The sequence below is a fragment of the Pseudomonas sp. VA159-2 genome, from assembly GCF_024126635.1.
In the GTDB taxonomy this organism is placed as follows: Bacteria; Pseudomonadota; Gammaproteobacteria; order Pseudomonadales; family Pseudomonadaceae; genus Aquipseudomonas; species Aquipseudomonas muyukensis.
In genome coordinates, this window is record NZ_JAMYBV010000024.1 from 1 (window position 1) to 55974 (window position 55974).

Here is a 55974-nt window from a genome sequence, read left to right on the forward strand (position 1 = left end):
CGACCTTGGTCATGCGCTCGCCCGAGGTCAGGGCAGCCAGCAGCAGCGGCGAGGCCTTGTCGAAGACCTTGGTGATCTTCACCGGCTTGTGCACGCGCTGGCCGGTCGGCTGACCGGACTGCGGGTCACGCGGGATGATCACTTCGTGTTCGAAGCCCTGGACCATCACCTGGTCTTCGTGGCCTTCCTGGTAGGTGTTGCCCACCGAGTCGGCGGTGAACGCGCCGGCAGTGATCAGACCTTGTTTTTCGCCGGTGACGGCCATGTAGGCGGGAGTTGCCATGTGTTGCTCTCCTTGCTGGGTAAGTGCCTGTTCTGACAGGAAATTGCCAGTTGGCTAGCAAGAGAGTCATCAAAAGTCGTGCCAGAAAATATTTTCCTATTATTTTCAACAACTTAAAGGCTTAGAATATCCATTTGGGTGCATTGCCAATAGAAAACCATCCAAAAGTTGCGCAACTTCTTGCGCAGTGGTGGCAAAAAGCTGCGCAGTTGGCTGTAGGCCTTGCTGTGTGTGCTCTACATCAATGTATTCACACACTTATCCACATTCGAGTGCGCAACTTCTTGCGCAGTTGACCAGAAAGTCAGATTCCCCGAACAACGCCAAAATGAGTGATCCCAGGCAGTTGGTCTGGGCATAAAAAAAAGCCCGCACCAAGGATGCGGGCTTCGTTCATCGGCGATGGCTTACGCCGCCTTGGCCTGCTGCTGGCTCAGCGAGCGGTTCAGCGCGCTGAACAGCGCCTTGAAGCTGGCGGTGGTGATGTTCTCGTCGATACCCACGCCGTGCACCGGACGCCCACCGGCCACGCGCAGCTCGATGTAGGCTGCCGCCTTGGCATTGGTGCCGGCACCGATGGCGTGTTCGTTGTAGTCCATGATCTCCACGTTGACCGGCAAGCCGGCGACCAGCGCCTCCAGGGCACCGTTGCCCTTGCCGTGCCAGTGCAGGGTGGTCTCGCCTTCACCGGAGACTTCCACCTGCACGTGGCTGCTGCCGTTCTCTTCCTGCAGGCGGTGGCTAACCAGTGCGTACGGCGCGTTGGCTTGCAGGTATTCCTTCTGCAGCAGCTTGTAGATCTGCTCGGCGGTCATTTCCAGGCCGAGACGGTCGGTCTCGCCCTGTACCACCTGGCTGAACTCGATCTGCATGCGGCGCGGCAGGCTGATGCCGTACTCCTGCTCGAGCAGGTAGGTGATGCCGCCCTTGCCCGACTGGCTGTTGACGCGGATCACCGCCTCGTAGCTGCGGCCGATGTCGGCCGGGTCGATCGGCAGGTACGGCACTTCCCACAGCTCGCCGTCCTGCTGCTTGGCGAAGCCCTTGCGGATGGCGTCCTGGTGCGAGCCGGAGAACGCGGTATGGACCAGGTCGCCGACATAGGGGTGACGTGGGTGCACCGGCAGCTGGTTGCACTCCTCGACCACCTTGCGCACGCCGTCGATATCGGAGAAGTCCAGCTGCGGGTCGATGCCCTGGGTGTAGAGGTTCAGCGCGAGGGTCACCAGGTCGACGTTGCCGGTGCGCTCGCCATTGCCGAACAGGCAGCCTTCGGCACGGTCGGCGCCAGCCATCAGGCCCAGCTCGGTGGCGGCGATGCCGGTGCCACGGTCATTGTGGGTATGCAGGCTGATGATCACGCTGTCACGACGGTTGACGTTGCGGCAGAACCACTCGATCTGGTCGGCGTAGACGTTCGGCGTGGCGACTTCGACGGTGGCCGGCAGGTTGAGGATGATCTTGTGCTCGGGGGTCGGGTTCCACACCTCGATCACCGCATCGCACACTTCCTTGGCGAACTCCAGTTCGGTGGCGCTGAAGGTTTCCGGCGAGTACTGGAACGTCCACTGGGTATCCGGCTGCTGGGCCGCGTACTTGACGAACAGCTTGGCGGCGTTGACCGCGATGTCCTTCACGCCCTGCTTGTCCTGGTTGAAGACGATGCGGCGGAACGACGGGCAGGTGGCATTGTACAAATGAACGATGGCCTTCTTGGCCCCGCGCAGCGACTCGAAGGTACGGGCGATGAGGTCTTCACGGGCCTGGGTGAGCACCTGGATGGTGGTGTCGTCCGGGATGTGGCCGTCTTCGATCAGGGTGCGCACGAAGTCGAAGTCGGTCTGCGAAGCGGACGGGAACGAGGCTTCGATTTCCTTCACGCCTACTTGCACCAGGGTCTTCCAGAAACGCAGCTTCTTCTCGGCATCCATCGGCTCGATCAGCGACTGGTTGCCATCGCGCAGGTCGGAGCTGCACCAGATCGGCGCCTGGGTGATGGCCTTCGACGGCCAGGTACGGTCGGGCAGGTCGATGGTCGGGAAGGCGCGGTACTTCTTCGAAGGGTCTTTGAGCATGGTCATGCAAGCATTCCTTTTATGTGCGGCCGTGATCGGGCCTGCCGAACGTGTACGAGATGAAAAGGCGAGGCGACGCGATTCACCCTGGTAGTCGGGCGCTGACCAGGCAGAGGCTGCGGTGTTGTTGGAGGAGGGTGCTGAAGATGTTCATAGGCTCAACCCTAACCAGTGGGTTGGGGGATGGCAAGTATTGCGGAAAAATTGAGATAAATGCTTAAAAAAACGGGTTTACTGAGTTTTTGTGGCCATTAATTTTGGCTTGTTGAGATTTTATTGCTTCATGTTTTTTCATTGCGCAAATCGCGGGGCCATCGTTGGCTGCGTGGGAGCGGGCTTGCCCCGCGATTGCGATTTCACGGCTGGAACGCGCCGATGAAGATCGCCGGATCCACCCGCGCATCGTTGAGGCTGACGTTCCAGTGCATGTGCGGCCCGGTGGCCCGGCCGGTCGAGCCGACGCGGCCAACCACCTCGCCACGGCGCAGCGCCTGGCCCGGCTTCACGTCGATCTTCGACATGTGGCAGAACATGCTGATGAAGCCTTGCCCATGGTCGACGAACACCGTGCGGCCATTGAAGAAGTAATCGCCCACCAGGATCACCTTGCCATTGGCCGGGGTCTTGATCGGGGTCCCGGCCGGCACGGCGAAGTCCAGGCCGGCATGGGGGTTGCGTTCCTCGCCATTGAAGAAGCGGCGCACGCCGAACTTGCTCGACAGCGGGCCGTTGACCGGCTTGTCCAGCACCAGGTTGCTTGGCAGCGTCGGGCTGAAACTGCGGTAGGCCTTGATCTGCTCGGCCAGTTCGCGGTCGATGCGCTTGAGGTCCTGGGGCTCGGGGTTGACCTGGCGCTTGTTCTTCAAGGTGATGTGCTGCTCGGGGTATTTCTTGCTGCCGACGTTGAAGGCAATGGTGCGCCCGCCCTGGGTCAGCATGGCGCTGCCAGGTTTTTGCGTCAGCGGGATGCCGACGATGGCCAGCCAGTTGTCCTGCTCCTTGACCACCAATACCGGCTTGCCGTCGAAGCGCGCCGCCGGGGCGCTGGCGGCCGGCCCCAGATCGACCACCGCGACGCCGCCGGGCACCGGTTTGTTGAGCGTGCGGGTGATGTAGCTGGCCTGGGCGACGGTGGCCGGCAGCAGCAGGGCGAGGGCAAGCAGGGGCGCGAACAGGCGGGGCATGTGTCAGTCCAGTAGCGAGAGGGTGACCGGGGTCTGGTGGTTGTCCTCGACCCGCACCTTGAGCTCGCCTTCGTTGAGGCGGGCGGTCAGGCGCTGGCCGTTTTGCGTCTGCGCGGCGCTGCGAATGGCCTGGCCGCGGTCATCGAGGAGAATGCTGTAGCCGCGGGCGAGGGTGGCCAGCGGGCTGACCACCTGCAGGGTCTGCAGCTGCGCCTGGAAGCGTTGGCGGCGGTCCTTGAGCACGTCGCGCATGGCCCGTGGCAGGCGCTCGGCAAGGCTGTCCAAGCGCTGCCTGAGCAGCTTCAGGTTGCGCCCCGGATGCTGCGCGGCCAGGCGCATGTCGAGGCGGCCAAGGCGTTGCTGGCGCTGGTTCATGTCGAGCATGAAGGCGCGGCGCAGGCGCATGTCCAGGTCGTCCAGGCGCTGGGCCTGCTGGCGCAGGCGCTCGCCGGGGTGGCGCAGGCGCCGGGCCAGGCCGTCCACGCGCAGGCGCTGGTGGGCCAGGCGGTTCTGCATGCGCAGCAGCAGGCGCCGTTGCAGGCTCTCCAGGCGCTGCTGCAGGCCGCTGCTGTCGGGGGCCAGCAGCTCGGCGGCGGCCGACGGCGTGGGCGCGCGCACGTCGGCGACGAAGTCGCTGATCGACACGTCGGTTTCATGGCCGACGGCGCTGACGATCGGCGTCACGCAGGCGGCCACGGCGCGGGCCACGGCTTCTTCGTTGAAGCACCAGAGGTCTTCCAGCGAGCCGCCACCACGGGCCAGGATCAGCGCGTCGAAGCCTTGGCGATCGGCCATCTGCAGGGCGCGGACGATCTGCGCGATGGCTTCGCGGCCTTGCACGGCGGTGGGAATCAGGTTCAGCTCGACCTGCGGCGCACGGCGGCCGAATACACTGATGATGTCGCGGATCACCGCGCCGGTGGGCGAGGTGATGATGCCGATGCGCTGTGGGTGCGCCGGCAGCGGTTGCTTGCGTTCACTGCTGAACAGGCCTTCGGCGCCGAGCTTTTCCTTCAGCGCCTCGAACGCCAGGCGCAGGGCGCCGTCGCCGGCCGGCTCGACAGTGTCGAGGATCAGCTGGTAGTCGCCGCGCCCCTCGAACAGCGAGACCTTGCCGCGCACCTTGACCGCCAGGCCGTCGCGCAGGGCCTGGCGCACCCGCGCGGCGTTCTGCCGGAACAACGCGCAGCGGATCTGGGCGCCGCTGTCCTTGAGGGTGAAGTACAGGTGGCCGGAGGCCGGGCGGGCGAGGTTGGAAATCTCGCCTTGCACCCAAACGCTGCGGAACACGTCCTCGAGCAGCACGCGGGCGCGGCCGTTGAGCTGGCTGACGGTGAGGACCTCGCGGTCCAGGCCGAGTCGTTCGAAAGGGTCTCTGATCATGGCGGGCATCATAAAGGACATCGGGCCTGGTTGTCTGTCCTGGCCCGGTCGTCGCGGCATGGCGCGGTCATTGTAGGAGCGGCCTTGTGTCGCGAAAGGGCTGCGACGCAGCCCCAGTTTTCAGCGTTGCCGCAGAGGTTGCCGGGGCTGCTTTGCAGCCCTTTCGCGACACAAGGCCGCTCCTACAGGGTGTTTGCGTCGAAACCTCAGTTTTTCATCGCCGCCACAAACTGCTGCACCAGCTCCCCGGCATCGCGGCGACACGCCAGCGCCACGGTGCTTTGGCAGGCCTCGGCCAACGGCACGAAGCGCACCGCCGGCGGGGCGATCTGGCACATGCTCGCCGGCAGCAACGCCACCCCGAACCCGGCCTGGATCAGCTGCAGCTGGGTGGTCTTGCGCGACACCACCTGCGCCGCCTGGGGGAAGAAGCCCGCGGCCATGCACAGCGACGCCGACAGGTAGCTCAGGCCACCGCGCTGGCGGTGCGGGATGGAGATGAAGCGCTCCTCGCGCAACTGGCCCAGTTGCACGCTGGCGGCACCCGCCAGTGGGTGTTGCGCCGCCACCGCCAACAGCAGGGGTTCATCGAACAAGGCGTGCAGCGCCACGCCCTCATGCTGGCGCAACACAGGCAGGCGCAGCAGGCCGATATCCAGGCGCCCTTCGGCGATGTCCTCCAGCTGTGCTTCGGACGATTGCTGGGCGATTTCCAGCGACACGCCAGGGTTGGCCGCCAGGTACCCGCCCAACTGGGTGAGCAGTCGCCCGGTCAGGGGCACGGTGCTGGAGTGGTTCAGGCGCAGGCTGCCGCGCAGGCCCTGGCCGACTTCCCGGGCCAGGCGCTCGGCCTTGTCCAGGTCGGCCAGCAGGCGTCGGGCGCGGTCAAGGAAAGCCAGCCCGGCGGCGGTCAGCCGGGGCTGGCGCGCGGTGCGCTCGAACAAGGGTGTTTCGAGCTGCAGTTCCAGCTCCTTGATCTGCCGGCTCAGGGCCGACTGGGCAATGTACAGCCGCTCGGCCGCTGCACTGAAGCTGCCGCTCTCGGCGATTTCGACGAAGTAACGCAACTGGCGGATCGAAGTCATGTCATGCCTTTTCAAGATGGCTTGTGGCGCAAAGGCATATTAGTCGGCATGGCTTGCGCCTGGCTAACCTTCAGCTGTCTTCCGAGGAATTGCCCGATGCTCGCTCAACTGTCGTTTTCCACGCTTGACTGGCTGCCCATCCTGTTGGCGGTCGGGGCGGCCTATATCGTCTTTGGCATTGCCGGCTTCGGCACCGCGCTGGTGGCCGGGCCCGTGCTGATCCATTTCATGCCGTTGTCGCGGATCGTCCCGTTGCTGGTGCTGCTGGACTTCGTCGCCGCCTTCGGCAACCTGCTGCCGTCGCGGCGCGAGGTGGTGCGCGGCGAACTGCTCAGGCTGCTGCCGTTCATGGCCGTGGGCTGCACGCTGGGCGTGGTGTTCCTGCTGCGCCTGAAGTCGGATGTGCTGCTGTTGCTGATGGGCTTGTTCGTCACCGCCTATGCGGTCTATGGCCTGGCGGTGAAGGTGCGCCCGGCGAGCCTGTCGGGTGCCTGGGCGGTGCCCATGGGCACGGTGGGCGGGTTGTTCGGCGCACTGTTCGGCAGTGGTGGTTTTTTATACGCGATCTACCTCAGCGCACGGCTGGAGGGCAAGGAACAGGTGCGGGCGACCCAGGTCGCGCTGATCAGTTGCAGCACGGTGGTGCGCCTGTCGCTGTTCCTGATCGCCGGGGTGTATGCCGACGTCAGTCTGCTGCTGCTGGCCGCCTGCCTGCTGCCGGTGATGTTCGCCGGTACCTGGCTGGGGCGACGGCTGACCCTCAGGCTGTCCCGCGAGGCCTTCGTGCGGCTGATCACCTGGCTGGTGCTGGCCAGTGGCCTGGCGCTGATCGGTCGCTACCTGAGTGCTTGAGCAGGCGGTAGAATTGCGCCATTACCGCCGTTCGTAGGCCCGCCTCAAGCATGAATACCCAGAGCATCATCGTCCCCAAGCAGTCCACCGTGCCGGTGCACGAAGCCCGCGCCCGCGCCATTTTGCGCTGGCTGGTGCGCGAGAAGATCGTCGAGGAGCAACTGAGCACCTGTGGCCGTACCGGCAACCGCATGGGCCATGCCCTGGCCGCAGGAGCGCGCAAGATCGCCCTGCACCCCGAGAAACTACCGCTTGGCGAACAGGTCAATGGCCTGGAAGTGATGCTCAAGCGCTGCATCTACACGCCCACCGAAGGCTTTCTCGAGGAAGCCGGTTGCCCGCAGTGCCGGCGCGAGGTCGGCGAGCCGCTGTTCGAGAGCCTGGAAGAGTGGATGCCTGGGGTGAGCGACAACTTCACCTGCCCGCTGTGCGGCTTCGAAGATGACATCAATGGCTTCCTGTACCTGCAGCCGTGTGCCTTTTCCAACCTGGGGTTCATCTTCAATAACTGGGGCGAGGCCGGGTTTACCCAGGCCTTTCTCGACAGCTTCGCCGACTGGCTGGATCAGCCGGTGGCGGTGGTGCAGGTGAAACTGGCGCAAGGCTGACCGAAGGCCCCTTTTTTGCATTGAGCGGCGCGCCATGCATGGGTATAATGGCGCGCTTCCATTTTTCCCTCCCGGGAGCCCCCGCGATGCTGCGTATCAGCCAAGAAGCCCTGACCTTCGACGATATCCTCCTTGTACCTGGCTACTCCGAGGTACTGCCCAATGAAGTCAGTCTCAAGACCCGTTTGACTCGTGGCATCGAGCTGAACATTCCCCTGGTTTCCGCCGCCATGGATACCGTGACCGAAGCGCGTCTGGCCATCGCCATGGCCCAGGAAGGCGGCATCGGCATCATCCACAAGAACATGACCATCGAGCAGCAGGCCGGCGAAGTACGCAAGGTCAAGAAGTTCGAGGCAGGCGTGGTCAAGGACCCGATCACCATCGAGGCCGACGCCACCGTGCGCGACCTGTTCGACCTGACCCGCCTGAACAACATCTCCGGTGTTCCTGTACTGGAGAACGGCGACCTGGTCGGCATCGTCACCTCCCGTGACGTGCGCTTCGAGACCCGCCTGGACGCCAAGGTTCGCGACGTGATGACCCCCAAAGAGCGTCTGGTCACCGTCCGCGAAGGCGCCGACAAGAACGAAGTCCGCGAGCTGCTGCACAAGCACCGCCTGGAAAAAGTCCTGATCGTCGACGACAAGTTCGCCCTCAAGGGCATGATGACCGTCAAGGACATCGAGAAGGCCAAGGCCTACCCGCTGGCCAGCAAGGACGACCAGGGTCGCCTGCGCGTCGGCGCCGCGGTCGGCACCGGCAAGGACACCGGCGAGCGCGTTGCCGCCCTAGTGGCCGCCGGCGTTGACGTGGTTGTCGTCGACACCGCCCACGGTCACTCCAAAGGCGTGATCGACCGCGTTCGCTGGGTCAAGGAAACCTACCCGCAAGTGCAGGTGATCGGCGGCAACATCGCCACCGGCGCCGCCGCCAAGGCCCTGGCCGAAGCGGGCGCCGACGCGGTCAAGGTCGGTATCGGCCCAGGCTCGATCTGCACCACCCGTATCGTTGCCGGCGTCGGCGTGCCGCAGATCAGCGCCATCGCCAACGTTGCCGCGGCGCTGGAAGGCACTGGCGTGCCGCTGATCGCCGACGGCGGTATCCGCTTCTCCGGTGACCTGTCCAAGGCCATCGTCGCCGGTGCTTCCTGCGTGATGATGGGTTCGATGTTCGCCGGTACCGAAGAAGCGCCGGGTGAAGTCGAGCTGTTCCAGGGGCGTTCCTACAAGGCTTACCGTGGCATGGGCTCGCTGGGCGCCATGGCGCAGGCGCAAGGCTCCTCCGACCGTTACTTCCAGGACTCCTCGGCCGGCGCCGAGAAGCTGGTCCCGGAAGGCATCGAAGGCCGCGTGCCGTACAAGGGTGCCCTGGCCGCGATCATCCACCAGCTGATGGGCGGCCTGCGTTCGTCCATGGGCTACACCGGCAGCGCGACCATCGAAGAGATGCGGACCAAGCCGGAGTTCGTGCGCATCACCGGCGCTGGCATGGCCGAGTCCCATGTGCATGATGTACAGATCACCAAAGAAGCCCCTAACTACCGCGTAGGCTGAGGCTTCCAGCAATTACCGAACGGGGCTGTCATACACAGCCCCGCGTCGTTTCCGATTTCCACTGACGAGATTGAGTCATGGCCCTCGACATTCACGCTCACCGCATCCTGATCCTCGATTTCGGTTCCCAATACACCCAGCTGATCGCCCGCCGCGTGCGCGAGATCGGCGTGTACTGCGAACTGCACCCGTTCGACATGGACGATGAAGCGATCCGCGAATTCAACCCGCGCGGCATCATCCTGGCCGGCGGCCCCGAGTCGGTCCACGAAGCCAACAGCCCGCGCGCGCCGCAGGCGGTGTTCGACCTGAAGGTGCCTGTGCTGGGCATCTGCTACGGCATGCAGACCATGGCCGAGCAGATGGGCGGCAAGGTCGAAGGTTCCGACCTGCGCGAGTTCGGTTACGCCCGTGTCGACGTGGTCGGCAAGAGCCGCCTGCTCGACGGCATCGAAGACCATGTCGACGACGACGGCGTGCTGGGCCTGGACGTGTGGATGAGCCACGGCGACAAGGTCACCCAGATGCCGGGCAACTTCCATGTGCTGGCCAGCACCCCGAGCTGCCCGATCGCCGGCATGTTCGACGACGCCCTGGGCTACTACGGCGTGCAGTTCCACCCGGAAGTGACCCACACCAAGCAGGGCGGTCGCATCCTGTCGCGCTTCGTCCAGGACATCTGCGGCTGTGAAGCCTTGTGGACGGCTTCGAACATCGTCGAGGACGCCATCGCCCAGGTGCGTGCCCAGGTGGGTTCGGCCAACGTCCTGCTGGGCCTGTCCGGCGGTGTCGACAGCTCGGTGGTCGCCGCGCTGCTGCACCGCGCCATCGGCGACCAGCTGACCTGCGTGTTCGTCGACAACGGCCTGCTGCGCCTGCACGAAGGCGACCAGGTGATGGCCATGTTCAAGGAGAACATGGGCGTCAAGGTGATCCGCGCCGATGCCGAGAAGCAGTTCCTCGACAACCTGGCCGGCGAAGCCGACCCAGAGAAGAAGCGCAAGATCATCGGCCGCACCTTCATCGACGTATTCGATGCCGAAGCCAGCAAGCTGGAGAACATCCAGTTCCTCGCCCAGGGCACCATCTACCCCGATGTGATCGAGTCGGCCGGCGCCAAGAGCGGCAAGGCCCACGTGATCAAGTCGCACCACAACGTCGGTGGCCTGCCGGAGGAAATGAACCTCAAGCTGGTCGAGCCGCTGCGCGAACTGTTCAAGGACGAAGTGCGCAAGATCGGCCTGGAGCTGGGCCTGCCCTACGACATGGTCTACCGCCACCCGTTCCCGGGCCCAGGCCTGGGCGTGCGCATCCTCGGTGAAGTGAAGAAGGAATACGCCGACATCCTGCGTCGCGCCGACCATATCTTCATCGAAGAACTGCGCAAGGCCGACTGGTACCACAAGACCAGCCAGGCATTCGTGGTGTTCCAGCCGGTCAAGTCGGTCGGTGTCGTCGGCGACGGTCGTCGCTACGCCTGGGTCGTGGCCCTGCGTGCCGTCGAGACCGTGGACTTCATGACCGCGCGTTGGGCGCACCTGCCGTACGAGCTGCTGGAAACCGTCAGCGGCCGTATCATCAACGAAATCGACGGTATCTCCCGCGTCACCTACGACGTGTCGAGCAAGCCGCCGGCCACCATCGAGTGGGAATGATCGAGCGCCTGACCCCGGTCGCTGCTCGCTAAACGCAAAAGCCCGCCATCAGGCGGGCTTTTGCGTTTTCATGGGCTTTACCGGGGAAGTGCTCATCATTCAGTCCCTTGTCACTGTGGGTGGGGTTGGGGAGAATACGTGCAGCGCGTATGAATAGGTCATATACGTACGCTTTGAATGTACGCAATCATGCGATCCGTAGGTAAAGGAGAGGCTGGATGGTCCGACGCACCCGCGCCGAGATGGAAGAAACCCGTGCCACGCTGCTGTCCACGGCGCGCCAGGTATTCAGCGAGCACGGCTATGTTGGCACTTCGATGGACGACCTGACCGCCCGCGCGGGGTTGACCCGTGGCGCGCTGTACCACCACTTTGGCGACAAGCAAGGCTTGCTCGAGGCGGTGGTGGCGCAGATCGACGACGAGGTGGACCAGCGCCTGAACAGCATCACCGACAGCGCCGACGATGCCTGGGACGGTTTTCGCCGGCGTTGCCGCGCCTATCTGGAGATGGCGTTGGAGCGGGATATCCAGCGCATCGTGCTGCGCGATGCCCGCGCGGTGCTGGGAGGGGCCTCGCAAGCGTCGCACCAGCACTGCCTGGCGACCATGCAGCGGGTGGTGCAGCGTTTGGTCGAGGAGGGCGTGATGGTGCAGGCCGAGCCACGGGCGCTGGCGGCGCTGATCTATGGCAGCCTGGCCGAGGCCGCGGTGTGGATTGCGCAAGGGGATGATGGCGATGCGCGCCTGGTGCAGAGCCTCGAGGCGCTGGACTTGCTGTTGCACGGCTTGCTGGCCGGTAAATGATCAGGCGGTCTCGACCGCGCAGGCGCCAGCCTTGCTGGCCAGGCAGGCAACGTGCCGTCGGCGCCGATACGATTGTTCACAGACCCCTCGAGCCTTTTTGCCCACACTGCAGGCAAACCCGCCTGGAGCACAGATGACGATGACTGAATGCAACCTGCCCAAAGGCTGGCGCGACGCCCATGGCATCCTGGCGCTTGAGGCGCAAACCCTCGGCAAGTCGGGCGCCACCGTGCTGCGTGGCCGCCGCCGGGCTGGCGCTGATCTGTTCGTCAAGGCCGAGCCGGTCACCGCGCTGGCCGAACTGCCCGGTGAAATCAGCCGCCTGCGCTGGATGGCGCAGCAGGGCCAGCCTGTGCCGCACATCCTCGATGTCGCTACCGAGCGTGGCTGGCACTGGCTGCTGATGAGCGCCGTGCCGGGCCGCTGCCTGGAGGCGACGGCCACGCAGGCACCACGGGCCACGGTGCTGCTGCTGGCCGAAGCGCTGCGCCAGCTGCACCGCTTGCCAGTCGAGCAGTGCCCGTTCGACCACGCGCTGGCGGCGCGGGTACGCCTGGCGCAGGCGCGGATGCTGGAGGGCCTGGTCGACGAGGACGACTTCGATCCGCTGCGCCTGGGGCGCAGCGCCGCCGATGTGTTCGCCGAAATGCTCGCCGCGCGGCCAAGAGAAGAAGACCGGGTGGTGACCCATGGCGATGCCTGCCTGGCGAACCTGATGGCCGCCGATGGGCGCTTCACCGGCTTCATCGATTGCGGCCGCCTGGGCGTCGCCGACCGCTGGCAGGACCTGGCGCTGGCCACCCGGGATATCGCCGCCGACCTGGGCGAGCAATGGGTGCAACCCTTCCTGGCGGCCTACGGTCTGCCGGACGATCCCGGCAAGAACCGCTTCTATCGGCTGCTGGACGAGTTCTTCTGAACACTGCCTGCGACAAGACTTCACTTAATCTTTCGCAAATGCAGGTGTATCGTATTCGCCCTTCATTGCCAGGCCTGCTGGCAGACTGATTGCGCAGAATGAGGTACCCGCACCGATGTCCTTTACCCGTCGACAAATGCTCAAGGGCCTGACTGGCCTGGTGGTGGTAGGCCTGGGCGCCGGCGGCGCGGCGCGCTACTGGCTGGGCAAGGTCGAGGATGACAACGCCGGGCACGACTACCAACTGATCGCCGCGCCCCTGGATGTCGAGCTGGTGCCGGGCTTCAAGACCGAGGCCTGGGCTTTCGGCCCGTCGGCGCCGGGCACCGAGTTGCGGGTGCGCCAGGGCACCTGGCTGCGGGTACGCTTCATCAATCAGTTGCCGGTGGAAACCACCATTCACTGGCATGGCATCCGCCTGCCGCTGGAAATGGACGGCGTGCCCTATGTTTCGCAACTGCCGGTCAAGCCCGGCGAGTTCTTCGACTACAAGTTCCGGGTGCCGGACGCCGGCAGTTACTGGTACCACCCGCACGTCAGCAGCTCCGAGGAACTGGGGCGCGGCCTGGTCGGCCCGCTGATCGTCGAGGAGCGCGAGCCCACCGGCTTCGCCCATGAGCGCACCCTCAGCCTGAAAACCTGGCATGTCGACGAGCAGGGCGCCTGGATGCCCTTCAGCGTGCCGCGCGAAGCCGCGCGCAACGGCACCGCCGGGCGCCTGATCACCATCAACGGCCAGGCCGAGGCGGTGACCGAGCTGCCGGCCGGCCAGGTGGTGCGGGTGCGTCTGCTCAACCTGGACAACACCTGGACCTACCGCCTCAACCTCAAGGGCAACTGCGAGGCGATGATCTACGCCCTCGACGGCAACCCGATCACCCCACGCCCGTTGGACGAGGACTACTGGCTCGGCCCGGGCATGCGCATTTGCCTGGCGATCCGCATTCCCGAGGTCGGCGCACAAATTTCCCTGCGCGATGGCTTCGTGCGCCTGGGCACCCTGCGCTCGGTGGCCAGCAGCGAGGCGCCGGGCGACTGGCCCAAGGCATTGCCGGCCAACCCCATCGCCGAGCCGGACCTGGAGAATGCCGAGAAGCTCAACTTCAATTTCGAATGGGCCGGCAAGGTCTCGGTGAACACCGACAACGGCAAGCCGCCGAGCCTGTGGCAGATCAACGGCCAGGCCTGGGACATCACCGACAAGACCTGCGCCGAGCGGCCCATCGCCACGCTGCGCAAGGGCAAGAGCTACATCTTCGAGCTGAAGAACATGACCCAGTACCAGCACCCGATTCACTTGCATGGCATGAGTTTCAAGGTGATCGCCTCCAATCGCCGCAAGATCACCGAGCCCTGGTTCACCGATACCTACCTGCTAGGCAAGAACGAACGCGCCCAGGTGGCGCTGGTGGCGGATAACCCGGGCACCTGGATGTTCCACTGCCATGTCATCGACCACATGGAAACCGGCCTGATGGCCGCGATCGCGGTGGTCTGATGCGCGCGCAGATCATCGATCGCAGCCGCGACCAGGAATTCATGCGCCTGGCCCTGGCGCTGGCGGCCCAGGGCGCGGCCATGGGCGAGGTGCCGGTGGGCGCGGTGCTGGTGCAGCACGGCCAGGTGCTAGGCCAGGGTTTCAACCGGCCGATCGTCGACAGCGACCCCAGCGCCCATGCCGAGATGGTGGCGATTCGCGCGGCGGCCGAGGCCGCCAGCAACTACCGGCTGCCGGGCAGCACCCTGTACGTGACCCTGGAGCCGTGCAGCATGTGCGCCGGGCTGATCGTTCACGCGCGGGTGGCGCGCGTGGTGTACGGGGCGCTGGAGCCCAAGGCAGGGATAGTGCAGAGCCAGGGGCAGTTTTTCAGCCAGGGCTTTCTCAACCACCGGGTGATGGTCGAGGGCGGGGTGCTGGCCGAGGAGTGCGGGGCGATTCTCAGCGCGTTCTTCAAGGCGCGCCGGGCGAAAGCCTAGCTGACGCGATCCGGCAATGGGCGGTGGCGTGTTACATCGGCGCCGCCTGCTGCGCAGGCTTGTCCTTGTTCACCGCCGGCACGTGCAGGCTGCCTGCGGCCACCTGGCCTTCGAGCTGTGGCTGCGTGACCCAGGTGAGGATGTCGTAGTAGCGGCGGATGTTGGCCACGAAATGCACCGGCTCGCCGCCGCGGGCATAGCCGTACTTGGTCTTGCTGTACCACTGCTTCTGCGACAGGCGTGGCAGCATCTTCTTCACGTCCAGCCACTTGTTCGGGTTGAGCTTCTCGCGTCGGGCCAGGGTGCGGGCGTCCTCGAGGTGGCCGCTGCCGACGTTGTAGGCGGCCAGGGCGAACCAGGTGCGGTCCGGTTCCTTGATGCTGTCGTCGAGCTGCTCCTTGACCAGCATGAAGTACTTGGCGCCGCCCTGGATGCTTTGCCGGGGGTCCAGGCGGTTGGACACGCCCATGGCCTGGGCGGTGCGCTGGGTAAGCATCATCAAGCCGCGCACGCCGGTCTTGGAGGTCACCTCCGGCTGCCACATCGACTCCTGGTAGCCGATGGCGGCCAGCAGGCGCCAGTCCACCTGTTCGACCTTGGAACTCGCCTTGAAGTGCTTTTCGTACTTGGGCAGGCGTTGCTGCAGGTGCTGGGCGAAGGTGTAGGCGCCGACATAGCCGAGCACATCGACATGGCCGTAGTAGCGGTCCTTCAGGCGTTGCAGGGTGCCGTTCTTCTGCGACTTGTCGAGGAACTCGTTGACTTCGTTGAGCAGGCTGTTGTCTTCACCGGCCGCCACCGCCCAGCGTTGGTCGCGGGTGTCGCCCAGGTCGAAGGCCACGCGCACGTTGGGAAAGTACACCTGGTTCATGGCCAGCTCGTTGGAGTCGACCAGGGTCAGGTCGATCTGGCCCTCGTCGACCATGCGCAGCAGGTCGACCACCTCGACGGCGTCGGATTCTTCGTAGTCCAGCCCGGGGTACTGTTTTTTCAGCCCGGCCAGCTGGTCGGCGTGGCTGCTGCCCTTGAGCACCATGATCTTCTTGCCCACCAGGCCCTTGGCGTCGGTGGGACGCGAGCGACCGTTGCGGTAGATGACCTGCGGCGTCACCTCGAGGTAGGGGTGGGAAAACTTCGCCTGGCTGGCGCGGCGCTCGCTGCTGACCAGGCCGGCGGCGGCCAGCACGGGGCCGGAGGGCTTGCCCAGCTGGTCGAACAGCTCGTCGAGGTTGTCGGCGGTCTCGATCTCGAGCTTTACCCCCAGGTCATCGGCGAAGCGCTTGACCAGCTCGTACTCGAAGCCGGTTTCGCCGTTGCGGTCCTGGAAGTAGGTGGCCGGGCTGTTGCGGGTAATCACGCGCAATACGCCATCCTCCTTGACGCGTTCGAGGGTGCTGGGTTTTTCAACACAGGCACCGAGCATCAGGAAGAGTCCGGTTGCGAAGAGCCATTTGGCGCAACGCTGGCGCAAAGCAGTGTGGGCGAACATAGGGTGCAGTATACGCAAAGCACCGCCAGTGCCATATCTCGACAATGGTTGGCAGGTCTGCTAGCGCGTTCTGTGCACAAGCGGCTCGATTCCTTTGTAGGAGCGGCCTTGTGTCGCGATGGGCCGCGCAGCGGCCCCAAGGGTTTTCCCGCTCAGCTGTGACTTTGGGGCTGCTGCGCAGCCCATCGCGACACAAGGCCGCTCCTACATGGACCGGGTGAAAGCGGGTGGTTTTTTTGACCCCTGGGTCCGGTTCCACCGCCCGGCAGCATTGGCTTAGAGCGGGTGCCGAAAGCGTGCGAATTAGGCTAGAATGCACGGCCTCTAAGCACACCCCTTCCTGAGGCTGTCCCGACGATGTTGATCCTGCGCGGCGCTCCTGCCCTTTCTGCCTTTCGCCACGGTAAATTACTCGAGCAACTGAGCCAGAAAGTCCCCGCTGTTACTGGTTTGTATGCCGAATTCGCCCATTTCGCCGACGTCGACGGCGAGCTGACCGCCGACCAGCAGCAGGTGCTGGGCCGTCTGCTCAAGTACGGCCCGAGCGTGCCGGTCCAGGAGCCAGCCGGCCACCTGTTCCTGGTGGTGCCGCGTCTGGGCACCATCTCGCCCTGGGCGTCCAAGGCCAGCGACATCGCCCACAACTGCGGCCTGCAGTCGATCCAGCGCCTGGAGCGCGGCATCGCCTACTACGTCGCCGGTAGCCTCAGCGACGCCGACGCCCAGCGCGTCGCCGCCGAACTGCACGACCGCATGACCCAGCGCGTGCTGGCGCGCCTGGAAGACGCCGCCGACCTGTTCAGCCACGCCCAGCCACGGCCGATGACCTCGGTCGACGTGCTCGGCGGTGGCCGCGCCGCCCTGGCCCAGGCCAACATCGACCTGGGCCTAGCCCTGGCCGAGGACGAAATCGACTACCTGGTCGCCGCTTTCCAGGGGCTCAAGCGCAACCCGAACGACATCGAATTGATGATGTTCGCCCAGGCCAACTCCGAGCACTGCCGCCACAAGATCTTCAACGCCAGCTGGGACATCGACGGCCAGGCGCAAGAGAAGAGCCTGTTCGGCATGATCAAGAACACCTACCAGATGCACAACGAAGGCGTGCTGTCGGCCTACAAGGACAACGCCTCGGTGATCGTCGGTTCGGTGGCCGGGCGCTTCTTCCCGAACCCTGAGACCCGCCAGTACGGTGCGGTGCAGGAGCCGGTGCACATCCTGATGAAGGTCGAGACGCACAACCACCCGACCGCCATCGCCCCGTTCTCCGGTGCCTCCACCGGCTCCGGCGGCGAGATCCGCGACGAAGGCGCCACCGGCCGCGGTGCCAAGCCCAAGGCCGGCCTGACCGGTTTCACCGTCTCCAACCTGCGCATCCCAGGTTTCGAGCAGCCTTGGGAAAAGCCGTACGGCAAGCCCGAGCGCATCGTCGACGCCCTCGACATCATGATCGAAGGCCCACTGGGCGGCGCGGCGTTCAACAACGAATTCGGCCGTCCGGCGCTGACCGGCTACTTCCGTACCTTCGAGCAGGGCATCAACACCCCGCACGGTGAGGAAGTCCGTGGCTACCACAAGCCGATCATGCTGGCCGGTGGCATGGGCAACATCCGTGAAGACCACGTGCAGAAGGGCGAGATCACCGTCGGCGCCAAGCTGATCGTGCTCGGCGGCCCGGCCATGCTGATCGGCCTGGGCGGCGGCGCCGCCTCGTCGGTAGCCACCGGCGCCAGCTCCGCTGACCTCGACTTCGCCTCGGTACAGCGCGAAAACCCCGAGATGGAGCGTCGTTGCCAGGAGGTCATCGACCGCTGCTGGCAGCTGGGCGACAAGAACCCGATCGCCTTCATCCACGACGTCGGCGCCGGCGGCATCTCCAACGCCTTCCCCGAGCTGGTCAACGACGGTGGCCGTGGTGGCCGCTTCGAGCTGCGCAACGTGCCCAACGACGAGCCGGGCATGGCCCCGCACGAGATCTGGTCCAACGAATCCCAGGAGCGCTACGTGCTGGCGGTCAGCGCCGAGGACTTCGAGCGCTTCCAGGCCATCTGCGAGCGCGAGCGTTGCCCGTTCGCGGTGGTCGGCGAGGCCACCGAAGAGAAGCACCTGACCGTCACCGACAGCCACTTCGACAACACCCCGGTGGACATGCCGCTGGACGTGCTGCTGGGCAAGCCGCCGCGCATGCACCGTTCGGTCACTCGCGAAGCGGAGCTGGGCGATGAGTTCGACCCGAGCACCCTGGACCTGACCGACTCGGTCGAGCGCGTCCTGCGTCACCCGGCCGTGGCCAGCAAGAGCTTCCTGATCACCATCGGCGACCGCACCATCACCGGCCTGGTGGCCCGCGACCAGATGGTCGGCCCGTGGCAGGTACCGGTGGCCGACTGCGCCGTCACCGCCACCAGCTTCGACGTCTACACCGGCGAAGCCATGGCCATGGGTGAGCGTACCCCGCTGGCCCTGCTCGACGCTCCGGCCTCTGGCCGCATGGCGATCGGCGAGACCCTGACCAACCTGGCCGCCTCGCGCATCGAGAAGCTGTCCGACATCAAGCTGTCGGCCAACTGGATGTCCGCCGCCGGCCACCCGGGCGAAGACGCCCGCCTGTACGACACCGTCAAGGCCGTCGGCATGGAGCTGTGCCCGGAGCTGGGCATCACCATTCCGGTGGGTAAAGACTCGATGTCGATGAAGACCCAGTGGAGCGAAGCCGGCGAGCAGAAGAGCGTCACCTCGCCGATGTCGCTGATCATCACCGGCTTCGCCCCGGTCACCGACATCCGCAAGACCTTGACCCCGCAGCTGCGCATGGACAAGGGCGAGACCGACCTGATCCTGATCGACCTGGGTCGCGGCAAGAACCGCATGGGCGCCTCGATCCTGGCGCAGACCCACGGCAAGCTGGCCGCCCAGGCGCCGGACGTCGATGACGCCGAGGACCTCAAGGCATTCTTCGCGGTGATCCAGGGCCTGAACGAAGACGGCCACCTGCTGGCCTACCACGACCGTTCCGACGGTGGCCTGCTGACCACCGTGCTGGAAATGGCCTTCGCCGGCCACTGCGGCCTGGAGCTGGAACTGGGTAACCTGACCAGCAAGCGCGAGAAAGTCGCGGCCATCCTCTTCAACGAAGAGCTGGGCGCGGTGATCCAGGTCCGTCAGGACGCCACGCCGGATGTGCTGGCGCAGTTCAGCGCCGCAGGCCTGGGTGAGGATTGCGTCGCGGTGATCGGCCAGCCGATCAACAACGCTGAAGTGCTGATCAAGTTCGAAGGCGAAGAGCTGTTCAAGGGCGACCGCCGCCTGCTGCAGCGCCAATGGGCCGAGACCAGCTACCAGGTCCAGCGTCTGCGCGACAACGCCGACTGCGCCGACCAGGAATTCGACGCGCTGCTCGAGGAAGACAACCCCGGCCTGTCGGTCAAGCTCGGCTATGACGTCAACGACGACATCGCCGCGCCATACATCAAGAAAGGCGTGCGCCCGCAAGTGGCGATCCTGCGCGAGCAGGGCGTCAACGGCCAGGTCGAAATGGCCGCAGCCTTTGACCGTGCCGGCTTTGCCGCCGTCGATGTGCACATGAGCGACATCCTTTCTGGCCGCGTCGATTTCGAGGCCTTCAAGGGCCTGGTGGCTTGTGGCGGCTTCTCCTACGGTGACGTGCTCGGCGCCGGTGAAGGCTGGGCCAAGTCGGCGCTGTTCAACGTCCGTGCCCGCGATGCCTTCCAGGCCTTCTTCGAGCGTACCGACAGTTTTGCCCTGGGCGTGTGCAACGGTTGCCAGATGATGTCCAACCTGCACGAGCTGATCCCGGGCACCGAGTACTGGCCGCACTTCGTGCGCAACCGCTCGGAGCAGTTCGAGGCGCGGGTGGCCATGGTCGAGGTGCAGAAGTCCAACTCGATCTTCCTGCAGGGCATGGCCGGTTCGCGCATGCCGATCGCCATCGCCCACGGCGAAGGCCATGCCGAGTTCGCCAGCGAAGAAGCGCTGCTCGAGGCTGACCTGTCCGGTTGCGTGGCCCTGCGCTACGTCGACAACCACGGCAAGGTCACCGAAGCCTACCCGGCCAACCCCAACGGCTCGCCGCGTGGCATCACTGGCCTGACCAGCCGCGACGGTCGCGTGACCATCATGATGCCGCACCCTGAGCGCATGTTCCGCGCGGTGCAGAACTCCTGGCGCCCCGACGAGTGGCAGGAAGACGCAGCGCTGATGCGCATGTTCCGCAACGCGCGGGTGTGGGTGAACTAAGGGGTGCACAAGCTCGCCTTCTTCGTCCCCGACAGCCATGTCGAAGTGGTCAAGGCCGCTGTGTTCGCCGCTGGCGGCGGACGCATCGGCGACTACGACCACTGCGCCTGGCAGACCCGCGGCCAGGGCCAGTTCCGCCCGTTGGACGGCAGCCAGCCGTACCTCGGGCAAACCGGCCAGGTGGAGGTGGTCGAGGAGTGGAAGGTGGAGCTGGTGGTGGCCGACGAGCTGATCGTTCAGGTCGTGGCCGCGCTTAAGCACAGCCACCCCTATGAAACACCGGCCTACGAAGTCTGGCAGTTGCTGGACATTTGAAGGGGCGGTGGGACAGTTGCACGAAAAAGGTGGGCATTTGCCCACCTTTTTTGCGTTCTGCGCCCCTGTAGGAGCGGCCTCGTGTCGCGATAGGGCCGCAAGGCGGCCCCAGCGATCTGTGCATGACCGCTCGAATCCAGGGGCCGCTGCACGCCCCTTTCGCGACACAAGCTCGCTCAGGGAGTGGCTGAAGCCCGATCATCCTGCAAAGCGCAACTGCAGGCGAAAAAGTGCTCAGGTAACCCTGTGTTTTCAGAACAGAGGGAACGTGTTGCGGAAACTGTCATTGAGCTTGATCGGCTGGAAGTGCGGGTTTTCGCTCAGCTGTTTGACCCTGTTCTTGGACCGCTCCATCTCCTGCTTGCGGTGCCTTTCGAAGTAGCTGGCGGACTTACCATCCTCGATAGCCTGGGCATTGGTGGCGCTCCAGGCGCTGACGATATCGTCCTGCCATTCGCTGTCATTGGGATGGAGGAGGAAGCTGGAGGCAAGGTCCTGCAGCTCGATCCAGTCGATGGACTCCGTTTCATCCTTGGCCCAGATCGCTCGCATCTTCACCCCGACTTCAAGCACTGCCCACTGGGCCAGCCGGGCCGCCAGCGTATGGAAGGGATGGTCGTCATGGTCCTTGGCCAGTTGGGTGTGGGTAGGATCGACGCCGGGTTCGGTGTTGGGGTCGCCGAGTGCCGTCTGGTGGTCATGTACCAGTTCGCCAATGGGCACCAGTGCTTTCTGCAAGTAGGCATTCATTATCTGGCTGACCAACCTGTCTGGCTTGCCAATGGCCCACAGCAGTCTCGAACTGAACCTCACGAGGGGGTTGCTACGTATACCGTCACGGATCGCCAGCAGGGTGTTCAGTGCGTTGTACCAGCGCCGATCTTCCAACTCGGACAGGACCAGCAGCAAGGCTTTGTCGGTTCGCGCGCGGTAACCGGGTTGCCGTTTATCCTTCGGGTCCTTCGTGGAGAACAGTATCTTGCCCAGGGGTTCGACGACGCTGGCGATGACATCCAGGCTGCTGAAAAGCCCGGTGACAACCGGTAAGGCATGGCGGTACTCGCCATTCGGCGTGGTCCATGGCAAAACCGCGTGGCCTTGCTTGATCAGGCTGAGCTCGACGAAGTTGGAGTGGGCAAAGTAGTCCTCCAGCACATGCAGGGCCTCACCGAAGCAGCGCATGCCATCTGGGGTCTTGCCGAGCGTCGCCGCCTCGAACAGTTTATGGCGCATGTAGCTTTCGGCGTAATCGATGTGGTGCTTTTTCGAGGTATGCGGGTTTACCTGGGTTTGTGCATCGCCGGGCCTGACCAGCGCTTCGAAGTCTTCGTCGATCGTTCGGGGATCCACAGCGGCTTCGTCGAGGTTGGTGGGGTTATCGATATGTTCGGAGGGTCGATATACGCCCAGCATCTCCTTGGTCACACGGTAGGCTTCGCGATCTTCATCGGTTTCTTGCAGGCTGCTGAATTCTTCGTGGGCGAAGATATCAATGATCTGCGCGAGGACTTCCCTGGGCAACTGCCAGGGCTGCTCTTGGCTTGCGCCCGCCGGACGCACGATCTTGGGGTCGACGATCTGCGAGTGGTCGCGTAGCCAGTTACCAAAGTAGATCGCCTTGCATTCACGTTCGGTGAACCCGGCGTCCTTGAGAATGTGCTCGATGGACTCGTGGCCGAAGGAGTGCTCCGAACCGTTGCCTGTGCCAGCGCCGAATCGAGGTTGGATGACCAGGCTGTCGGGTTCCTGTGGCAGGAGGTCCTCAAGGTCCGGTGCGGCGCTGAAATCCAGCTGCAGGGGGGATGTTTCTTCAGCGTTGGTGTAATCGCCGAAGACTGTCCCTGTCTCAGGGGTACTGTCGAACAGGGCCAGCATCGCAGCGTAGTTATGGCCGACCTCTTCGGCCTCGAGCAGCTCCGGCATTGGCTCCAGTGCGTCGAGCTCGGACGCGAACAACGCATGCAGGTGGCGGCCGAACGCACTCAGCATCTCGATCAGCAGGTCGGGCGCGGTGGTCGGGTCTTCCAGGGCTTGCTCGATAGCGCTGATGTCGACACTGATGGTGCGGGTGTCGCTGTCGTAGCTGGCGATGCGCTCGGCGTCTTCGTCGACGCGGTGCTCCGGGTTCTCCACCTCGCCCGAGAGCAGGGCATCGCGAAACTTGGTGAAGAGCGTCGCAGGGACGTCATAGCCGAAAATCGGCATGAACATCAGTACAAATTCCAGCTCGCCGGTGGTGCGTGCAATCCCGGTCAATTGGTCCAGGGCAAAGGTGCTGTTCAGTTCGCTCATGGTGGCGTCCTCATCAATGGTTGGGACGGCCACAGTGCTGTTCGGCGGGCGGTAAAAGAATATGGAACAACTGCCCTACAGTGGCTTCAGCCTGGTCCTTCTGTGGGAGCGCTTGTTTCTTGCGAGTTATTGCGGTGTTTTCCTACGCGCAGGGTGAGGGGCAACACCGCTGACGGCTGTGCCCCTGCATGACCCGTCAGCTGTCCAGTGCCTGGCTCAGCGACGCTGCCCGAGGGCCCAGCAGCAAATGCCAAACGCCATTCGGCTGTGGGCTGATACCTAGGCAACCCAGGTTCATCAGCCGTGAGGCGTCGACGCGCTGCTTATCCTTGAGCTCGATGCGCACCCGGCTTAGCGCCACGCACTGCGCGTTGAGCAGGTTTTCCCGGCCGCCTAATGCTTGCAACCATGGTTCGGCGTCCACCGTCTGCGGCAGGGGCGCCGGCACCTGCGCACCGAGTGGATTGGCACTGGCGCCAAGCGGCAGTTGGGCACGAATTTCATCCGCCAGCGCATCAGCCATTGGCCCGACCACCACCTGCAGGCTGCCGCCGCTGCCGGGGCGTACCACGGCCAGGGCGCCAAGGGCTTTCAAGGCCGGGTCGTTGGCCAGGGCGCGGTCGGCCAACACCAGGCGCAGGCGCGTGGTGCAGGCGTCGACACCTTGCAGGTTGGCTGCCCCGCCCAGGGCATCGATGTAGCGGCGCCCTCGGGCGGCATCGGCGCTGCTGCCGGGCTGGGTGGCCGGCTGTTCTTCGCGCCCCGGGGTTTTCAGGTCGAAGCGGCGGATGCAGAAGTCGAACACGAAGTAGTACAGCAGCGCGTATGCCAGGCCCAGCGGGAACACCAGCCAGCCGTTGCTGGAGCGGCCCCAGCCCAGGGCCATGTCGATGGCGCCGCCGGAGAAGGTGAAGCCGAGGCGAATGCCCAGCAAATCGCAGATGGCCATGGACAAGCCGGTGAACAGGGCATGGATCAAATACAGCAGGGGCGCAAGGAACATGAAGGCGAACTCGATCGGCTCGGTCACCCCGGTCAGCGCCGAGGTCAACGCCATCGACAGCAATACCCCGCCGATCAGCTTGCGTCGCCCCGGCAGGGCATGGCGGTACATGGCCAGGCAGGCGGCGGGCAGGCCGAAGATCATCACCGGGAACATACCGGCCATGAACTGCCCGGCGTGCGGGTCGCCGGCGAAGAAACGCGCCAGGTCACCGGTGACCACTTGCCCGCTGGTTGCCTGGAAGCTGCCGAAGACGAACCACACCAGGTTGTTGAGGATGTGGTGCAGGCCGGTGATGATCAGCAGCCGGTTGAGCACACCGAAGAAGAACGCGCCAATGCTGCCGCTCTCCAGCATCAGTTGGCCGAGGTCGTTGATGCCGTGCTGGATCGGCGGCCAGATCAGGCCGAACAAGAGCCCGAGGAACACCGCCGAGACCCCGGTGGCGATGGGCACGAAGCGCCGGCCGCCAAAGAATGCCAGGTAGTCCGGCAGCTGGATGTCCTTGAAACGGTTGTACAGGCCGCCACCGAGCAAGCCGCAGAGGATGCCCGCGAGCATGCCCATGTCGATCTTCGGATCGATCACTTTCAGCGTCGCCACCAGCACCAGGTAGCCGATGGCGCCGGCAAGGCCCGCGGTGCCGTTGTTGTCACGGGCGAAGCCCACGGCGATACCGACGGCGAAGATCAGCGCCAGGTTGGCGAAGATCGCTTGCCCGGCATCATGCACCAGGACAATGTCGAGCAAGTCGGTATCGCCCAGGCGCAGCAACAGGCCGGCGATGGGCAGGATGGCGATGGGCAGCATCAAGGCGCGGCCGAGCCGTTGCAGGCCCTGGATGAAATGCTGGTACATGGTGCGCTCCGATTATCGTTGCAGGGCCGCGGCGGCGGTCGGTTGGACGAGGGGCTGGGCGGCGAAGTCTCGGCAGGCCTGGCGTACCGCGGCGGCGCTGGCCAGGCCCAGCAGGCCTTGGCTGAAGCGGCGACAGGCACTGGCGTCGAGCTGACGAACCAGGGCCTTGATCTCACCGATCTGCGGCGCGCTGACCGACAGCTCGGCCACGCCCAGGCCGACCAGCACCGGGGTGGCCAGTGGGTCGCAGGCCAGCGCGCCGCATACGCCAACCCAGCGGCCATGTTTCGCCGCGCCCTGGCAGGCCAGCTCGATCAGGCGCAGCAGCGCCGGGTGCAGGGCATCGACCCGTGCCGCCAACCCGGCATGGTCACGGTCCATGGCCAGGGTGTACTGGGACAGGTCGTTGGTGCCGATGGAGAAGAAGTCGGCATGCTCGGCCAGGCGCTCGGCGAGCAGCGCCGCGGCAGGCACTTCGATCATCACCCCCAGTTCGGCGCGCTCGCCGATGCCCAGCTCGGCGGCCAACTGGTCCAGGCGCTGGCGAATGGCGAGCAGTTCGTCGACCTCGGTGACCATCGGCAGCATGATCCGGCAACGGCGTTGCGGGCTGACCTGCAGCAGCGCGCGCAGTTGCTGGTCGAGCAGTTCCGGGCGCACCTGGCCCAGGCGGATGCCGCGCAGGCCCAGTACCGGGTTGGCCTCGGCCGGCAACGGCAGGTAGTCGAGCTGCTTGTCGCCGCCGACGTCGATGGTGCGGATGATCACCGGGCGCTCGGCCATGGCGTCGAGCACGGCCTGGTAGGCGGCGAGCTGCTCGGCTTGGTCTGGCGCGGTGGGGCGGTCGATGAACAGGAACTCGCTGCGCAGCAGGCCGATGCCGTCGGCACCTTGGGCCAAGGCCTCGGCGGCCTCCTCGGCACTGGCGACATTGGCGGCGACCTCGATCAGCTGGCCATCACGGGTGCGGGCGCTCTGCTGGGCGGCGGCCTGCTGGCGTTGGCGGGTTTCGCGGCGCTGTTGCACATGACGCTGCACCTCGGCCAGGCGCTGCGCATCAGCCTCGGTTTCCAGGCGGCCCAGGTCGGCGTCCAGCACCAACGGCGTACCTGTGGGCAGTTCCAGCAGCGCTTCGCCCACCGCCACCAGGCACGGCAGGCCACGGGCGCGGGCAAGGATGGCGACGTGCGAGGTGGCGCCACCGGCGGCCATGCACAGCCCGGCGACTTCATGGCGGGCCAGCAGCAGCAGGTCGGACGGGGTCAGTTCATGGGCGACGACAATGGCCGAGGGCGGTAGGCGCAGTTGCCGGGTTTCACCAAGCAAGGCCCGCAGCACGCGCTGTTGCAGGTCGTACAGGTCGTTGGCGCGCTCGGCCAGCAACGGGTTGCCCAGGTTACGCAGGATCTGGCACTGGGCATCGATGGCACGGCTCCAGGCATGGCTGGCGGCGACGCCGTTGGCGATATGCTGGCGGGCGTCGCCGAGCAGGGCCGGATCGTCGAGCAAGGCCAGGTGGGCCTCGAGGATCGCCGCCGCGTCCTCCTGGCCGCGTGGCAGGTGGCGCCAGTCGCGGTCGATGGCGTGGCGCACTTCGGCCAAGGCCGTATTCAACGCCTGGTGCTGAACGGCGGGGTCGTTGTCGCCGTTGTCGGGCGGCAGGCTGACCCCGTCCAGCCGGGCCAGCGGCCCTTGGGCCAGGCCCGGGGCTGCGCAGACACCGGTAAGCATGCCGGGCTCTGCAGCGGGCTTGGGCCGGGTGGGGCTGGTCGGCGCGTGCGCGGCATGGCGCTCACCGACCGAGGCCGTCTGCACGGCGGCGATCAACGCTTGCAGCGCGGCCTGGCTGTCCGGCCCGGTACAGATCAGTTCGACGTTGGCACCTTCGCCAACGCCCAGGCCCATGACCGCCACCAGGCTGTCGAGGTCGGCCTCGCGTTCGCCGAAGCGCAGCACGGCTTGGCTCTTGAAGCCTTGCGCGGTCTGGCGCAGCAGGGCGGCGGGGCGGGCGTGCAGGCCGCCCTGATGAGCGACCCGGGCATGGCCGCGTGCGCGCTCATGGCTGACCGGTCGGGCATTCGCTTCGTGAGCCGTGGCCTCGACCTCCAGCAGCGCCGCACCGAGCTGCGCAGTGCCTGTCTGCAGTCGCCTCAGGCCAAAGCCAGGGCCATTGCTGATCAGCATCACCGTAACCAGGCTGACACAGTGCTGCGCCACCTGGTCCATGTCGAAGCGCACCAGCGGTTGGCCTTGGCTGACCTGGTCGCCCAGCGCCACCAACGGCGAGAAACCACGACCCTGCAGTTGCACGGTGTCGACACCGATATGCAGGAGGACCTCTGCGCCGTTGGCCGCACGCAGGGTCAGCGCGTGGCCGCTGCGTGCCAACTGCACCACCTCGCCGGCGCATGGGGCGTGCAGCACGTCGTTGAGCGGATCGATGGCGACGCCGTCACCGAGGGTGGCGCTGCTGAACACCGGGTCCGGCACGTGTTCCAGCGGCACCAGCGGCCCGGTGAGCGGGGCATGGAGGATGATCTTGTTATTGTCGGGCATGCGCGGCTCCTCGCGGCTTCACTGCGTGCAGGTCACTTTGCTCAGGTGGCGCGGCTGGTCAGGGTCCAGGCCGCGGGCCTCGGCCAGGGCCGCGGCCATGATGTAGAAGCTCTGGATCGCCAGCAGCGGGTCCAGGGCCGGGTGTTCGGCGCAGCTCAGGGTCAGGTTGCGGGCGGCGATGTCGGCCGGCGCCGCCAGCAGCACCCGGGCGCCGCGCTGGCGCATGTCGGCGGCCAGTTGCAGCAGGCCGGCCTGCTCGACACCCCGGGGGGCGAACACCAGCAGCGGGTACTGGGCGTCGATCAGCGCCATGGGGCCATGGCGCACCTCGGCGCTGCTGAAGGCCTCGGCTTGGATCACCGAGGTTTCCTTGAACTTCAGCGCGGCCTCCTGGGCAATGGCAACGCCCGCGCCGCGGCCAATCACCATCAGTTGCTCGGCATCGCGCAGGGTGTCGATGGCCAGGCTCCAGTCCTGGGCGGCGGCTTCACGCAGTTGAGCCGGCAGGGCCAGGCCGGCCTCCAGCAAGGCGCGATCCTGGCCCCAATGGGCGACCAGGCGGGCGCTGGCGCTGAGGGTGGCGACGAAGCTTTTGGTCGCCGCCACCGACAGCTCAGGCCCCGCGCACAGCGGCAGATGGTGCTGGCAAGCCTGCTCCAGCGGCGAGTCGGTGGCGTTGACCAGCGAGACGGTGGTCGCGCCGCATTGGTCCAGGCGACGCAGGCTGTCGACCAGGTCCGGGCTCTGGCCCGATTGCGAGAAGCCCAACGCCACTTGGCCACGTACCCGCAGCGGCGACTGTTGCAGGGTTACCACCGACATCGGCAGCGAGGCCACCGGCAGGCCGAGCTGCTGCATGGCGAGGTAGGCGAAATAGCTGGCGGCATGGTCCGAGCTGCCCCGGGCCACGGTCAGCGCTACCTGCGGGTCGAGCCGACGCAGCCGTTCGCTGAGGGTTTCCAGGCGCCGGTCCAGTGCCTGGAGCTGTGTCTGCACCACATCGGCGCAGGCCTGCGCTTCTTCGAGCATCCTTGAACTCATGCGGTTTCTCCTTCGACCATCACGGCGGTCAGGTTCAGTTGGCGATCGAGCAGCACCGCGTCGGCCCAGGCGCCAGCTTGCAGGCGGCCACGGTCGGCGATGCCGAGGTAATCGGCGGGGTAGCGGGACAGGCGGTCGGATGCTTCGGCCAGCGGCAGGCCGATCTTCACCAGGTTGCGCAGGGCCTGGTCCATGGTCAGGGTGCTGCCGGCCAGGGTGCCGTCGGGCAGGCGCACGCCACCCAGGCACTTGGTCACGGTGTGGCTGCCCAGGCGGTATTCGCCGTCGGGCATGCCGGCGGCGGCGGTGGAATCGGTGACGCAGTACAGGCAGGGGATCGAGCGCAGGGCCACGCGTATGGCGCCCGGGTGCACGTGCAGTAGGTCGGGAATCAGTTCGGCATAGCGGGCGTGGGCCAGGGCCGCGCCGACGATGCCCGGCTCGCGATGGTGCAGCGGGCTCATGGCGTTGTACAGGTGGGTGAAGCTGCTGGCGCCGGCCGCCAGGGCCGCCACGCCTTCTTCGTAGCTGCCCAGGGTATGGCCGAGCTGCAGGCGGATGCCGCGCTGGCTCAGGGCCTGGATCAGCGGCAGGTGGCCGGCGACTTCCGGGGCGATGGTGATGACCTTGATCGGCGCCAGGGCCAGGTACTCTTCGACCTCGTCGAGCAGCGCCTGGTGGGCGAAGTTCGGCTGCGCGCCGAGCTTGCCGGGGTTGATGTACGGGCCTTCCAGGTGCACACCGAGGATGCGCGCGCCCTGGCGCGGTTGCCCGAGGTGCTCGCCCAGTTCGGCGAGCACGCGGCCCAGCTCCTCGCGCGGCGCGGTCATGGTGGTGGCCAGCAACGAGGTGGTGCCGAAGCGCCGATGGGTGCGGGCGATGGTGGCGAAGGCGTCGCCACCCTGCATGATGTCGCTGCCTCCGCCGCCATGCACATGCAGGTCGATGAAACCGGGCAGCAGGTAGGGCAGGTCGTTGGCCTGCGGGTCGCACGGGGTGCCCTCGATGGCCCGGATACGGCCATTTTCGAGGCACAGCTGGCCGCGCACCCAGCCGTCGGGGGTGAGGATGTTGGCGATGTCCATGGGGGCTCCGGTCAGCGTCGCAGTTCGGCGACGAAGTCGTAGTAGTCGTTGCGGCAGTAGGTGTCGGTGAGCTCGATCGGCGTGTTGTCGTCGAGGTAGCCGATACGGGTCATCAGCAGCATGGCGGTGCCGGGGGCGATGCCCACCTGGGCGGCCAGTTCGTCACCGGCGTTGATCGCGCGAATGTGTTGCAGGGCGCGGACCACCGGGCGGCCGAGTTGGTCGAGGTGCTGGTACAGCGAGTCGCCGATGGCCTGTGGGTCGCCGAGCAGGCGGGCAGGCAGGGTGCTGACCTCCACCGCCATGACGATGTCGTCGGCCTTGCGCAGGCGCTTGAGGTGGAGCACCTGGTCGGTGGGCGACAGGCCGAGGCGGATCAGTTCGTCGTTGCTTGGGCTGCCGATGCTGCGCTCGAGCCACAGCGAGCTGGGCGCGAAGCCTTTCATGCGCAGCATTTCGCTGAAGCTCGACAGGCGTGACAAGGGTTGTTCGAGGCGCGGGGTGATGAAGGTGCCGGAGCCCTGGATGCGCTGGATCAGGCCTTGTTCGAGCAGGACTTCGAGGGCCTTGCGCGCGGTGACCCGGGAGATGTCCAGGGTTTCGCTGAGGGTGCGCTCGGAGGGCAGGGCTTGGTCGGCGCTCCACTGGCCGGCGTGGATGGCCTGTTCGAGGTTGCGCGCCAGTTGCAGGTAGAGCGGGGTGGCGCTGGTGTCGTCGGGGCGCAGGGCCGAGAGAGGACGCATGGGCGGTGTCCGGTATTGTTGTTGGGTAGAAAGCTAATACCACTTTAATACCAGGTCAATACCACTGGTCTGGTCAGGAATCTCATTTTTGATTCTGGGGGGCGCTTTGCGACACAAGACCGCTCTTGTAGGAGCGGCCTTGTGTCGCGAAAGGGCGGCGCAGCAGTCCCGGCAATTCATCGGTCTACCCAGCCCTGCGCACCAACCCACACGCCAGCAACCCCATCTCGAACAGCAGCCACATCGGTACCGCCAGCATCGTCTGGGAAAACACATCCGGCGGCGTCAGGATCATCCCTACCACGAAACACCCGACGATCACATAGGGCCGGCTGCGTCGCAGCGTGGCCACGTCGGCGAGCCCGGCCCAGACCACGATGAAGGTCGCCACCGGAATCTCGAAGGCCAGGCCGAACGCCAGGAACAGCGCGAGGATGAAGTCCAGGTACAAGCCGATGTCGGTCATCATCGCCACCCCGTCCGGGGTCACGCTGGCGAAAAAGCCGAACATCATCGGGAACACCAGGAAGAACGCGAAGGCCATGCCGCCGTAGAACAGCACGATGCTCGACACCAACAACGGCAAGGCGATGCGCCGTTCGCGGCGGTACAGCCCAGGGGCGATGAAGCCCCAGGCCTGGTGCAGCAGCAGTGGCATGGCGACGAACAGCGCGCACATCGCCGTCAGCTTGAAGGGCGCAAGAAATGGCGAGGTGACGCTGGTGGCGATCATGCTGGCGCCTTCGGGCAGGTAGCGGCGCAGCGGTTCGGAAATGTGCGTGTACAGCGTCTGGGCGAAGGGGAACAAGCCGCAGAACACCAGTGCGACCAGCAGCAGGCAGCGCACCAGGCGCTTGCGCAGATCGCGCAGGTGTTCGGTCAGCGGCAGGCGTTCGAGGGCGACGGACATCAGGCACGCTCCTTGGCCGGGGCTGCATCATTGGCGGGCAGCGCGTCGAGCTGGATACCCTGGCGGATATCCTGCTCCAGGCGTTGCAGTGGCGCCGCGTCCAGGGCGGGCATGTCGAGCTCCCGTTGCACCTGGGCCTTGAGCGCGTTCATCGCCCGGCGCGCCTGGCCCAGGCCACGGCCCAGGCTGCGCGCCGCCAACGGCAGGCGCTCGGGGCCGAGTACCAGCAGGGCGACGATGCCCACCAGCAGTAGTTCGCTGAAACCGATCTCGAACATCAGGCCTGGCGATCCGGCTGGGCCTGGTGTACAGGCGGGTTGTTCAAGGTTGGCGGTTGCTGCTCGAGGTCTGCCTCGGCATTGCCACCCATGGATTTGCGAAAGCCCTGGATCGCCTCGCCCACATCGCTGCCCAGCCCCTTGAGACGCTTGGTGCCGAACAGCAGGAAGACGATCAACAGCACGATCACCAGTTGCCAGATTCCGATGCCACCCATGTAAGACCACTCCTGTCAGGTCGATAAAAAGGGAAGGCCAATCCTGCCTGGCGCAGATGACGCGCACATGACTGCCATCTGCCTGCAACAACCACCGTGTTGACTGGCGCTTTGAGCGGCGACAGGAAGGCAAGGATGGGGCGCGGGCAACAACGGGGCGCGGCACTGCTGATGGTGCTGGTGGTACTGGCGATGCTGGCCGCGGGGTTGGCCTGGCTGGTGGAGGACGGCCGCCGCCAGGTGGACGCGGTGCGCCTGCTGCACCAGCGGGTGCAGGTGCGGGCCATGGAGCAGGCAGGGCTAGCCTATGCCTCCCAGGCCCTGCGCGACCCGGCCTGGCGCGTCAGCCCGCTGTTCTGGCAGGCGTTGCGCGGGCAACCGCTGAGCTATGACTTTGGCGCGGGCAAGGCGCAGCTGCGGGTGATCGACCAGCACAGCTGCTTCAACGTCAATGCCCTGCTGGGCGAGGACGGCCCTCGGGCGCAGCGCCAATTGCGTTACCTGCTGGGCGATGACATGGCCGCTGCACGCCTGGTCGATGCCCTGGCCGACTGGCTGGACGCCGACAGCGATGCCCGCCTGCAGGGCGCCGAGAGCGCCCAGTACCTGCGCCAGCAACCGCCACGCCTGGCGGCCAACCAGCCGATGCTCGACAGCAGCGAACTGAACCTGTTGCTGGAGCCCGACAGTGGCCGCCAGGCGCGCTACCGGATGCTCTGCGCGCTGCCTTTGACCAGTGGCTGGCGGCTCAATGCCAATGCCTTGGGGCTGGAGCACCTGCCGTTGCTGGAGGCGATGTACGAGGGACGGTTCTCTGGATCGATGCTCAGCCGGATCATCAGCGGCCGGCCGGCGGCGGGCTACGTGGATGCCGCGGCATTGCGCCAGGCGCTGGGGGCGGTGGATGACGAGACCTTCGCCCGGCTCAGCGAAGGGTTGCTGCTCAACAGCGGCCATTTCGTGTTGCAGCTGTCGTTCGAGGAAGCGGGGCGCACGCTGCGCAGCCAGTTCCAGATCGAGGCGCTGGGCGTGGTGCAGTGGCACGCGCGGGTGCCGGCGCAGCAGGTAAGGGTCAGGGGGCGGGAGCCGGTGGCCTGGTAGCAGACAATCGCAGGTTGTGCGCAATCTGTGTAGGAGCGGCCTTGTGTCGCGAAAGGGGCGCGTAGCGGCCCCAGATTCTGAGCCACCATCAAAATCGCCGGGGCTGCTGCGCAGCCCTTTCGCGACGCAAGGCCGCTCCTACAGTGACCGCGCTAGCTTTAGCAGTGGAGCAAGACAGTTGCTCCCACAAGGTGTACGCAAACCCTTGAGGGAGCGGCCCGGCGCTTGGGGCGAATCAGGCGGTGCCGATCTCCCCGCCATCGTTACGCTGGATCACCACCGTCGAAGCCCGTGGCCTTACCGAGGTGCCGGCCGGCGTCAGGTCGGTGGCCTTGTCGGTGCTGGGCCAGTTGTCCGGGTGCTGGATGTTGACGAACATCGTCTTGTTGTCCGGGGTGAAGGTGATGCCCGTCACCTCGCAGCCATTGGGGCCGACGAAGAAGCGGCGCAGGTCCACCTGGTTGGTGGCGTTGACCGGGATCTGCTTGCCGTTGGCATCCACCAGGTCGGTGGGGATCACCGCCAGCAGCTGGTCGTTGGTGTAGCTGGTCAGGGTGGTCTCGCCGTTGTCGGTCTCGAACCACAACACGCCGCGGCTATCGAAGCTCATGCCATCGGGGCTGGCGAACTGGTTCAGTTCGGTCAGGCCCGAGCGGTTGATGTCCGGAGTGCCGGCGGCGTTGGCGCCGAACACGAAGATGTCCCAGGCGAAGGTCTTGTGATCGTCGCTGTCGTGCCAGCGGATGATATGGCCATGACGGTTCGGGCCGCGCGGGTTGGCCGCATCGACCTTGGCTGCGGTGCGCGCGCTGTTGTTGGTCAGGGTCAGGTAGACGTCGCCGTTGAGCGGATTGACGGCAGTCCATTCCGGGCGGTCCATCGGTGTGGCGCCGACGGCGTCGGCGGCGCCACGGGTGTTGAGGATGATGCCCGGCAGGTCGCCGAACTGCGCGCCCAGGGTGCTGCCTGCGGTGGTCGCGGTGGCCACGTCGAGCAGCAGCCACACGCCGGTGCCGTTGGCGTCGAAGCGGGCCACATACAGCTTGCCCTTGTCCAGGTACTTGGCGCCGGTGGCCAGGCGGTCGGCCGGGTTGGCGTCGGCCGGGTCCCACAAGGCGTCGGAGACGAACTTGTACAGGTACTCGTTGTTGGAATCGTCGCCGGTGTACCAGACCAGCGGCTTGCCGGCCACCGGCAGGCCCGGGCAGCAGCCTTCATGGCGGAAGCGGCCCAGGGCGGTGCGCTTCACCGCCAGGGTGGCGGCGTTGTAAGGGTCGATTTCGACGATGTAGCCGTAGGTGCTGGCTTCGTTGCGGAAGTCGTCGGTGGCGCTGGCGCCGGTAGGGGTGATGTCGAAGCGGGCGAACTCGCCGGCCACCTCGCTGGCGTCACCGGCGGCGGTCTCCCACTTGTACTGGCCGCTGCTGCTGGACACGCCGATGCGCACCTGGTTGGCCGGGCGGGTGCCCTTGTTGACGAAGATCCCGGGCCAGTTCTCCTCGCAGGTCAGGTAGGTGCCCCACGGGGTGTAGCCGTTGCCGCAGTTGTTGTTGGTGCCGCGGCACTGGGTGCCGGCGGGCGAGAACTTGGTCTTGACGTGGTCGGTGCCGCGCATCGGCCCGGCGATGTCCATCAGCGAGACGGTGGTGAAGCGACGGTTGAGCGGGTCGTTGTCGACCACCTGCCAGCGCCCGTCGACCTTGCGAATACGCACCACGCCGGCGCCATGGGCGTTGATCTCCTTGCGCACCTCCTCGACCGGGCGCTTGCCGGCGACGGTGGTAGGGCCGGCCGGGTGCAGCGCGGCGGTGTCGATGTATTCGAAGTTGATCGCCAGCAGGCCGTCGCTGGAGCTGCCATTGATGGGGAAGAAATGCATGCCGTCGTGGTGCATGCCCATGGCGTTGGCCTGGTCGCTGGCGCTGTTGCTGCCGTCGGCCTTCCACGGGTTGGCGCTGGCGTTCAGCGGCGTGCCCCAGGGCGCCAGCACGTAGGCGCTGTAGCCGGCGGCGACCACGCAGGCGTCGGTGCGCGAGCCGGTGATCGAATTGAAGCCCAGCTTGAGCTTGGGTTTTTCTGGCTGGGTGGGCGGGGCCGGATCGTCGTGGTTGGAGCCGCCGCCGCTGTCGAAGCAACCGCTCAGGCCGGTACCGGCGATCATGGCGATGGCGGCGCCGAGGCTGCCGCGAACCACGGCGCGACGGCTCAGGTAGGCGTCCATGACGCTGGCCATCGGTAGGTTGCCGCTGGGGTTGCGGTCCAGGTTATCGCCGCTGTCTCGACTCATCAGGGTGTCCTTTTTTTGGCTGAGTTGAAGGAAACCGCGACTGTAGACGGCAAGTATGATGATTGATTGTCAGTTTTGTTAACGCGCGTTTAAAACTTGCGGCTATTACTAAAGGCTTAATCAAGTATCTTTTGGAATTACCATTGGTTTTCTGCCATCAAACTGTCACGCAAGCGCCGCAATATCCGGGGCCCAACGAGAACAGGGATGGCGGAGTCGATGGCAAGCAGGCGCGAAGTGATCAGCTGGATGGGTGTCGGTGCCCTGGCACCGTTGCTCGGTGCCTGCTCGGCCTTGCCCATGCCCCGTGGCGCGGCTGACCGGGCACTGGACCTGTTGTATGTCGCCGACACCCTCGACGCCCGCCAACCGGGCCAGGCCGTGGTGCCGGCCACACGGCTGGGGCCGGTCAGCCACCTGGGCCGTGCGCCGTGGATGAGCGGGCCGAACGCCAGCGCCGGGCAGCCGGCGCTGGCGCCGCTGCTCGATGCCAACCTGGCCGGGCAGGCCCGCACCGGTGGCTATGCGGTATTGGCGGCGCTGCTCGAGCAACTGCGGCTCGAGGCGGGTCGCGAGCAGTGCCTGACCCTGGAGAACGGCCAATGCTGGAATGGCAGCGGCCTGGCCTACCTCACCCAGGGTGAAAGCGGTGTGCAGGGCAGCCAGCTGCTGGGCAGCGAGGCGCGGGTCAGCAGCGACGAGCGCGTGTTGTGGCCGCAGCGCAGTGCCGGGCTCTATCGCCAGTCTTCCTCTATTACCCTCGGCGCCGGCCTGGCCGATGCCCAGGCCAAGGCGCTGGGTATCGAAGGCCTGCAGATGTTCCAGCGCGGCGGGGTGCGCATCGCGGTGGTCGGGGTTACCGATCCTTACGCCCAGGATCAGAAAGCCTCGCTCAAGCAGTGGTACCAGTCATTGCAACCGAGCTTCCAGCAAGCCCGGCGCGAGGCCGACCTGGTGGTGGCGCTGGCGGATGTCGGCACCGGCCCGGGGCTGTGGCTGGCCGAGCGCGTGCCGGAGCTGGACGTGCTGCTCTGCGCCCGTGGCCAGGACCTGTGGCCAACGCCGGTACAGGCTACCCAGGCCAGCGGCCGCCGGGTACCGGTGCTGTTCGCCGGCTGCCGGGCCAGCGGCGCGTTTCGCCTGCGCTGTCGCCAGGCCGGTGATCAGTGGCAGTTCGAGGCGCAATTTTTCCCGGCCTTCGCGCACAGCCTCGGTCCCCAGGCACTGGCCCGTGCCAGCCAATTGCGCGTCGAGCTGCAACGCCAGCGCAATGGCCATGCCGCCTGGCTCGACCAACCGCTGGCGCGTGCCCCCGAGGCGCTGTGGCGCCGTGATACCCGTGGCGGCAGCTGGGACCGCCTGCTGCACCAGGCCCTGGCCGACACTTCGAGCATGCCGGTGCTGCTGCCCGGGCTGCGCTACGACTACCCCCTGCCGGCGGGCGAGGCGATTACCCGCGAGCACCTGATCAGCCTGACCGGTGGCTATGCCGCCCCTGTGGTCGAGGCCCCGGCGCGCCAGGTCGAGCAGGTGCTGGAAAACGCCGCCGAGCAACTGTTCGGCGATCCGCTGCTGCTGGACAACAGCCAGGACCTGCCGCGTTGGCAGGGCCAGGACTGGCAGGTGAGCTACAGCCCCAACGGCAAGCGCATCATCGGCTTGCAGCCGGTCGAAGGCCTGTGCCGCACCTTCGGCCTGCACTTCGACGCCCAGGCCGGCACGCCGCTGTGGCAGACGCTGGAAGCCTGGCTGACCCGGCAGCCCCCGGGCTGGGCCTTGGCACCCTTGCAACTGCCGGCTGTGCGCTACGTGCAGGGCCACCCCGGCTGGCACCCGCACCAGGTGGCCGCGTGACCTCGCGGCTGTTCAGCGTCGCCCTGCTGACCCTGGCCGGCTGGCTGGCCGCGCAGTGCGTGCTGCTGCTGAGCCGCCAGCCGCAGCCGGCCAGCGCGCCCCAGCAGGGACTGGCGCCGTTGCCCGGCTTGCTGGTCGAGCATTGGCAGGCGCCGCTGGACGACGGCCGCATCCCGCTCACCCGCCTGCCCCTGGTCTACCTGGGCGGGCTCAAGGCCCAGCCGCTGTCGGCCAGCGTGGTGGTGCTGCGCCACGGCCAGCAGGTGCGCACCCTCGGCCGTGGCCAGCGCCTGGCGCCAGGTATCGTGTTGCAGGCAATCGACGCCGACGGCCTGATTTTCGACAACAACGGCCGGCGCGAGCGCCTGCCCTGGCCGCCACGCCCTGCCGTGACCGGTTTCAAGCGCCAAGGATGAATGATGATCGCAAGGTACTGTCTGGCCGGGCTGTTGCTGCTCGGCGTAGCCCTGGCCCAGGCCGAAGAGCCGGAAGTGTTCGCCGACGATGGCACGCCGCTGTACGAGGTGAACTTCGTCGACACCGAGCTCGGTGAGTTCATCGACAGCGTGTCGCGCATCACCGGCACCACCTTCATCGTCGACCCACGAGTGCAGGGCAAGGTCACCGTGCGCACAGTCGATCGGCATGACGCCGACGCCATCTACGACATCTTCCTGGCCCAGCTGCGCGCCCAGGGCTTCGCCGCCGTGGACCTGCCCAACGGCAGCGTGAAGATCGTCCCCGACCAGGCCGCGCGCCTGGAGCCGGTGCCGGTGGAAACCGCCGGCAAGCAGGCCGAAGGCAGCGACGGCGTGGCCACCCGCGTGTTCAACGTGCGCAACGCCGCCAGCGAGCAGATGCTCGCAATTCTCAAGCCGCTGATCGACCCACGGGTCGGGGTGATTACCCCGTATCCGGCAGCCAACCTGTTGGTGGTCACCGACTGGCGCAGTAACCTCGACCGTATCGCCAGCCTGCTGCGCCAGCTCGACCAGGTCAGCGACGAGCCGTTGCAGGCAATGCCACTCAAGCACGCCAGCGCCGCCGACACCGCTGGCCTGGTGACGCGGCTGTTGGCCCGCGAGCAGGGCAGCGATGCCGCCCAGGTGGTCGCCGACCCGCGCAGCAACGCGTTGCTGGTGCGCGGCAGTGCCGACAGCCGCGAACGAGTGCGCGCGTTGCTGGCCCAGCTCGACCGGCCCAGCGACAGCCTGCGCAGCAGCAATACCCAGGTCATCTACCTGCGCCACGCCAACGCCGCCGAAGTGGTCAAGGTGCTGCGTGGCCTTAGCCAGGCTGGCGCGGTGCCGGCCACCGAGGGCGAAGGCAAGGAAGCACCGGTGCCCGCGGCCAGCGACTCGGGCATTCGCCTGGAGTACGAGGAGGGCACCAACGCGGTGGTGATGGTCGGCCCGGACAGCGAGCTGGCCGCCTACCGCAGCATCGTCGAGCAGCTGGACATTCGCCGGGCGCAGGTGGTGGTCGAGGCGATCATCGCCGAGGTCTCCGACAGCAGCGCCCAGGAACTGGGGGTGCAGTGGCTGTTCGCCGACGAGAAGTTCGGCGCCGGCATCGTCAACTTCGGCGGCAACGGGGTAAACATCGCCAGCATCGCCGGGGCCGCCAGCAGCGGCGACAACGAGAAGCTCGGCAAGCTGCTGGCGGCCACCAGCGGTGCCACCGCCGGCATCGGCCACTTCGGTGGCGGTTTCAATTTCGCCATGCTGGTCAACGCACTCAAGGGCAAGAGCGGTTTCAACCTGCTGTCCACGCCGACCCTGCTGACCCTGGACAATGCCGAGGCGTCGATCCTGGTCGGCCAGGAGGTGCCGTTCGTCACCGGCTCCGTCACCCAGAACAACGCCAATCCCTACCAGACCATCGAGCGCAAGGAAGTCGGGGTGAAGCTGCGTATCAAGCCGCAGATCAGCATCGACGATAGCGTGCGCCTGGACATCGTCCAGGAGGTGTCGTCGATCGCCGACTCCAGCGCCGCCAGCGATGTGATCACCAACAAGCGCGAGATCAAGACCAAGGTCATGGTCGAGGACAACGGCCTGGTGATCCTCGGCGGGTTGATCAGCGACGAACTGAGCACCAGCAACCAGCGTGTGCCGCTGCTGGGCGACATTCCCTACCTGGGTCGGCTGTTCCGCTCCGACGCCAGCAAGAACACCAAGCAGAACCTGATGGTGTTCATCCGTCCGCGCATCCTGCGCGACGGCGAGAGCCTGGCCGGGCTGAGCCAGCAGAAGTACCAGAGCCTGCAGCAGAACACCCCGCTCAAGCTGCCAGCGCTGGCTGAGGGCCTGCCGCTGTTGCAGGTGTTCCCCGCCAGCCGCGCGCGCCTCGAAGGCGGTGACTGGTGATGCTGGCGTATCGCCTGGCGCGCCAGAGCGGGGTGGCCATGGCCCCGGCCGAAAACGGCTGGCAGCTGTGGCTGCGCGGCGACGCCGACAGCGACCAGGTGCAGGAGCTGCTGCGCGTGCATGGCCAGCCCAGTGCACTGGAGCAGCTCGACAGCGCGACCTTCGACGAGCGCCTGGGCCAGCTCTACCAGGCCGGCGAAGCGGCCACCGCGGCTTTGATCGAAGGCATTGGCGAGCAGGTCGACCTGGACAGCCTGATGAGCGAGATGCCGCGCATCGAGGACCTGCTGGAAAGCGACGACGAGGCGCCGGTGATCCGCCTGATCAACGGCCTGTTCGGCCAGGCCCTGCGCCTGCGCGCCTCGGACATCCATATCGAGACCTTCGAGCAGAGCCTGGTGGTGCGCCTGCGCATCGATGGCCACCTGCGCGAGGTGCTGCGCCCGCCCCGGGCGCTGTCGGCGATGCTGGTGTCGCGGATCAAGGTCATGGCCCGGCTGGATATCGCCGAGAAACGCCAGCCCCAGGATGGTCGCATCACCTTGCGCGCCGCCGGACGCGAGGTGGACGTGCGGGTCTCGACCCTGCCCGGCATCCATGGCGAGCGGGTGGTGATGCGCGTGCTCGACAAGCAGGCCAGCCTGCTGGCGCTGGACAACCTGGGCATGCCCAGCGCCGTGTTGCGCGGGCTGCGCGCCTGCCTGGCGCGGCCCAACGGCATCGTGCTGTCCACCGGCCCCACCGGCTCGGGCAAGACCACTACGCTGTACGCGGGCCTCAACAGCCTCAACGATGGCAGCCGCAACATCCTCACTGTCGAGGACCCGGTGGAATACGCCATCGCCGGCATTGGCCAGACCGCCATCAACCCGCGTGCCGGGCTGACCTTCGCCAGCGGCCTGCGCGCCATCCTGCGCCAGGACCCGGACGTGATCATGCTCGGCGAGATCCGCGACCAGGAGACCGCGCAGATTGCCGTGCAGGCCAGCCTTACCGGGCACCTGGTGCTGTCGACCCTGCATACCAACAGTGCCGTGGGCGCGGTGACGCGCTTGCGCGACATGGGGATCGAGCCGTTCCTGATCGCTTCCTGCCTGCGCGGGGTCTTGGCCCAGCGCCTGGTGCGGCGCCTGTGTGGGTGCGCCGTGGCGCAGCCACTGCAAAGTGCCGAACGAGAACTGTGGCCAGAGCTGGGCAGCCTGGGCGAGAGCTACCACCCGGTTGGCTGCGAGCACTGCCAGGGCAGCGGCTATGTCGGCCGCCTGGGGTTGTACGAGTTCATCGAGCTGGATGCCGGGCTGGTGGCATTGCTTTATGACGGCGAAAGCGAACTGGCCATGCAGGCCTATCTGGACGGCCGCCGGCAGAGCCTGCTGGCGATGGCCAGCGCTTGCCTGGCCCGCGGTGAAACCAGCCTGGCCGAAGTGCTGCGCGTGGTGCAGGGTTAGTCATGCCGACCTATCGCTACCAGGCCGTGGACCTTGGCGGCAAGCCACACAAGGCCTGCGTGCAGGCCGACAGCGAGCGCCATGCGCGGCAGTTGCTGCGCGAGCAGGGGCTGTTCGCGCGCAGCCTGCAGCGCCACGAAGGCAACCAGGCACAACCGCGCCGCCAGCGCCTGAGCCGGGCCCAGTTGTGCGAGCTGACCCGCCAGCTGGCGACCCTGGTCGGCGCGGGCATCCCGCTGGTCGATGCCCTGGCCACCCTGGAGCGCCAACTGCGCCAGCCGGCGCTGCACACAGTGCTGCTGGCCTTGCGCAGTGCCCTGGGCGAGGGCCTGGGCCTGGCCCGCAGCCTGGCCCGGCAGGGCGCGCCGTTCACGGGGCTGTATTGCGCGCTGGTCGAGGCCGGTGAGCGCTCCGGGCGCCTTGGCCAGGTGCTGAGCCGGCTGGCCGATCACCTCGAACAGGTGCAGCGCCAGCGCCACAAGGCGCGCACCGCGCTGATCTACCCGGTGGTGCTGATGGGCGTGTCGCTGGCGGTGGTGGTCGGCCTGATGACGTTCGTGGTGCCCAAGCTCACCGAGCAGTTCGCCCATTCCGGGCAGAGCCTGCCGCTGATTACCTCGCTGCTGATCGGCCTGAGCCAGGGCCTGGTGCAGGCCGGTCCCTATTTGCTGGTGCTGGCGACGCTGCTTGCGCTGCTGGGCGGCTGGCTGCTGCGCAAGCCGCGCTGGTGCCTGCGCCGCGACGATTGGCTGCTGCGCCTGCCGCGTATCGGCGTGTTGCTGCAAGTGCTGGAGAGCGCCCGGCTGGCCCGTAGCCTGGCGATTCTGTGCGGCAGCGGCGTGGCCCTGCTCGAGGCCTTGCAGGTAGCCACCGAGACGGTCGGCAACCGGCGTATCCGCGCGGCCATGGTCCAGGTGCACCGGCAGGTGCAGGGCGGTACCAGCCTGCACCGGGCACTGGACAACGCCCGTCAGTTTCCGCCGCTGCTGGTGAACATGGTCGGCAGCGGCGAGGCCAGCGGCACCCTGGCCGACATGCTCGAACGGGTGGCCGACGACCAGGAACGTGGCTTCGCTCGCCAGGTGGACACCGCCATGGCGCTGTTCGAACCGCTGATGATCCTGGTGATGGGCGCCGTGGTGCTGTTCATCGTGCTGGCGGTGCTGCTGCCGATCATGCAGCTCAACCAGGGACTGCAACTGTGACAAGGAGAACTTCGATGCTGCAACACGCTAACCGCCAGCGAGGCTTCACGCTGATGGAAATCATGGTGGTGATCTTCATCATCGGCCTGCTGATCGCCGTGGTCGCGCCCAGCGTGCTGGGCAACCAGGACAAGGCCATGAAGCAGAAGGTCATGGCTGACCTGGCGACCCTGGAGCAGGCGCTGGACATGTACCGCCTGGACAACCTGCGTTTCCCCAGCAACGAGCAGGGCCTGGCGGCGCTGGCGAAGAAGCCGACCCAGGAACCGCTGCCACGCAGCTGGCGCAGCGATGGCTATATCCGCCGCCTGCCCGAGGACCCATGGGGCACCCCCTACCAGTACCGCCTGCCCGGCGAGCATGGCCGGGTCGATGTGTACTCGCTGGGCGCCGATGGCCAGCCCGGTGGCGAAGGGCTGGATGCCGACCTGGGCAATTGGGCGCTTTGAGGTGACTGGGGTGTGTGTCCGGCTTGGCGTTGTCGGGGCCGCTTCGCGCCCCTTTCGCGACACAAGGCCGCTCCTGCAGGCGACCGCGTTTCCTTGTGGGAGCGGCCTTGTGTCGCGTAAGGGCAGCAAAGCAGCCCCGGCTTTGCTGTGCCATCAGCGTGGTTTCAGCCTGCTCGAACTGCTGGTGGTGCTGGCCATCGCCGCGCTGATGACCAGCCTGGCGGTGGCCTGGCTCGACAGGGGGCGCAGCAGCGTCGATCAAGCGCTTGACCGTCTGGCTGCCAGCACCTTGGCCCAGGCCGACCTGGCCCGGCATGCCGGCCACTTGCGCGGCTTGCGCTGGAATGGCCAGCGTCCCGAGTTCGTCCTGCGCCAAGGTGATCGATGGCAGGTGCAAACCGTGGCGCTAGGCGACTGGCCCAAGGGCCTGCGCCCGGACTGGCCCGCCAGCCAGGCCCCGGCGCTGCTGTTCACCCCCGATGGTTGGGCCCGCCCGGGCACGGTGCGCTGGCGCTGGGCCGAGGGTGGCCGGCGCTGGGACTGGGACCGCGCCGGCCAGTTGCGTGTGAGCGTGTTGCCATGAGCGGCAGGCAGCGGGGCTTCACCTTGTTGGAGGTGAGCGTGGCCCTGGGCATTGCCGCGCTGCTGGCGGTGATCACCAGCCAGGTCCTGCGCCAACGCCTGGCGGTGCAGGACACTGTGCAGCAGCACCGTTTGGGCCTGTTGTGCGCGCGGGAGCTGCAAGCGCGCTTCGTGGTCGAGCAGTACTGGCCGGCGGCCGACCAGGACAGTGGCGTGTTGACTCAGGGTGGCCAGGCTTGCCATTGGCAATTGCAGTTGCGCCGCACCGGCGTGCGTGACCTGCGTCGGGGCGAGCTGCTGCTGCATGGCGATCGCGACCAGCGCCTGCCGTTGGGGCAGTACACGGTCTTCCTGGAGCGGCCATGAAGCGGCGCCAGGCGGGCATGACCCTGATCGAGCTGCTGCTGGCCCTGGCCCTCACGGCCTTGCTTGGCGTGATGTTGGCGGCGTTGGTCAACGGCTGGCTGAAGGTGCGCGAGCGCCTCGACGAGCAGGTTCGCGAAACCGGCGTACTGGACTTCTGCCTGGCCCTGGAGCGGCGCTTCGACAGCCCGCTGCTGCGCCTTCTGTACGAGCAGCGCCTGCCGCTGGCGGTGCGCTGGCTCGACTGGCAGCCCGACCGCCAGCAATTGCTGTGGGTGGCCGCCGCGGCCTGGCCGCAGGCCGAGGGCGGTTCGCGCCTGCAGCGCCAGCGCCTGCGTTTCGAGGCGCGCGAGCAACGCCTGCTGCTGGAAACCTCGGCGGACCTGTATGCGCCATCGCTGCCCCGCTGGGTGGTGCGTGAGCGCCTGGAACGGGTCAGCGCCATGGGCGTCCTCTATTACCAGTCCGGCCGCTGGCTGGCCTGGCCTTCCGATCAACCGACGCACCCCGGACGTGGCGTGCGCGTGGAGTTAGTCCGTGATGGAGCACCCTATGTCTGCACCTTCGTTCTGCCTTGGGGGCGTTCATGAAGCTTGATTGGCGACGCCGTGCACCGGCCCGGCCCTGGTTGCTGGTACGCCCCGGCGCGGTCTGGGATTGGTTGCTGGTCGAGCAGGGCGTGCCGGGGCGGCAAGGCCGGGGCCAACCCCCGGTCGGGCTCGAGGCGCGCGTGGCGTTGATCGTGCCCGGCGAGCATTGCAGCCATTTCCAGCTTCCCGCGCCGCCTGGGCTCAAGCGCGAGGAGTGGCCTTTACTGCTCGAAGAACGGCTGGTTCAGGCCTGCGACGAAGTGGCGTGCGCGAGCATCGGTCGCCACGCCGGGCAACTGCGCTTATGGACGGTCAGCAACCCGCTGTTGGCCCAATGGCGTGGGCAATGCGGCGCATGGGGCTTGGCGCTGGAGCGCTGCTGGGCTGAGTTTCAGTTGTTGCCCGAACCCGAGCAGGGCGAGGGCTGGCAGTGGCAGCGTGGGGAAACAGAGCTTTATCAAGGGCGCGATGAGCAGGGCAGGGCACATTGGCTGGCTTGGCCTGGGCAACTGGGCGTGATGCCTGCGCTGGACGGCTTGCAAGGGACGAGACGTAGCGTGACGGGCAACTGGCCGGAAACCTTGGCCAGCCTCGATGGCCTGCCAAGCCTGTTCGAGGCTCGCCGCATCCGTGCGCGCCCGCGCTGGTCGAGTACCCAGCAGCGCCTGGCAGTGGCCTGCCTGCTGCTGGCCACCGCCTGGAGCGGGCTGTGGTGCATCCAGCAGTGGCGTCAGGCCCAGCTCTACCGCGATCAGGTAGTGGCGCTGACCGGCAAGCGGGCCACCCCAGGCCAGGCGGCCCAGGCCCTCAGGCGGCTGCGCGAGGAACAGCAGGACGCCCAGGTGCGTCTGGCCCAGCTCGATGGCCTGCAGGCCCAGGTGCAGGGCTGGCTGGCCGAGCACCCCGGTTGGCGATTACGTGCGCTGGACTACGACGGCCAGCGTTGGCAGTTGTCCCTCGACGGGGAGGGCGAGACGGCGCCCTGGCAGGCGATGGCCGAGGCGGTTGGCGCGCAGGTGCGGGTCGAGGACGATGCGCGCCAGGTGGTGTTCGAGCTGGGAGCGGCGTCATGAATCGGCAATGGTTGCGGCGCCAGCGCTTGCCGCTGGCGTGGGGGGTGGTGGCGCTGCTGCTTGTTGTCTTGGCGCTGCGCGAAGGCTTGGGCTACTGGCGCGACGTGCAGCAGTGGCGGGTGGTGGCCGAGTCGGTGGCTGGGCTGCGCGAGCCGCAGGCGCTGAGCCTGGAGCGTCTGCGCCAGTCGGCCCAGGCCCGGGGCATCGGCCTGGACGAGATACAGGCCGAAGGTGAGCGCTGGCAGGTCCGGGGCAAGGTTACCCAGGCCCAGGCCCTGCAAGCGTGGTTGCAAGCCCTGCGTGAAGAGGGGGCGCAGCCGCTGCAATGGGCGTTGGCGCGCGAAGCCGATGGCTTGCGCTTTGCTGTTCAGGTGCGGCCATGACCCGGCGCGGCGCGGCTTGGCTGTGCCTGGTGTTCTGCCTGACTGTGCTGGCCGAGCTGCCGGCCAGTTGGCTGGGGCTGCCGGCGCAAGGCGTGGTCGGCAGCCTGTGGCAGGGGCAGGCGACCCAGTGGGGAGCGGTCGGACCACTGAGCTGGGAACTGCAGCCCTGGCGCATGCAGGCGCATGTCGCGTTCAGCTTCCAGGGGCAGGGATGGCAGGCGCGTATCAGCGGCTGGCCCTGGCGCTGGCAGGGTGGCCTTGCGACGCTGGGTGGGCAAGCCAGCACGACGCCGGGCTATCGTCTGGCCGGGCACTGGCAAGGGGCGTTGCAGGTACAGGGCGCGGGGCGGGTGTGCCAGGCGGCGAGCGGGCGTATCACGGTGAATGACCTGGCCCTGGCCGAACCCTGGTCGCTGGGCCTGGGCCAGGGCGCGATCGAAATGACCTGCCAGGGTGGCTGGCGATTGACAGGCAACCTGGGGCTGGCCGGGCAGCATGCGCTGGTGCTGGATGCCGACCTGCTGGCGCGGCGGGCGCGCTTGAACATCGAGGTGCAGCCTGACGCGGCGCTGACGCCGGTGTTGCGCAGTGTGCAGTGGCTGGGCGGGGACGCCGTGCGAGGGCAGCGGGAGGTTCGCTGGTGAGTCGTGCTGCCCGCTGAATGTCGAGCGCTAAAACAGGCTCAGGGGCGAATCTCGATCATCGTCCCGTCCTTGACCATGCTCCAGACCTCGCGCATGTCGTCGTTGCGCATGGCGATGCAGCCTTCGGTCCAGTCGAGGGTGTGGAAGTACCATTCCGGGTACTCCTCGTTGATCGGCGTGCCGTGGATCATGATCATGCTGCCGGCCGCGACCCCCTCGCTGCGCGCCTTGGCCGCATCGCTGATGTTCGGGTAGGAGATGTGCATGGCCAGGTTGTAGCGGTCGCTGACCTTGCGCCAGTCCAGCCAGTACAGGCCCTCGGGGGTCTTCTTGTCGCCCTCGCGGTCCTTGGCGCCCTTGGGCTGCTTGCCCAGCGAGATGCGGTAGGTCTTGAGCGGCTCGCCACGGCTGATCAGTTGCAGGCGGCGCTCGGACTTGATCACCAGCACCTTGTCGATCAGGCGCTCCTGCGGCGCGGCGGTGGCGGCCGGCTGCACAGGCGAGGGCTGCGCCGAAGGCGTCTTGCGGATGATGGTCTCGGTGAAGGCCGCTTGCGACACCGAGGCGACACTGAGGCAGAAGAGGGCGAGCAGCCAGCGCATGAAACCGTATCCCTGAAAACTTAGGTGGTGGACGACGCGACGTTCATCGGCGGCAGGTATTCATGGCCAATCGGGTAGTGCTGCCTGATGCGGTCGCGATAATAGCATTCTAGTGTGCGTGTGACGGTGCGGAAAGCCAGCTCGGCCCACGGGATCTGCTGTTCCTCGAACAAGCGCACTTCCAGGCTCTCGACGCCGATGGCGAAGTCCAGGTCGCTGAGTTCGGCGCGGAAGAACACGTGCACCTGGTTGATGTGCGGCAGATCGAACAGCTGGTACAGGTGCGCTTCAGCGACCCGGGCGCAGGCTTCCTCGACGGTTTCGCGACGGGCGGCCTGTTCCAGGGTTTCGCCGTTCTTCATGAAACCGGCCGGCAGGGTCCAGAAGCCGCGGCGGGGCTCGATGGCGCGGCGGCACAGCAGCACCTGGCTGCCCCAGGTGGGCAGTACCCCGGCGACGATGTTGGGGTTCTGGTAATGGATGGTCTGGCAGTGGTCGCAGACATACCGCAGGCGGCTGTCGCCTTCGGGGATCCGCTGGGTGACCGGTTGGCCGCACGCGCTGCAGAATTTCATGCTTTATTCATTCCTGTGGGGTCGGGCTATCTTGGCGCGCCCGGCCCGGCCACCGCAAGCGCCCCCCGGTCGGGGCTTGGGTGCCTTGCGGCTTTGGTGCATCATGCAGGGCAGGCCTTGGAATCGAGAGTGCGTAATGCTGGACGAGCTTCTTCGCCGAATGAGCAACCATACCCCCGCGTCACTGGAGACGGACCGCCGTTTCCCCGAAGCGGCGGTGCTGCTGCCCATTACCCGCAGCGAAGAGCCCGAGCTGGTCCTGACTTTGCGCGCCAAGGGGCTGTCCACCCACGGTGGCGAAGTGGCCTTCCCCGGTGGCAGGCGCGACCCGGAGGACCCGGACCTGGTGTTCACCGCCCTGCGCGAGGCCGAGGAGGAAATCGGCCTGCCGCCTGGGTTGGTCGAGGTGGTCGGGCCGCTCAGCCCATTGGTGTCGTTGCATGGGCTGAAGGTGACACCGTTCGTCGGCTTGATCCCCGACTACGTCGAGTACCGCGCCAACGACGCGGAAATCGCCGCAGTCTTCAGCGTGCCGCTGGCCTTCTTCCGCCAGGACCCACGCGACCACACCCACCGTATCGACTACCAGGGCCGCAGTTGGTATGTGCCCAGCTACCGTTACGGCGACTACAAGATCTGGGGGCTGTCGGCGATCATGATCGTCGAGCTGGTCAACCTGTTGTTCGATGCCGGTATCAGCCTGCACCACCCCCCCGAGCGTTTCATCAAGTACTGAGCGGGGCCGACCCCGTCACTGGCCTTGGGCTCTGTATGAAAAGCCTTATACCGCGAGGAGCGATACATGAAATACCGCCTGGGCGACCTGCGCGTCGAGACCCACCCCACCAGCTGGGCTGCACCCAACGCCACGCTGATCGGCAAGGTGCGCCTGCAGGCCCGTGCCAGCGTATGGTTCGGCGCGGTGCTGCGCGGCGACAACGAGCTGATCGACATCGGCGAGGACAGCAACGTCCAGGACGGTACGGTGATGCACACCGACATGGGCTCGCCGCTGAACATCGGCAAGGGCGTGACCATCGGCCATAACGCCATGCTGCATGGCTGCGACGTGGGCGACTACAGCCTGATCGGCATCAATGCGGTGATCCTCAACGGTGCGCGCATCGGCAAGCACTGCATCATTGGCGCCAACGCGCTGATCGCCGAGGGCAAGGAAATCCCCGATGGTTCGCTGGTGATGGGCTCGCCGGGCAAGGTGGTGCGCGAGCTGACCGAGCAGCAAAAGCGCATGCTCGAGGCCAGCGCCGCCCATTACGTGCACAACGCCCAGCGTTATGCCCGCGAGCTGGTGGGCGACGATGACTGACGAACGGCCCGTGGCCTCGCCCTGCGTCAGCATCTGCGCGCTGGACGAGCAGGATATCTGCACCGGCTGCCAACGCACGGTGGACGAGATCAGCCGTTGGGGGCGCATGGACAACACACAGCGCCGCGCCGTGCTCAAGCGTTGCCACGAACGCGCGGTCGCCGCTGGCTTGATACTAGGCTCTGTATGAACGAAGGTCAGGCAAGGCGAAAACAGCCGAGCAAGCGCCGTGTACTGGCGTACATGAGCATTGCGAGGCGGTTTTCAACGCAGCATGAACGAGTATCAAGGCTTGTCGTACAGAGCCTAGGCGCCAGCAAGGGCGCGCGGGCTTGTCCAGTGGCAGGCCCGACGCTACTCTGATCGGCTTGCCCACCTGAATACCCAGACCATGTTCTATCTCATCGCCTACATCAGCAGCGTGGTGCTGATCAACTACGCCTTCTCCAGCGCGCCGCACCTGGACGTGATCTGGTCCGCCTGGGGCGGCCTGGTGTTCATCCTGCGCGACATGGTGCAGACCCGCTACGGCCATGGTGCGCTGTTGGCGATGCTGGTGGCGCTGGTACTTTCCTACGCCACCTCGGAGCCCGCCATCGCCCTGGCCAGCGCCACGGCGTTCTTCGTTTCCGAGCTGATCGACTGGCTGGTGTTCAGCATCACCCGTCGCCCCCTGCGTGACCGCCTGTGGCTGAGCTCGGCGCTGAGCATCCCGGTGGATACCTTCATCTTCTTCGGCATGATCGGCGCATTGACCCCGGCGGTGATCGGTACTGCCCTGGCTTCGAAGTTCGCCGGGGTCACCGCGGTCTGGCTGATCATGGCTTGGCGCGCACGGCGCGCGCTGGCGGCATCCTGAGGTAGAATGGCGGTCCATTTTTCAGCGGGCGGCAGCCAGCATGGCGCGGCCCCGGACGCCTTCGAGGACCTGAAATGACCCGTATCGGAACCCCATTGTCGCCTACCGCGACCCGTGTACTGCTGTGCGGCTGCGGCGAGCTGGGCAAGGAAGTGGTGATCGAGTTGCAGCGCCTGGGCGTCGAGGTGATCGCCGTGGATCGCTACGCCAATGCTCCGGCCATGCAGGTCGCGCACCGCAGCCATGTGATCAACATGCTCGATGGGGTTGCCCTGCGTGCGGTGATCGAGGCGGAGCAGCCGCATTACATCGTCCCCGAGATCGAAGCCATCGCCACCGCCACCCTGGTCGAGCTGGAAAGCGAGGGTTTCAACGTGGTGCCCACCGCCCGCGCCACCCAGCTGACCATGAACCGCGAAGGCATCCGCCGCCTGGCTGCCGAAGAGCTGGACCTGCCGACCTCGCCGTACCATTTCGCCGATACCTTCGAGGACTACAGCAAGGCGGTCGCCGACCTGGGCTACCCCTGCGTGGTCAAGCCGGTGATGAGTTCGTCGGGCAAGGGCCAGAGCCTGCTGCGCAGCGCCGATGACCTGCGCAAGGCCTGGGACTATGCCCAGGAGGGCGGTCGTGCCGGCAAGGGCCGGGTGATCATCGAGGGTTTCATCGACTTCGAGTACGAAATCACCCTGCTGACCGTGCGCCATGTCGGCGGCACTACCTTCCTCGCCCCGGTCGGTCATCGTCAGGAGAAGGGCGACTACCAGGAGTCCTGGCAGCCACAGGCCATGAGCCCGAAGGCACTGGCCGAGTCGCAGCGGGTGGCCCAGGCGGTCACCGACGCCCTGGGCGGGCGTGGCCTGTTTGGCGTGGAACTGTTCGTCAAGGGCGACCAGGTGTGGTTCAGCGAAGTATCGCCGCGCCCGCACGACACCGGCCTGGTGACCCTGATTTCCCAAGACCTGTCGCAGTTCGCCCTGCATGCCCGGGCCATTCTTGGCCTGCCGATCCCGGTGGTGCGCCAGTTCGGTCCATCGGCCTCGGCGGTGATCCTGCCTGAAGGCCAGTCGCAGCAGACCCGCTTCGCCAACCTCGGTGCGGCGCTGAGCGAACCGGACACCGCCATCCGCCTGTTCGGCAAGCCCGAAATCAATGGCACGCGCCGCATGGGTGTGTGCCTGGCGCGCGACGAGTCGGTCGAGGCCGCGCGGGCCAAGGCGACCCGCGCTTCGCAGGCGGTCAAGGTCGAGTTCTGATCTGATGCTGCTGGGGGCGCTTCGCGCCCCTTTCGCGAAGGCCGCTGCACAGGGATCGCATAACCCTTGTAGGAGCGGCCTTGTGTCGCGATCGGGCTGCAAAGCAGCCCCAGGGGTCAAAGCGCGGTATCACGGGTCTCTTTAAGGCACAGCACGGCAATCAGGCTGATCACCGCCGCCACCGACACATACCCCCCCACCCAGCTCAACCCGCCCATGCTCACCAGCTTCTGGGCAAAGAACGGTGCCGCCGAGGCGCCGACGATACCGCCCAGGTTGTACGCCGCCGAGGCACCGGTGTAGCGCACATGGGTCGGGAACAGCTCCGGCAGCAACGCGCCCATGGGCGCGAAGGTCACCCCCATCAGGAACAGCTCGATCGCCAGGAACAGCGCCACGCCGGTGGTCGAACCCGAAGTCAGCAACGGCTCCATGGTAAAGCCCGAGGCGATCGCCAGCAGGCCGCCGACGATCAGCACTGGCTTGCGCCCGTAACGGTCGCTGAGCCAGGCCGACAGCGGCGTGGCCAGGGCCATGAAGACCACGGCGAAGCACAGCAGGCCGAGGAAGGTCTCGCGGCTGTAGCCCAGGGTCGACACCCCGTAGCTCAGCGAAAACACCGTGGAAATGTAGAACAGCGCGTAGCACACCACCATTGCCGCGGCGCCGAGCAAGGTCGGCAGCCAGTAGCGGGCGAACAGGTCGACCACGGGCATCTTCACCCGTTCATGACGAGCCACCGCCTTGGCGAACACCGGGCTTTCCTCCAGTTTCAGGCGCACATACAGCCCCACCAGCACCAACGCGGCGCTGAGCAGGAACGGCACGCGCCAGCCCCATTCACGGAACTGCTCGTCGCTGAGCACCAGCGCCAAGGTCAGGAACAGGCCATTGGCGGCGAGAAAGCCGATCGAAGGGCCGAGCTGCGGGAACATGCCGAACCAGGCGCGCTTGCCCTCGGGGGCGTTCTCGGTGGCCAGCAGCGCCGCGCCACCCCACTCGCCACCCAGCCCCAGGCCCTGGCCGAAGCGCAGCAGGCAGAGCAGGATCGGCGCCCATACGCCGATGCTGTCGTAGCCGGGCAGCACGCCGATCAGCGTGGTGGACACGCCCATCAGCAGCAGCGAGGCCACCAGGGTCGACTTGCGCCCGATGCGGTCGCCGAAGTGGCCGAACAGCGCCGAGCCCAGGGGCCGGGCGAGGAAGGCGATGCCGAAGGTGAGGAACGCCGCGAGCATCTGCGCGGTGCCGGAGCCGGAGGGGAAGAACACTGGGCCGATCACCAGCGCGGCGGCAGTGGCGTAGACATAGAAATCGTAGAACTCGATGGCGGTGCCGATGAAGCTGGCGGTGGCCACCCGGGCAGGCGAGTTGGCCGGGGCCGTCGTGGCAGGTTCGGCGTAAGTGCTGCTGGTAGTCATGCGAAGGTCCCTGACAGTCGTTGCTCCATGGGGCATGGCCCATGTGCAGGCACACGGGAGCCGGAGCGAATTGTTATGAGTCGCGTGACTGACGATAGCCCAGGGGATAGGTGGGAGCGGGCGCTGTTCGGGGTGTTGAAGCAGGGCCGCGGGGCGTGTCAGTGATGCGCGCTGGCCGTGGAGCGCCGGGTGCGGGTAGCAGGCGGGACGGCAGGGCTGGGTAAGCGTGGCTCGAGTATAGCTATCGAGCCACTGTCCAGACTAGTACCTTGCTTGCACAATTATCCTCGGTTTCGAGGATTTCTAGCCGATATCTGCCAATTTTCAGGCAAACCGCGCTGGCGGGGATGCTTTCCAGGGCTTCGGTGACCAGGCCGTTCAGGGTCTTCGGGCCGCCATCGCAGGGCAGGTGCCAGCCCAGCGTCCGGTTGATTTCCCGTAGCGAGGCGGTGCCTTCGATGATGAAGCGGCCATCCACCTGGGGATGGACGTGGGGGTTGTCCAGGCTCTGTTCGTCCTCGAACTCGCCAACGATTTCCTCGAGGATGTCCTCCAGGGTGACGATGCCCAGTACCTCGCCGTACTCGTCCACCACCACGCCCAGGCGCCGTTGCTGCTTGTGGAAATTCAGCAACTGCAGGTGCAGCGGGGTGCTCTCGGGCACGAAGTAGGGTTCGTAGCAGGCCGCCCGCAGGGTGTCCGGGGTCAGCTCGGCGCGTGGCAGCAAGTGGCTGATCAGCTTGGTGTTGAGTACCGCTTCGACCTGGTTGATGTCGCTGTGGTAGACCGGCAGGCGGGTATGGCGGCTGACGATCAACTGCTCGACGATGCGCTCGATGGGCTCGTCGAGGTTGATGCCGTCGACTTCGTTGCGCGGCACCAGAATGTCGTTGACGGTGATCTTGTCCAGCGCCTGCAAGCCTTCGAGCAGGCCGTGGCGGCCGTTGTCAATGGGCGCGTCCTCGTCGTAGGGCACCTCCTGCTGCGGGTGCAGGGCCACGGCGGTGGCCTGCACGCGGAACGGACGCAGGATCAGCCGGGCGCCGCCGTCGAGCACGCCACCGAAGGGTTGCAGCAGGGCCAGTGGCAGCTTGAGCAGGCTGGCGCCGAGGCTGAGGAAAGCCTGCGGGCTGCGCCGGGCCAGGCGTCGCGGCAGGTACTCGGTGAGCACCAGCAGGCCCAGCGTGGCGCCCAGGCCGGCCAGCCAGAAACCGTGTTCACCGTTCAGGCGCTGGCCAATCAGGCAGGCCAGGCCCAGCACCAGCAGCTTGCCGAGGCTGGCGCCGAGTACCAGGCCCTGGCTGGGCAGGGCAGGCTCGCCATGGCCATTGAGCTGCTGGCGGGCGGCGTCCACCGCGGTGAACAGCGCCGACCACAACAGCGCCAGTGCGATGATGCCGAGCAGCGGGGCGTACGGCAGGCTGTCCATGGCGGGTCGTCAGATATGCAGGATGAATTCGCGGACCAGCTTGCTGCCGAAATAGGCCAGCATCAGCAGGCAGAAGCCGGCCAGGGTCCAGCGGATGGCCTTGTGGCCACGCCAGCCGAGGCGGGTGCGGCCCCACAGCAGCACGCTGAACACCACCCAGGCCACGCAGGCCAGCAGGGTCTTGTGCACCAGGTGCTGGGCGAACAGGTTGTCGAGGAACAGCCAGCCGGAGACCAGCGACAGCGACAGCAGGCCCCAGCCGGCCCACAGGAAGCCGAACAGCAGGCTCTCCATGGTCTGCAGCGGTGGGAAGTTGCGGATCATCCCGGACGGGTGCTTGTTCTTCAGCTGACGGTCCTGCAGCAACAGCAGCAGCGCCTGGAACACGGCGATGGTGAACAGCCCATAGGCCAGGATCGACAGCAGGATATGCGCGAGGATGCCGGGCTCTTCGTTGATCAACGGCACCGTGCCGGGCGGGGCGAACTGTGCCAGCAGCGCGGTGACCGCGCCGAGCGGGAACAACAGCACCAGCAGGTTTTCCACCGGAATGCTCAGGCAGGCGATCAGGGTCAGGCCGATGACCGCCGCGGCGATCAGGCTGGCGGCGCTAAAGAAGTCCAGGCTCAGGCCCAGCGGGGTGATCAGCTGGAAGAACAGGGCACCGCCCTGGGCGATCACCGCCAGGGCGCCGAGCACGCCGAGCAGCCGTTTGTCGGCACGGCTGCCACGGGCCAGGCCGGTGGCCTGGTAGACGGTCGCGGCCAGATAAAGGAAGGCGGCGAGCAGATTGGGGATGAGGCTGGGTGAAGAGAACATAAGTCCTGGCAGGCGAGCCCTAAAGGGACGGAGTTTGGCATAGAACGCGGTGGGCAAGGAAGACTGCGTATCAATCGCGTGGCAAGCGGCCGGTGGTCCAGCGCGAGGTGTGCGTCGCCGGCAGTCTCCGCTATAATCGCCGCCTTGCTGTGCCCGGTGCGTGTGCATGTTCCCCCGGGCACCTGAACAACCTCGGCTTCACTGGGCCTGTAAGGATCACCATGTTCGAAAACCTGACCGACCGCCTGTCACAGACGCTGCGCCATGTCACCGGCAAGGCCAAGCTGACCGAAGACAACATCAAGGACACGCTGCGCGAAGTGCGCATGGCCCTGCTCGAGGCCGACGTCGCCCTGCCGGTGGTCAAGGATTTCGTCAACAGCATCAAGGAACGCGCGGTTGGCACCGAGGTGTCGCGCAGCCTGACCCCGGGCCAGGCCTTCGTCAAGATCGTCCAGGCCGAGCTGGAAAGCCTGATGGGCGCGGCCAACGAAGAGCTGACGCTCAACGCCGCGCCGCCTGCCGTGGTGCTGATGGCCGGTCTGCAAGGTGCGGGTAAGACCACCACCGCCGGCAAGCTGGCGCGCCACCTCAAGGAGCGCAAGAAGAAGAGCGTGATGGTGGTGTCCGCCGACGTTTATCGCCCGGCGGCGATCAAGCAGCTCGAGACCCTGGCCAACGACATCGGCGTGACCTTCTTCCCGTCCGACATCAGCCAGAAACCGGTGGCCATCGCCGAGGCGGCGATCCGCGAAGCCAAGCTCAAGTTCATCGACGTGGTGATCGTCGACACCGCCGGTCGCCTGCATGTCGATGCCGACATGATGGACGAGATCAAGGCCCTGCACGCTGCGGTCAAGCCGATCGAAACCCTGTTCGTGGTCGACGCCATGACCGGCCAGGACGCCGCCAACACCGCCAAGGCCTTCGGCGATGCGCTGCCGTTGACCGGCGTGGTGCTGACCAAGGTCGACGGTGACGCCCGTGGCGGTGCCGCGCTGTCGGTGCGTGCCATTACCGGCAAGCCGATCAAGTTCATCGGTATGGGCGAGAAGACCGAGGCCCTCGAGCCGTTCCACCCCGACCGCATCGCCTCGCGCATTCTCGGCATGGGCGATGTGCTCAGCCTGATCGAGCAGGCCGAGCAGAACATCGACAAGGCCAAGGCCGACAAGCTGGCCAAGAAGCTGAAGAAGGGCAAGGGCTTCGACCTTGAAGACTTCCGCGACCAGCTGCAGCAGATGAAGAACATGGGCGGCCTCGGCGGCCTGATGGACAAGCTGCCCAGCATCGGCGGCGTCAACCTGTCGCAGATGGGCAATGCCCAGGGCGCGGCCGAGAAGCAGTTCAAGCAGATGGAGGCGATCATCAACTCCATGACCCCTGCCGAGCGCCGCGACCCCGACCTGATCAGCGGTTCACGCAAGCGCCGCATCGCCTTGGGTTCCGGCACCCAGGTGCAGGACATCGGGCGGCTGATCAAGCAGCACAAGCAGATGCAGAAGATGATGAAGAAATTCTCCGCCAAAGGCGGCATGGCCAAGATGATGCGCGGCCTGGGTGGGATGCTGCCAGGCGGCGGCATGCCGAAGCTGTAAACCAATCCGGCCGGCTTCCTTGTCAAGAGGAGGCAGGCCAGACCCCGCTTTGGCGGGTACATGGTCGCCATCCGGCGGCTTAAACCGGCAGAATTGAACGGTGGGCCCAGGGCTTGCCGAAAAAGGCATTTGCAAATGTCCGTGTATTCCCCGAGAATATGCGGCCTTTTGGGCACCCGTGTGCCCATTGGGCATTCAGTTTTGCAGCACCGACTATAGGAACGATGTTCACATGGTAACCATTCGTCTGGCCCGTGGCGGCTCGAAAAAGCGCCCATTCTACCACCTGACCGTGACCAACTCGCGTAACGC

The 55974-nt window shown here is 66.4% G+C and carries 51 protein-coding genes (1 of these 51 only partly in view); 30 read left to right on the plus strand and 21 right to left on the minus strand.

Features of this window, described 5'->3' with window-relative positions:
* The 5 genes from tssD to NJG22_RS19640 form a co-directional block, all read right to left on the minus strand.
* The coding region (gene tssD / locus NJG22_RS19620; protein WP_253096862.1) for a type VI secretion system tube protein TssD at window positions 1–283 on the minus strand (283 nt) is incomplete at its 3' end.
* 407 nt (window positions 284–690) lie between these two features.
* The gene (leuA, locus tag NJG22_RS19625; RefSeq protein ID WP_253096865.1) at window positions 691–2364 is read right to left on the minus strand and encodes a 2-isopropylmalate synthase; all 1674 of its coding nucleotides are present in this window, start codon (window positions 2362–2364) and stop codon (window positions 691–693) included.
* Between the two features lie 350 nt (window positions 2365–2714).
* Complete coding sequence (locus NJG22_RS19630; protein WP_253096867.1) at window positions 2715–3542, minus strand: M23 family metallopeptidase; 828 nt, start codon at window positions 3540–3542, stop codon at window positions 2715–2717.
* Between the two features lie 3 nt (window positions 3543–3545).
* Window positions 3546–4925: an exodeoxyribonuclease VII large subunit gene (xseA, locus tag NJG22_RS19635; RefSeq protein ID WP_253096870.1), complete on the minus strand. Its 1380-nt coding sequence runs from the start codon at window positions 4923–4925 to the stop codon at window positions 3546–3548.
* Between the two features lie 206 nt (window positions 4926–5131).
* Complete coding sequence (locus tag NJG22_RS19640) at window positions 5132–6010, minus strand: LysR substrate-binding domain-containing protein (RefSeq protein WP_253096871.1); 879 nt, start codon at window positions 6008–6010, stop codon at window positions 5132–5134.
* Between the two features lie 96 nt (window positions 6011–6106).
* On the opposite strand from NJG22_RS19640, the gene NJG22_RS19645 reads away from it, so the two are divergent.
* From NJG22_RS19645 to tadA, 8 genes are all read left to right on the plus strand, one after another.
* The gene (locus NJG22_RS19645) at window positions 6107–6862 is read left to right on the plus strand and encodes a sulfite exporter TauE/SafE family protein (protein ID WP_253096873.1); all 756 of its coding nucleotides are present in this window, start codon (window positions 6107–6109) and stop codon (window positions 6860–6862) included.
* Window positions 6863–6912: 50 nt separating this feature from the next.
* Window positions 6913–7470: a sugar ABC transporter ATPase gene (locus NJG22_RS19650; protein WP_253096875.1), complete on the plus strand. Its 558-nt coding sequence runs from the start codon at window positions 6913–6915 to the stop codon at window positions 7468–7470.
* An 86-nt stretch (window positions 7471–7556) separates the two neighbouring features.
* Window positions 7557–9026 (plus strand): IMP dehydrogenase, encoded by a 1470-nt coding sequence (guaB, locus tag NJG22_RS19655; RefSeq protein ID WP_134691671.1) that lies wholly within the window; start codon window positions 7557–7559, stop codon window positions 9024–9026.
* A 77-nt stretch (window positions 9027–9103) separates the two neighbouring features.
* The gene (guaA, locus tag NJG22_RS19660; protein WP_134691670.1) at window positions 9104–10681 is read left to right on the plus strand and encodes a glutamine-hydrolyzing GMP synthase; all 1578 of its coding nucleotides are present in this window, start codon (window positions 9104–9106) and stop codon (window positions 10679–10681) included.
* A gap of 218 nt (window positions 10682–10899) precedes the next feature.
* Complete coding sequence (locus NJG22_RS19665) at window positions 10900–11487, plus strand: TetR/AcrR family transcriptional regulator (protein ID WP_253096877.1); 588 nt, start codon at window positions 10900–10902, stop codon at window positions 11485–11487.
* 133 nt (window positions 11488–11620) lie between these two features.
* Window positions 11621–12406, plus strand: a complete 786-nt coding sequence (locus NJG22_RS19670; protein ID WP_366518814.1) for an APH(3') family aminoglycoside O-phosphotransferase — start codon at window positions 11621–11623, stop codon at window positions 12404–12406.
* 115 nt (window positions 12407–12521) lie between these two features.
* On the plus strand, window positions 12522–13904 hold the full coding sequence (locus NJG22_RS19675; protein ID WP_253096879.1) for a multicopper oxidase family protein: 1383 nt from the start codon (window positions 12522–12524) through the stop codon (window positions 13902–13904).
* The gene (gene tadA, locus NJG22_RS19680) at window positions 13904–14383 is read left to right on the plus strand and encodes a tRNA adenosine(34) deaminase TadA (RefSeq protein WP_253096881.1); all 480 of its coding nucleotides are present in this window, start codon (window positions 13904–13906) and stop codon (window positions 14381–14383) included. Before NJG22_RS19675 ends, tadA begins: the two co-directional genes overlap by 1 nt.
* 31 nt (window positions 14384–14414) lie before the next feature.
* On the opposite strand, the gene mltF is transcribed toward tadA, so the two are convergent.
* Entirely contained in the window at window positions 14415–15872 is a 1458-nt protein-coding gene (gene mltF, locus NJG22_RS19685; protein ID WP_253096883.1) for a membrane-bound lytic murein transglycosylase MltF, read from the minus strand.
* A 357-nt stretch (window positions 15873–16229) separates the two neighbouring features.
* Here mltF and purL point away from each other — a divergent pair, with 357 nt between their 5' ends.
* A complete protein-coding gene (gene purL, locus NJG22_RS19690) occupies window positions 16230–20129 on the plus strand; it encodes a phosphoribosylformylglycinamidine synthase (RefSeq protein ID WP_253096884.1) in 3900 nt (1299 codons plus the stop codon).
* A 3-nt stretch (window positions 20130–20132) separates the two neighbouring features.
* Window positions 20133–20444, plus strand: a complete 312-nt coding sequence (locus NJG22_RS19695) for an NGG1p interacting factor NIF3 (protein WP_217849712.1) — start codon at window positions 20133–20135, stop codon at window positions 20442–20444.
* A 252-nt stretch (window positions 20445–20696) separates the two neighbouring features.
* Here the strand turns inward: NJG22_RS19695 and NJG22_RS19700 are convergent, their stop codons facing one another.
* From NJG22_RS19700 to tatA, 9 genes are all read right to left on the minus strand, one after another.
* On the minus strand, window positions 20697–22736 hold the full coding sequence (locus NJG22_RS19700) for a Het-C domain-containing protein (protein ID WP_253096887.1): 2040 nt from the start codon (window positions 22734–22736) through the stop codon (window positions 20697–20699).
* A gap of 196 nt (window positions 22737–22932) precedes the next feature.
* On the minus strand, window positions 22933–24597 hold the full coding sequence (gene nagE / locus NJG22_RS19705) for an N-acetylglucosamine-specific PTS transporter subunit IIBC (protein ID WP_253096888.1): 1665 nt from the start codon (window positions 24595–24597) through the stop codon (window positions 22933–22935).
* Between the two features lie 12 nt (window positions 24598–24609).
* A complete protein-coding gene (gene ptsP, locus NJG22_RS19710) occupies window positions 24610–27153 on the minus strand; it encodes a phosphoenolpyruvate--protein phosphotransferase (protein ID WP_253096890.1) in 2544 nt (847 codons plus the stop codon).
* Between the two features lie 18 nt (window positions 27154–27171).
* Entirely contained in the window at window positions 27172–28194 is a 1023-nt protein-coding gene (locus NJG22_RS19715) for an SIS domain-containing protein (RefSeq protein WP_253096892.1), read from the minus strand.
* Window positions 28191–29279, minus strand: coding sequence for an N-acetylglucosamine-6-phosphate deacetylase (gene nagA / locus NJG22_RS19720; protein WP_253096894.1), 1089 nt, complete (start codon window positions 29277–29279; stop codon window positions 28191–28193). Before nagA ends, NJG22_RS19715 begins: the two co-directional genes overlap by 4 nt.
* A gap of 11 nt (window positions 29280–29290) precedes the next feature.
* Window positions 29291–30022 (minus strand): GntR family transcriptional regulator, encoded by a 732-nt coding sequence (locus tag NJG22_RS19725; RefSeq protein WP_253096896.1) that lies wholly within the window; start codon window positions 30020–30022, stop codon window positions 29291–29293.
* 184 nt (window positions 30023–30206) lie between these two features.
* A complete protein-coding gene (gene tatC / locus NJG22_RS19730; protein WP_253096898.1) occupies window positions 30207–30932 on the minus strand; it encodes a twin-arginine translocase subunit TatC in 726 nt (241 codons plus the stop codon).
* On the minus strand, window positions 30932–31210 hold the full coding sequence (gene tatB / locus NJG22_RS19735; protein ID WP_253096900.1) for a Sec-independent protein translocase protein TatB: 279 nt from the start codon (window positions 31208–31210) through the stop codon (window positions 30932–30934). Before tatB ends, tatC begins: the two co-directional genes overlap by 1 nt.
* The gene (tatA, locus tag NJG22_RS19740) at window positions 31210–31428 is read right to left on the minus strand and encodes a twin-arginine translocase TatA/TatE family subunit (RefSeq protein ID WP_253096903.1); all 219 of its coding nucleotides are present in this window, start codon (window positions 31426–31428) and stop codon (window positions 31210–31212) included. The genes tatB and tatA overlap by 1 nt, the downstream gene beginning before the upstream one ends.
* A 135-nt stretch (window positions 31429–31563) precedes the next feature.
* On the opposite strand from tatA, the gene gspK reads away from it, so the two are divergent.
* On the plus strand, window positions 31564–32529 hold the full coding sequence (gene gspK, locus NJG22_RS19745; protein WP_253096911.1) for a type II secretion system minor pseudopilin GspK: 966 nt from the start codon (window positions 31564–31566) through the stop codon (window positions 32527–32529).
* Window positions 32530–32764: 235 nt separating this feature from the next.
* On the opposite strand, the gene NJG22_RS19750 is transcribed toward gspK, so the two are convergent.
* On the minus strand, window positions 32765–34816 hold the full coding sequence (locus NJG22_RS19750) for a PhoX family phosphatase (protein WP_253096913.1): 2052 nt from the start codon (window positions 34814–34816) through the stop codon (window positions 32765–32767).
* Window positions 34817–35023: 207 nt separating this feature from the next.
* Here NJG22_RS19750 and NJG22_RS19755 point away from each other — a divergent pair, with 207 nt between their 5' ends.
* The 12 genes from NJG22_RS19755 (at window position 35024) to NJG22_RS19810 (ending at window position 45776) form a co-directional block, all read left to right on the plus strand.
* A complete protein-coding gene (locus tag NJG22_RS19755; protein WP_253096915.1) occupies window positions 35024–36670 on the plus strand; it encodes a lipoprotein UxpA in 1647 nt (548 codons plus the stop codon).
* On the plus strand, window positions 36667–37086 hold the full coding sequence (locus NJG22_RS19760; RefSeq protein WP_253096918.1) for a type II secretion system protein N: 420 nt from the start codon (window positions 36667–36669) through the stop codon (window positions 37084–37086). The genes NJG22_RS19755 and NJG22_RS19760 overlap by 4 nt, the downstream gene beginning before the upstream one ends.
* A gap of 3 nt (window positions 37087–37089) precedes the next feature.
* Window positions 37090–39039, plus strand: coding sequence for a type II secretion system secretin GspD (gene gspD / locus NJG22_RS19765; RefSeq protein ID WP_253096920.1), 1950 nt, complete (start codon window positions 37090–37092; stop codon window positions 39037–39039).
* Window positions 39039–40487 (plus strand): ATPase, T2SS/T4P/T4SS family, encoded by a 1449-nt coding sequence (locus NJG22_RS19770; protein ID WP_253096922.1) that lies wholly within the window; start codon window positions 39039–39041, stop codon window positions 40485–40487. Before gspD ends, NJG22_RS19770 begins: the two co-directional genes overlap by 1 nt.
* A gap of 2 nt (window positions 40488–40489) precedes the next feature.
* Window positions 40490–41692, plus strand: coding sequence for a type II secretion system inner membrane protein GspF (gene gspF, locus NJG22_RS19775; RefSeq protein ID WP_253096924.1), 1203 nt, complete (start codon window positions 40490–40492; stop codon window positions 41690–41692).
* A gap of 17 nt (window positions 41693–41709) precedes the next feature.
* Window positions 41710–42141, plus strand: a complete 432-nt coding sequence (gspG, locus tag NJG22_RS19780; RefSeq protein ID WP_290445265.1) for a type II secretion system major pseudopilin GspG — start codon at window positions 41710–41712, stop codon at window positions 42139–42141.
* A gap of 145 nt (window positions 42142–42286) precedes the next feature.
* Window positions 42287–42724, plus strand: a complete 438-nt coding sequence (gene gspH / locus NJG22_RS19785; protein WP_253096993.1) for a type II secretion system minor pseudopilin GspH — start codon at window positions 42287–42289, stop codon at window positions 42722–42724.
* Window positions 42721–43089 (plus strand): type II secretion system protein, encoded by a 369-nt coding sequence (locus tag NJG22_RS19790; protein WP_253096928.1) that lies wholly within the window; start codon window positions 42721–42723, stop codon window positions 43087–43089. The genes gspH and NJG22_RS19790 overlap by 4 nt, the downstream gene beginning before the upstream one ends.
* Complete coding sequence (locus NJG22_RS19795) at window positions 43086–43676, plus strand: prepilin-type N-terminal cleavage/methylation domain-containing protein (protein ID WP_253096930.1); 591 nt, start codon at window positions 43086–43088, stop codon at window positions 43674–43676. The genes NJG22_RS19790 and NJG22_RS19795 overlap by 4 nt, the downstream gene beginning before the upstream one ends.
* Window positions 43673–44749, plus strand: a complete 1077-nt coding sequence (locus NJG22_RS19800) for a GspL/Epsl periplasmic domain-containing protein (protein WP_253096932.1) — start codon at window positions 43673–43675, stop codon at window positions 44747–44749. The genes NJG22_RS19795 and NJG22_RS19800 overlap by 4 nt, the downstream gene beginning before the upstream one ends.
* Window positions 44746–45132 (plus strand): type II secretion system protein GspM, encoded by a 387-nt coding sequence (gspM, locus tag NJG22_RS19805; RefSeq protein ID WP_253096934.1) that lies wholly within the window; start codon window positions 44746–44748, stop codon window positions 45130–45132. The genes NJG22_RS19800 and gspM overlap by 4 nt, the downstream gene beginning before the upstream one ends.
* A complete protein-coding gene (locus tag NJG22_RS19810; protein ID WP_253096936.1) occupies window positions 45129–45776 on the plus strand; it encodes a type II secretion system protein N in 648 nt (215 codons plus the stop codon). The genes gspM and NJG22_RS19810 overlap by 4 nt, the downstream gene beginning before the upstream one ends.
* A 38-nt stretch (window positions 45777–45814) precedes the next feature.
* On the opposite strand, the gene NJG22_RS19815 is transcribed toward NJG22_RS19810, so the two are convergent.
* Window positions 45815–46378, minus strand: coding sequence for a L,D-transpeptidase family protein (locus NJG22_RS19815; protein WP_253096938.1), 564 nt, complete (start codon window positions 46376–46378; stop codon window positions 45815–45817).
* Between the two features lie 20 nt (window positions 46379–46398).
* Window positions 46399–46953 carry an NUDIX hydrolase gene (locus tag NJG22_RS19820; RefSeq protein ID WP_253096940.1) on the minus strand — a complete coding sequence of 185 codons (555 nt, stop codon included), beginning with the start codon at window positions 46951–46953 and terminating at the stop codon, window positions 46399–46401.
* A gap of 136 nt (window positions 46954–47089) precedes the next feature.
* Between NJG22_RS19820 and NJG22_RS19825 the strand changes: the two genes are divergently transcribed.
* The 5 genes from NJG22_RS19825 to purT all read left to right on the plus strand — a co-directional run bounded on the left by NJG22_RS19825 (window position 47090) and on the right by purT (window position 50395).
* The gene (locus NJG22_RS19825) at window positions 47090–47689 is read left to right on the plus strand and encodes a CoA pyrophosphatase (RefSeq protein ID WP_253096949.1); all 600 of its coding nucleotides are present in this window, start codon (window positions 47090–47092) and stop codon (window positions 47687–47689) included.
* A 66-nt stretch (window positions 47690–47755) separates the two neighbouring features.
* Window positions 47756–48280 carry a gamma carbonic anhydrase family protein gene (locus NJG22_RS19830; RefSeq protein ID WP_217849659.1) on the plus strand — a complete coding sequence of 175 codons (525 nt, stop codon included), beginning with the start codon at window positions 47756–47758 and terminating at the stop codon, window positions 48278–48280.
* Complete coding sequence (locus NJG22_RS19835; RefSeq protein ID WP_253096951.1) at window positions 48273–48470, plus strand: DUF1289 domain-containing protein; 198 nt, start codon at window positions 48273–48275, stop codon at window positions 48468–48470. Before NJG22_RS19830 ends, NJG22_RS19835 begins: the two co-directional genes overlap by 8 nt.
* Window positions 48471–48671: 201 nt before the next feature.
* A complete protein-coding gene (locus NJG22_RS19840) occupies window positions 48672–49139 on the plus strand; it encodes a VUT family protein (RefSeq protein WP_253096953.1) in 468 nt (155 codons plus the stop codon).
* Between the two features lie 74 nt (window positions 49140–49213).
* On the plus strand, window positions 49214–50395 hold the full coding sequence (purT, locus tag NJG22_RS19845; RefSeq protein WP_253096955.1) for a formate-dependent phosphoribosylglycinamide formyltransferase: 1182 nt from the start codon (window positions 49214–49216) through the stop codon (window positions 50393–50395).
* A 116-nt stretch (window positions 50396–50511) separates the two neighbouring features.
* On the opposite strand, the gene NJG22_RS19850 is transcribed toward purT, so the two are convergent.
* The 3 genes from NJG22_RS19850 to ccsA form a co-directional block, all read right to left on the minus strand.
* On the minus strand, window positions 50512–51816 hold the full coding sequence (locus NJG22_RS19850) for an MFS transporter (RefSeq protein ID WP_253096957.1): 1305 nt from the start codon (window positions 51814–51816) through the stop codon (window positions 50512–50514).
* A 241-nt stretch (window positions 51817–52057) separates the two neighbouring features.
* On the minus strand, window positions 52058–53245 hold the full coding sequence (locus NJG22_RS19855; protein WP_253096967.1) for a transporter associated domain-containing protein: 1188 nt from the start codon (window positions 53243–53245) through the stop codon (window positions 52058–52060).
* Window positions 53246–53254: 9 nt separating this feature from the next.
* Window positions 53255–54064 carry a cytochrome c biogenesis protein CcsA gene (gene ccsA / locus NJG22_RS19860; RefSeq protein WP_253096974.1) on the minus strand — a complete coding sequence of 270 codons (810 nt, stop codon included), beginning with the start codon at window positions 54062–54064 and terminating at the stop codon, window positions 53255–53257.
* Window positions 54065–54285: 221 nt separating this feature from the next.
* On the opposite strand from ccsA, the gene ffh reads away from it, so the two are divergent.
* Window positions 54286–55662, plus strand: coding sequence for a signal recognition particle protein (ffh, locus tag NJG22_RS19865; protein WP_050704199.1), 1377 nt, complete (start codon window positions 54286–54288; stop codon window positions 55660–55662).
* A gap of 232 nt (window positions 55663–55894) precedes the next feature.
* Window positions 55895–55974, plus strand: partial view of a 30S ribosomal protein S16 gene (gene rpsP / locus NJG22_RS19870; protein WP_011535318.1) — the start only. Its footprint extends 172 nt past the window's final position; 80 of the gene's 252 nt are visible here — the first part of the coding sequence; it begins with the start codon at window positions 55895–55897; its stop codon lies beyond the right edge, outside the window.

What these genes read in the sequence shown, in the direction of transcription:
- leuA (WP_253096865.1), bottom strand. Translation starts at nt 2,364, where the DNA reads ATGACCATGCTCAAAGACCCTTCGAAGAAGTACCGCGCCTTCCCGACC.
- NJG22_RS19630 (WP_253096867.1), bottom strand. Translation starts at nt 3,542, where the DNA reads ATGCCCCGCCTGTTCGCGCCCCTGCTTGCCCTCGCCCTGCTGCTGCCG.
- xseA (WP_253096870.1), bottom strand. Translation starts at nt 4,925, where the DNA reads ATGATCAGAGACCCTTTCGAACGACTCGGCCTGGACCGCGAGGTCCTC.
- NJG22_RS19640 (WP_253096871.1), bottom strand. Translation starts at nt 6,010, where the DNA reads ATGACTTCGATCCGCCAGTTGCGTTACTTCGTCGAAATCGCCGAGAGC.
- NJG22_RS19645 (WP_253096873.1), top strand. Translation starts at nt 6,107, where the DNA reads ATGCTCGCTCAACTGTCGTTTTCCACGCTTGACTGGCTGCCCATCCTG.
- NJG22_RS19650 (WP_253096875.1), top strand. Translation starts at nt 6,913, where the DNA reads ATGAATACCCAGAGCATCATCGTCCCCAAGCAGTCCACCGTGCCGGTG.
- guaB (WP_134691671.1), top strand. Translation starts at nt 7,557, where the DNA reads ATGCTGCGTATCAGCCAAGAAGCCCTGACCTTCGACGATATCCTCCTT.
- guaA (WP_134691670.1), top strand. Translation starts at nt 9,104, where the DNA reads ATGGCCCTCGACATTCACGCTCACCGCATCCTGATCCTCGATTTCGGT.
- NJG22_RS19665 (WP_253096877.1), top strand. Translation starts at nt 10,900, where the DNA reads ATGGTCCGACGCACCCGCGCCGAGATGGAAGAAACCCGTGCCACGCTG.
- NJG22_RS19670 (WP_366518814.1), top strand. Translation starts at nt 11,621, where the DNA reads ATGACGATGACTGAATGCAACCTGCCCAAAGGCTGGCGCGACGCCCAT.
- NJG22_RS19675 (WP_253096879.1), top strand. Translation starts at nt 12,522, where the DNA reads ATGTCCTTTACCCGTCGACAAATGCTCAAGGGCCTGACTGGCCTGGTG.
- tadA (WP_253096881.1), top strand. Translation starts at nt 13,904, where the DNA reads ATGCGCGCGCAGATCATCGATCGCAGCCGCGACCAGGAATTCATGCGC.
- mltF (WP_253096883.1), bottom strand. Translation starts at nt 15,872, where the DNA reads ATGTTCGCCCACACTGCTTTGCGCCAGCGTTGCGCCAAATGGCTCTTC.
- purL (WP_253096884.1), top strand. Translation starts at nt 16,230, where the DNA reads ATGTTGATCCTGCGCGGCGCTCCTGCCCTTTCTGCCTTTCGCCACGGT.
- NJG22_RS19700 (WP_253096887.1), bottom strand. Translation starts at nt 22,736, where the DNA reads ATGAGCGAACTGAACAGCACCTTTGCCCTGGACCAATTGACCGGGATT.
- nagE (WP_253096888.1), bottom strand. Translation starts at nt 24,597, where the DNA reads ATGTACCAGCATTTCATCCAGGGCCTGCAACGGCTCGGCCGCGCCTTG.
- ptsP (WP_253096890.1), bottom strand. Translation starts at nt 27,153, where the DNA reads ATGCCCGACAATAACAAGATCATCCTCCATGCCCCGCTCACCGGGCCG.
- NJG22_RS19715 (WP_253096892.1), bottom strand. Translation starts at nt 28,194, where the DNA reads ATGAGTTCAAGGATGCTCGAAGAAGCGCAGGCCTGCGCCGATGTGGTG.
- nagA (WP_253096894.1), bottom strand. Translation starts at nt 29,279, where the DNA reads ATGGACATCGCCAACATCCTCACCCCCGACGGCTGGGTGCGCGGCCAG.
- NJG22_RS19725 (WP_253096896.1), bottom strand. Translation starts at nt 30,022, where the DNA reads ATGCGTCCTCTCTCGGCCCTGCGCCCCGACGACACCAGCGCCACCCCG.
- tatC (WP_253096898.1), bottom strand. Translation starts at nt 30,932, where the DNA reads ATGTCCGTCGCCCTCGAACGCCTGCCGCTGACCGAACACCTGCGCGAT.
- tatB (WP_253096900.1), bottom strand. Translation starts at nt 31,210, where the DNA reads ATGTTCGAGATCGGTTTCAGCGAACTACTGCTGGTGGGCATCGTCGCC.
- tatA (WP_253096903.1), bottom strand. Translation starts at nt 31,428, where the DNA reads ATGGGTGGCATCGGAATCTGGCAACTGGTGATCGTGCTGTTGATCGTC.
- gspK (WP_253096911.1), top strand. Translation starts at nt 31,564, where the DNA reads ATGGGGCGCGGGCAACAACGGGGCGCGGCACTGCTGATGGTGCTGGTG.
- NJG22_RS19750 (WP_253096913.1), bottom strand. Translation starts at nt 34,816, where the DNA reads ATGAGTCGAGACAGCGGCGATAACCTGGACCGCAACCCCAGCGGCAAC.
- NJG22_RS19755 (WP_253096915.1), top strand. Translation starts at nt 35,024, where the DNA reads ATGGCGGAGTCGATGGCAAGCAGGCGCGAAGTGATCAGCTGGATGGGT.
- gspD (WP_253096920.1), top strand. Translation starts at nt 37,090, where the DNA reads ATGATCGCAAGGTACTGTCTGGCCGGGCTGTTGCTGCTCGGCGTAGCC.
- NJG22_RS19770 (WP_253096922.1), top strand. Translation starts at nt 39,039, where the DNA reads ATGCTGGCGTATCGCCTGGCGCGCCAGAGCGGGGTGGCCATGGCCCCG.
- gspF (WP_253096924.1), top strand. Translation starts at nt 40,490, where the DNA reads ATGCCGACCTATCGCTACCAGGCCGTGGACCTTGGCGGCAAGCCACAC.
- NJG22_RS19790 (WP_253096928.1), top strand. Translation starts at nt 42,721, where the DNA reads ATGAGCGGCAGGCAGCGGGGCTTCACCTTGTTGGAGGTGAGCGTGGCC.
- NJG22_RS19795 (WP_253096930.1), top strand. Translation starts at nt 43,086, where the DNA reads ATGAAGCGGCGCCAGGCGGGCATGACCCTGATCGAGCTGCTGCTGGCC.
- NJG22_RS19800 (WP_253096932.1), top strand. Translation starts at nt 43,673, where the DNA reads ATGAAGCTTGATTGGCGACGCCGTGCACCGGCCCGGCCCTGGTTGCTG.
- gspM (WP_253096934.1), top strand. Translation starts at nt 44,746, where the DNA reads ATGAATCGGCAATGGTTGCGGCGCCAGCGCTTGCCGCTGGCGTGGGGG.
- NJG22_RS19810 (WP_253096936.1), top strand. Translation starts at nt 45,129, where the DNA reads ATGACCCGGCGCGGCGCGGCTTGGCTGTGCCTGGTGTTCTGCCTGACT.
- NJG22_RS19815 (WP_253096938.1), bottom strand. Translation starts at nt 46,378, where the DNA reads ATGCGCTGGCTGCTCGCCCTCTTCTGCCTCAGTGTCGCCTCGGTGTCG.
- NJG22_RS19820 (WP_253096940.1), bottom strand. Translation starts at nt 46,953, where the DNA reads ATGAAATTCTGCAGCGCGTGCGGCCAACCGGTCACCCAGCGGATCCCC.
- NJG22_RS19825 (WP_253096949.1), top strand. Translation starts at nt 47,090, where the DNA reads ATGCTGGACGAGCTTCTTCGCCGAATGAGCAACCATACCCCCGCGTCA.
- NJG22_RS19830 (WP_217849659.1), top strand. Translation starts at nt 47,756, where the DNA reads ATGAAATACCGCCTGGGCGACCTGCGCGTCGAGACCCACCCCACCAGC.
- NJG22_RS19835 (WP_253096951.1), top strand. Translation starts at nt 48,273, where the DNA reads ATGACTGACGAACGGCCCGTGGCCTCGCCCTGCGTCAGCATCTGCGCG.
- NJG22_RS19840 (WP_253096953.1), top strand. Translation starts at nt 48,672, where the DNA reads ATGTTCTATCTCATCGCCTACATCAGCAGCGTGGTGCTGATCAACTAC.
- purT (WP_253096955.1), top strand. Translation starts at nt 49,214, where the DNA reads ATGACCCGTATCGGAACCCCATTGTCGCCTACCGCGACCCGTGTACTG.
- NJG22_RS19850 (WP_253096957.1), bottom strand. Translation starts at nt 51,816, where the DNA reads ATGACTACCAGCAGCACTTACGCCGAACCTGCCACGACGGCCCCGGCC.
- NJG22_RS19855 (WP_253096967.1), bottom strand. Translation starts at nt 53,245, where the DNA reads ATGGACAGCCTGCCGTACGCCCCGCTGCTCGGCATCATCGCACTGGCG.
- ccsA (WP_253096974.1), bottom strand. Translation starts at nt 54,064, where the DNA reads ATGTTCTCTTCACCCAGCCTCATCCCCAATCTGCTCGCCGCCTTCCTT.
- ffh (WP_050704199.1), top strand. Translation starts at nt 54,286, where the DNA reads ATGTTCGAAAACCTGACCGACCGCCTGTCACAGACGCTGCGCCATGTC.